Raw genomic sequence first — 57671 nt, 5'->3', positions numbered from 1 at the left:
CTCGACCTCGTGCTGCACAACGACGCCCTGATCACGGGGATGGCGCGGACGCTGAAGATCCGCAAGTCCCTGATCCAGGTTCCGGTGTTCTGGGAAACCCGCCACTACGACACATCACTCGACTACCTGGGTGACCTCGGCGTCCGCGTCTACCACTCAGGCGTACAGACAGTTCCTCCCGTGGCGGACGCGTTCATCAAGCGGGACGCCAGCACCGGCCCAGGCCAGATCTTCGCCGTCACCGCCATCAGCGCCCGCAACCAGGCGATCACGGACGGGATCCTTGGCGGTTCGACCCGGGACCCCAATAGCGACGACGACGTGTGGACGATATGGCAGAAGCTAAACGGGGAACCGGAGTTCAACATCCGCCAGGTGCCCTACGTGCACCGTTATCATGCCGTCAAGTACGGTGTCCCGCGCCCGAGTCTGACCACCACACCTGAAGAACTGTTCGACCTGCTCAAGTACTACCAGGGCGACAACGCAAACGCCGAGACCGAGGCAGCGAAGAGGCTCAAGGTGTACGGAACGTTCGAGAGGTACAACGCCATCTCCCGGGGCGATAGCCTCTGACTGGTATGGGACGCAACGAGGACACCTATCTGGTCAGGCTCGGCGCCAACTGGGCCCGTGTCACAGTCACCATCGCGCTGCCCGCGGCCGCCAACTTACTCCTCGGCTATATCGGCAACAGCATCGTGGATGTGCCCTGGCGCTTGCTCGAAGTCTGGGTGTTCCCCGGATATGGGTGGGCACCCGCGCCATCCCCGACGGACACGGATGACGGCATAGGGCCGATCATCGCGGCGCTGGTCCTCCTCACCACCCCGTACCTCCTGATGTGCGGCTTCATCAACTACTTGGTAACTCGGGCGATCAACGTCTACCGGCCCTCGTACGCCCTCATCGCCTTCGTCGCGCTGATCGCGCCGGCAGTCGTCTTCACCATCGACCCATCCCTGTATGCCGATATCCCTCGGTACTGACAGAAAGTCGCCAACATGCCTGATCAGATATCGCGTCGTGCTGCCTTACAGCAGGCAGCAGCCATCGTCGGCGGCACCACCCTGGCCACCGTCACCGGAAGCGCAGTCCTATCGCCCCAAGCCTTCGCCGCTCCCGCGCCTGACCCCATCGACATCGGGGCTGCTATGCGCCGCCACAAAGCCGAACACGATCGGGTGTTCACCGGTAAGCCGTCCAAGAATGGATGGGACATGGAAAAGGTCACGAACGACGGCGGCACCATCTGGACCCGACCCATACCCGGCACCCCCCTCGATGATGTGACCATGCGCATCGGTGACGTAGCAATCGTCCTCGTGCACATCGTCCGCCGCTTTCACTACGAGATCGACGAACTCAGACGTGGTGACGTCGTCGGCTGGCGCAGCCCGGACCAGATGCGCAAGAACCTGGCGGAGTCCAACCAGGCCTCAGGAACCGGGGTTCAAATCCGGCCCGGCTTCTACCCGTCGGGCAGCCGGGGTGGGCATTTTCCGCAGGACCTGGTCGTGGTCCGGGACATCCTCGCCGACTGCGGCGGCACGGTGCGCTGGGGCGGCGATGATAGGCACCCCGACGAGGCACTGTTCTACATTGATGTCGGCCCGGGTGATGCCCGATTGCCTCAGGTAGCAGCCAAGTTTCGTGGGTGGGCGCAAACGCCGGGCCAAGGCGCCGGGGCGATCAGCGATCCGCTCCAGCCACAGCGCAGGCGCGCTGCCCAACGGTTGGCCCGCCAGCAGTCCTAGTAGGACGCCCTTAGGCGCAATGCCGTGACGCTGTTGGTGATCTTGTCGGGGTGGTGACGGCGGTCGCTGGTGGTGGTTGGCTGGTCTGTGGCGGGGCGGCCTCGGTTTTGAGGCGGTGGACGGTGTCGATGCGTCCGGCACGTTTCCAGCGCATTCCCCCGATGACGGTCCGGACGGCGTGGGCGGCGTGTCCGAAGGGGACGTCGGTGATGCTGATGCCACTCATGTCCTGGCGGCGGTGCGGCGGTTGAGCCGGCTGGAGCTGGCGGGCGAGAGCGTGCGGGCTGCGCTGGAGGAGATGGCCGAGGCCGATCCCAACTGGTTGCTGCCGCTGACCGAGCCCGCGGGGGCCAAGCGGTACGGCCGAAGGTCGAGATCGGGAAAGTTGCGGGCGGCAAGGTAGCGGTGCGCGAACGTGCCGAAGAGTTCGGCCGGGACGGGCAGAAACTTCTCACCGCCGCCTGGGCGTCCGACGCCCCATCCCGTCTGCGGATATTGCGACAAGTGGAGACCCTGCGACAGGTCTGGATCCACCAGTACTACTGGGATCACGAGGGGCAACTGCGCTGGCGGGAGGGCACTGCTCTGCCGCCGGCCTCGCTGCGGTTCGACTCCCCCTATGCCACGGACGCGCACTACTGCGTCAAACGCGATGTTGAGTGGAGCGGATACCGGGTTCATTTCACCGAGTCATGTGATCAGGACCTGCCGCACCTGGTGACGCATGTGGCCACCACCATGGCTCCCGTCCAGGACGGGCAGCTGACCGCGAAGATCCACGACGACCTCGCCACCCGCAGCCTCGCTCCGGCCGAGCACGTCGTGGACACCGCCTACCTCACTCCCGCCCACGTCGAGCGGGCCCAGCGCGTCCACGGCATCACGCTGCTCGGCCCGATCCTCGCCGACAACAGCCGCCAGGCCAAAGCAGGCTCGGGCTTCGACAAGGCCGCCTTCACCATCGACTGGGACAACGAGCAGGCCATCTGCCCGCGCGGCGCGACGAGTGCGTCCTGGACCAAGCTGAATATCTTCGGCCATACCTACCTTCAGGCCCGCTTCGCCGAGAGCGACTGCCGGCCCTGCCCAGACCGTGCCCGGTGCACCTCCTCGGCCACTCGCCCCCGCTCCGTCGCAGTCCTGCCGCGGGCACTGCACGAGATCCAGATGCGCAACCGGCTCGACCAGCAGACCGAACAGTGGCAGCGTCGATACGCGATCCGCGCCAGCATCGAGGCCACCCTCTCGCAGAACGTACGAGCTCACGGCCTGCGCAGAAGCCGCTATCGAGGTCTGACCCTCACTCACGTGCAGCACGTCCTGACCGCCATGGCCTGCAACCTCAGCCGTCTCGCCGACTGGTACGACACCACCCCATCAGACCGCCGGGCACCCCACTTCCGAGCTCTCTGCAACACAGCCGGATTCGCCAGCACCTGACCGCTCAAGATCACCAACACAGTCACGGCATTGCGTCTAAACGATGTCGCCCGGTGCGACGATCATGAGGCGGGTGTTGTCGCGCAGGCGGGCCAGGGCCACGAACTCGACCTCGGTCTCCTCGTGCTGGTGCGGCAGGTAGAGGCGCCGCCTGTCTCCATCAGGGTGGGCGACCGTGGTGACGTCGTCGTCGAGGATTCTGCGGGCGACCGGATCGGCCTGCCTGATGTGATCGCAGACCTCGTTGAGGCGCGCGTCGTCCGGATTCGCTTTGTGAGCCAGGCGCAGCTGTGAGGCCATGGGCTTGGCCCAGACCTCCTCCCAGTCGATGAGCTGGAGCCGGGCCTCCCGGTAACACAGAGCCCAGATCATGACGTTGATGCCGTGCAGCATCCAGGGGTAGTCGCGGGCTGCGGCCTGGTTGAAGACACGTACGTCCCAGCAGTGGTCGAAGGTGTAGGCGGGATACGTCAGGCTGTGAACGATGGCCGCCCCCACGGGGTCGATGGTGCTTGCGTCCGCGTGCGGGAGCGGCGGTGGCTCGCCGCCGTTGGCCTCCAGCCACAGGTGCGCGCGTTGCGCGCTGTCCAGGCCGAGGACGCGAATGATCCGCTCCAGGAACTCGTCACTGACTTGGTCGAGTACGCCGCGCTCCAGCCTGCCGTACCAGCCTTCGGTCACGCCGGTCAGCTCTGCCAGGTCTCTTTGCGTGAGGCCCTTGCGTTGGCGGGAGCCGTAGCGGGCAGTGAATCCGGGCACGGCGTGCGGGTCGCGTTCTTCGCGCCAGGTCTTGAGCATCCGGGTGATCGGCGGCAGGTTGCACATGAAAGGCAAGACTCCCCTGAGTAAAGAAAAGCAAAAGTATCAGGAGATCCTAACGCAGCTTATACCTTTACCTGCCTTGTTGGTGAGTACCCGTCACACCGCTAAAATACGGATCTTTTTGGGCATAGCCACGCACGGAACGGGCCGTAACCCGCACTCGCAGTGCCGGTACTGCGGCTACCGACACCCTCACAACCGGCCTAACAGCACCGAAACGGGGCAAGGTGTGGCACCGCTGCCCAAGGTCACCTCCTTTCGGCAGCAGTCCGCCCCGCAGCGCCTCCCCACCTCGTCAGGCCGCCGCGAGCGGGCGCCGCATCATCAACGATCCGAGAGGTGTCCAGGCATGAGCGTTTTCATCACCGGCGGCAACCGAGGCATCGGTTACGCCATAGCCCAGGAGCTTGCCGAGGCCGGCTTCAGCGTGGCTGTCACCTATCGCTCCGGGGAACCGCCCGCAGGCTCCTACCAGCCGGGCCAAGAGCACTGCGGTGGACGCTTCCTCGCGGTTCGCTGCGACGTGACGGATGCCGGGCAGGTCGATGCCGCCTTCAAGCAGGCCGAGGCGGAGCACGGCCCCATCACCGCTCTCGTCTCCAACGCGGGCATCACCCGAGACGGGCTCCTGGCCCGCATGAGCGAGGGCGACTTCACCGCGGTCCTGGACGCGAACCTGACCGCTGCCTACCGGGTGGCCAAGCGTGCCCTTCCGGGCATGCTGCGCGCCAAGAGCGGCCGCATGGTGTTCATTTCGTCGGCCACCGCGATGTACGGCGAGGCGGGGCAGACCAACTACGCGGCATCCAAGGCGGGATTGATCGGGCTCACCCGGTCCATTGCCCGTGAATACGGCTCTCGGAGCATCACAGCCAACGTCGTCGCTCCGGGGCTGACCGCGACGGACATGGTTGCCGCTCTTCCCGAGGAGCGCATCAAGGGCCTGCTCGGGCAGATCCCACTCGGCCGCCTGGGGCAGCCGCAGGAGATTGCGCGCGCGGTGCGCTTCCTCATCGAGGACGGCTCCTACGTGACGGGCGCGGTCATACCGGTAGACGGCGGTGCGGGAATGGGGCACTAAAGCAGTGATCGGATGCTGCGGCAGCCCCCTCGGGGCTGCGGGGGAAGGCGGTGGCGCAGCAAGCGCAGCCAGCCGTACCGCGGATGACGAGCGGCGGCCGATCCATGTTCTGCCGGGGCGAGGGGGCGGGAGTGATCGACGCTGAGCGCATCCTGACACTGGCCCGGGAGCCGGCCCGCGTGGCCGCGGACCGGGGGCGTGATGCGGGCCGGATGACGGTGCTGGCCGGGAGTGGGAGCGGACCCTGTGTGCAGACGGGGCCGGTGGCATGGTCGGCGGCACGATGCGTAACGCGGTCGCAGGGCGCGGAGGTTCAGGTACCGGAGGGCTCCCGCGAGGCGGTGCAGGTGTGTTACTTATGCCCGATTCGCAGCGGCTGCTTCTCCACCCCGGAGGCGAGTGCACCTTCCCGGGTGCGGGCGTGGCGCAGGCGAGCGGACAGCCAGTAGGCGGGTGATGCCGGTGGGCGCCGAGAACATCTCGGCGCCCACCGGCATTTCCGCACGTCAACACCCTCGCGAGGGCGTGGCCGAGGTCACGTGGGCGGGGAATTCCGGGAATGGACACCCCCTCCAGTCATAGTAGAATTAACTCAAGAGGTGAGGGGGAAAGAAACCTCACCAGCACCACTTGGAGCCCGACATGCAGCGCGTCATAAAGATGAGCCAGGTCCACCGCAACCCGCGCCAGCCGCGCGAGTACTTCGACCAGGACGCGCTGAACGAGCTTGCCAAGTCGGTCGAGACGTACGGCCTCATGCAGGCCATCGAGGTCCGCCCCGACAACGAGCAGGGCGGCTACGAGATCGTCGCGGGAGAGCGCCGCTGGCGCGCGCACCAGATCCTCGGCCGGACCAAGATCCGCGTCACGATCACCTCGGAGAAGAACGAACTCCAGCGGTTCAAGCGGTCCATGAGCGAGAACGTCACCCGCGAGGACATGACTCCGTTCGAGGAGGCCCACGGCTACCAGCGGATCCTCGACGAGGAGGAGGGCGCGACCATCGAGTCCGTGGCCGCCGACTTCGCCAAGACCACCACCTACGTGAAGCTGCGCCTGACCCTGCTGGACCTGCGCATAGAGGTCCAGGAGCTCGTACAGGACGGGAAGATCGGCACGCAGGCCGCCGTGCAGATCGCCGCCCTCAACCTCGCCAACCAGGGCTCGGTGCTCAGCAAGTTCGTGCGGGGCGAGTTCGCCTCCGACAACGAGATCGTGCACTTCGCCTTCGCGATGAAGCAGCAGCAGGACCAGGCCGTCCTCATGGTCGTCGAGGAGATGAGCGAGGAGCAGCGCACCGAGCGCGCTGCCGCGCAGAAGAAGACCCGTACGACGCTCGACAAGATCGAGCAGGTGCGTGTTCTGCTCGACGAGATCGGCCGCACCGAGCCGTTGAAGCTCGCCGAGACCCTCGAAACGCAGGTCGGTGCGCGCCTGGAGCAACTCGACCGGGTCGCCGAGTCGCTGACCAAGGCACGGTTCCAGCTCAAGCAGGCCAAGGCGCACGCCGAGGCCCGTCAGCTGGTCACGGTCAATCCGGAGGCCGAGGCAGAGAACAACGCCGAGGAGGCGGGCGACGCCGCGCGCGAGCCGGTCGCAGCCTGACCGGTACAAGCCCCGGGGGTGTGGGCACAAGAGCGCGCACCCGGCTGGCGCGGCCACGATCGCCGCGCCGCCCTCTTTCCGAGATCCCACGACTGCACAGGAGTCAGGTTCGTCATGCGCTACAGCGCACCCCTCACGCCCGCCCAGGCCGAGCAGCTCGGCGAGGACATCGGCATGATCGTCGCGTTCGCCGCCAAGGCTCTCAACCACATGCACGGCACGGACATCGACCGCCTCATGCAGAGCTTCACGTCCTCGAACGCTCTGGAGGTCACCGCAGGCCGGTATTTGAAGGCCCTCGAGGACGGCCTCACCCCCGGAGAGGCCGCGGGCCGGGCCGGGACCGCTCTGGCCCGGGACTGGGCGGACGCGGTCCTCGAAGCCACCGGCACCCAGCAGTCAGCGCACATGTCCGCTCCGGCCGAGGAGGCGGGCGCGTGAGCACCGGCACGGACTGGACGGATATGGGGCGCGCCGACTTCGACGAAGCGGCCCCCAACCAGCTGCCTGTGCCTGCAGGCCCCGCACGGATTGCCGCCGCACCTGACCGGTTCGGCACCGCAGCTCTCTTCGGCGACCCGGTCCCCGACTCCAGCCCACGCCCAGCGCGCCGGGAACAGCCGTGCGATGCCGACGGCCAAGAAGAACTGTTCTGACATCCGCACCATGCAAGGAGCAGTCCGTGAACGCGAGCACCGAAACGCTGCTCGGCGACGTCCGAAGCACCCTGCACCGGCGCCGCATCTGGTCCCACTCGCCGAACAAAGACCGCCCGGGCTTCCACCAGCTCCGTCACGGTGACCCCGAGCAACGGCACCATTCGGGTCTTCTGGGGAACCCGCAAAGCCCAAGCAGCCGACGGCTGATCAAACGCACAGCCTACGGAGAGTGCAGCCGGCGCTCGGGGTTCCGCGGGCGGCTCACACGGCGATCTGCCGCGTCACACTCGGAGGCGGGCGCGGATTGAGCCGCTCGGGAGAGGCGCCTACCAACAAGGCCCCTTCACATGGACCGCACGCGCCGCCGCGCCGTATGCCGCGGGACGGTGGGAGGCCGAACCCTCGGCGGCCTCGGGCGCGGCAGCATTCGTGAAGACTGCTGCACCAGGCTGCGGGACTTCTCCGCGAGTTCCTGCCCCAGAGCCAAGAGCGTGCGCCGCGTGTCCACCCATCGCAGCACGGGTGCTGCGGCACCCGCCAGGGACAGGATCAACATGAGCTCATATGCGGGGACGGGTCGATTGCTGACGTCGAAGCTGATCGCGGACCATGCCGCCAGGAAGATCGGGAGAGCGACGGAGGTGACGATCACTACCTGCCGTCTGCGAGGTTCTGCGCCGAATGCGCCACGCCATGACCGGGCCTGGGCAGCTCCTGTGATTCGGGAGCCAATCGCGCCCAGCGCAATTGCCCGCCTCCGAAGCCTGACGCGCTCGGGGCCTGTCAGCGCAGGGTCGCCGGACAGTAGGTGCGCCAGCTCGGCGGCCTGCTGCCGCCAACGCGCACGCGGTACTGGGCGCGGGCGCCGCCCAGTGGCCTCTCTGTACTGATTGCGCATCACTGTGTAGACGAGGGTCCCGGCGGTCAGCACGCCGATGAAGGTGGCCCCCAGGCTTTCGCCGATCATGCTGGTTGCATGACCACCCCCCAGGCCCCCGATAAAGGCCATGGTGGGCGTAATGAACACAGTGAAGTACCGCTCGCCGGGGAGCGCGTCCACGCGCTTCTCAAATCGCATGATGCGCCGCCACAGCAACAGGGATATCAGCTCGCTCACAAGTACCGGGACGACGTAGATCACGTCGATTACGAACAGTCCCATCCAGATATATCGCTCCACCTGCCGCAGCGTAGACAGCATCCGATCGCGCACGGTCAAGAACACAGGAACCTGCACTCACGGCCAGGTCTCCTACGACGCCATGGTTGCTCAAGATCACCGGCGTGGAGGGCATCCCCAACGCCTCCGCGACCGCGGCCAGCACAGCGGGGCCCAACTCAACACACAGGGAAGACGTGCACCCTCGCAAGCGTCGACGGCAGTCGGGACGAGCCACAGACGGAGCCGGCCCAGGAGGGCCGCCCCCAGGCATGCGCGCGATCTCAACCCACCTTCATCACAGCCAGATTGGGCGCAGTGGAGGTCACAGGCGAGGAGTGGACACCCACGCATTACATAGTAGAATTAACCCAAAGGTGAGGACAGGGCGGCTCACACCAACACCCCAGAAGGGACCAGCGCATTGTTCACGACTCCCTCAATAGTCGAGGCCTCCACTCTTGGCGCCACCGCCCCCGAATGCGAAGACTGCGAGGGAAGCGGCGCCGTCACCTACCTCCACGGCCCTTATGCACACACCCGCGAATGCGACACCTGCCACGGCACCGGACGATGCCTGCCCTGCCCCGCATGCACCGACGGCACCAGCCCCACCACCGGCGAAGCCTGCACCACCTGCGACGGCTTCGCAGCCCTCACCTGACCACAAATAGGCCAGTACCCAAAGGAATGTTTAGTGATCCTCGGCGACTCACTAACCCAAGAAGCCCTGTCAACGGGCAGCAAGACCAGCACAACCATCAGCCCCGACGGCGCGATCCGCCTGGCCGTCACCCTGCCCGACGGCGCGATCCAGCACTTCGAACGCCCATCGGCCACCACCTGCGCCAACTGGCGGGCCACCGAGCTCAAAGCTCCCGGCTCAGGGTTCATCTTCAACGAACCCGTCACCGAACAGTGGGGGCACGCACTCACCCTCATTGCCCGCAACTCCCTCACCTGAACAGCAAGGAGACCGACATGGAAGACTTCAAGAAGCACGCTGGGGTGACGCTCGCCCAGCCTGCACCCAAGGGCCTACTCCGCCCGTTCGGCGAAGTCCGCGGCCACGCAACCGACCCCTTCAGCGGCAAGAGGCTCGTGATGGTGCAGTGGCCCGGCGCACCCAAGCCCCTCCCCTACGATCCCGACGAACTCGCGATCGTCGACTGACCCAAAATAGGCCAGTACGCATCTTCGTGTTAGGTTCTGAGTGATGTCAGGCCCTGGCACGGCCCACACATCCACCCGATCTCCGGACGGGCAGCGACCCCCCGCGCCCCGCCCGCCCGGAACGGCTCGTCAGATACGAGCCACCCCTCCGGCCGGGACCCGCACCCCCCTGCGGGTCCCGGCCAACCCATGGAGAACCACGACATGCCTGCCATGAACAACCACGACGACACGCAGCTCACGAGCCACGACGACGCCCTGCACCAGGCCCTCGTCCTGGAGCGGTACGGCCGCCCCCTCCACGAGATCCTGTGGGAGGAGACCCGACACCCCCTGCCTGAGCTCCTCAAGGAACGCCACCGCCGCCCCCAACTCCCGGCCACGACCGCACCCTCCCGGCATCAGCCCCGGCCCGACCCGGATGCCTCCGCGCACCGCGCCGCTCTGCTCGAAGCCGACACTCCCCGCCGACGGCGGAGTACCGCGTGACCGAGGAACAGTTGCGCCGGCACGTCCGCAAGCTCGCAGCCCTCCGCGGCTGGACCCTCGCCTACCACACCCACAACTCACAGCGCAGTGACGCCGGATGGCCCGACGAGGTCTACGGACATCCCAGAGCCAAGCGCGTCATCTTCGCAGAGTTCAAGGCGAACGCCGGACGGCTACGCCCTGCCCAGCGCGACTGGCTCAAGCACCTCCAAGCGTGCGGCTTCGAAGCCGCCCTGTGGCGGCCCAAAGACCTCGACCACATCGTCAACGTCCTCGCCCCAGACGGCCCCCGCGCCCAGCTCCCCGACAAACTCTGACCAAGGAGACCACCGCGTGCACGACCACACCAAGAAGCACTCCGACACTCCGCCCATGCCCGGAGCCTCCTGGTGCGACTCCTGTGACAGTTGGTTCAACCCCATCACCAACACCTGCCGCTGCAACAACCGCTGACCGCCCCCGGGAAGACCATCATGTCCAGCTCTGCTCATACGACACTGCCCTCCGGCACTGAACCGGACCGCGGGCAGAGCACCCCGATCACAGACGTCAGCTCCGAGCAAGCACTCACCGAGATCGCCCGCCTGGCCAACCAACTATGCGAGCACCTCGCCGACAGCCAGTGGCACGCAGCCGCCCGGGTCAGGGACCTCGCCGAAACCACTCTGCAGAACGCCGGAGACCGCTGAATGCATGCCCGCTTCGAACCCCTGCCTGCCCCAACCCGCAGCCAGGAAGCGCATGACACCGCCCAAGCCCTCCGCGAACACCCGGACGAGTGGGCGCACATCGAAGAGCTCGGGAATCTGAACCGGGCAACCAACCTCGCGTACCGCGTACGCACCGGCCGCCACAGTGCCTTCCGCCCCGCTGGCGCATTCGATGCCACCGCACGCCTCGCCGACGACGGCACCGCCAGCGTCTACGCCTGCTACATCAGCGCCACCGGCAGTAGTCACTGACCGAGCAGCTCCGCTCCCGGAGCCAACTTCGTCAAAGAACAGGGACGAAGGCAGTGCGTCCGAAAGAGCGCACAGCAACATAACTCGCCCAAGCAGCACGCTTGGGAAGAGAACGAGAGCGCGTGCTAAAAACGACCACCGGACTGCCGCTATGTAGCTATGAGTTTGGCCAGTTTCTCGTACGAGTAGTACCCAGGAGGCGGCTCGTGCTCCTGCACCGTGTCGATGAACCGAGTCCACAATTCATGGTCATCAGGCCGCAGGTGAGCCGTTCCGTTGTACAGCGTCACCGCATGCAGAACCATGTCGCCAGCTTCCCGACACTGGTTGTTACCGGACCAGGTGTCCAGAACCTCCGCTAGCTCCTCGCGTGACAGGAACTTGGCGCAAGGCAGGAGCGCGGTTTGTGCAAGCCATTCAGCAGTCCTGAAACTGCGTGTCTTGTTGAGCAGATCCGCCAGGTACTTGGTGAAGTACGCCGACGGACGTTGCTCGATCACCTTCGCTATGTCGACGCTGCCCAGCTCGTCGAAGGATGTCTTGAGAACGGGCATCTCGTGACGAATGGCGTCTACAGCGACCAGCGACAACACCCTGTGCTCGTCTTCAGCGAACGGGCGGTCGAGGCCTGCCAGTCCTGCGATCCGTGTGGCCAGATGGCTTCTGGTCGGTTCGTCGAGCGCGCTCCAGAACACATCCAGGTCACCGAGTCGGGAGACGGCACGAATCTGGACGTCTGCACTCTGGGTGCTCAGCCTCTCGACGGCCTTCGCGACGCCGTCCTGGACGAGGGTCCGGTCGCGGTCTGCGAATGCGCGTAGGCAAGGGGCCATCCGATCGGCAAGGAGGCCAGCATCCAGCGGTTCGGGAGCGTCCAGTTCAAGAACCGCGTGCTTGGCGGCCAGGTCCACAAGGCGCTTGCGGGCTGCCGGTTTGACCCGGTCGAAGAACGCGTGGGTGAGGTACTCGCTGCTGGCCGCGAAGTCTGGGTCGGCCACGTAGTCCCGGAAGCGTTGGAGGACCTGCCGGCCCTGCACCGGAGGATGAATCAATAGAGCGTCCAGCGCGGCAACCAGATGCGCCCGGGCGTACTCCGGAGTCGGGGTGAAGAGTTCACCGTGTGGCCTGAGTGAAGGATGGGCACACAGGTGCCGATCTTCCTTCAGCCGCTCCAGGTCACGCTTCTCCACGAAGTCGATGAGCTCAAGCTGTTCGGCTGAATCCAGCAGGTTCCGCTCGACGTCCTGCATCGTCTTCACAGCTTGGGCGTCGTTTTGTGTGCGGGCCTGCTCGATCTTCTTCGCGATGTCTTCTGCCGACTTCTCACCGTCCTCGGCGAGACGGCTGATCTTTTCGATCAGGTCGGCGCACACTGCACCCCATGTGAGAAGGATGCTGGCACGCGCGGCTCCCGTCGCATAGCTGCGGTGTGCCTCGATCACCATAGGCCGGATGTCGGGATTCCAAACGCGGCCAAGTCCTTCTTCCAGGTCCCTCACCCGGCGCTCCCTCCTCCATGTCCATCGCGCAGCCCGAGTGTAGATCGCTGCTGGGCACGGTGTTTCCCATTTAGTGATCACGCTCGGCGGGCGGCTGCGGATCTTGGCACTCGTCCGAATCCCATCCAGGCCTCCAGGACAGCGGCACCGATGGGGTACGTAAGGTGGCGTCAAGCGGTTGTGCGGGTTGGGGGCAATGTGGGAGCTGAGCAGCGGCTGCGGTCTCGGATCGTGGGCTTCTGGCGTGCGGTGGAGCTGTTCAGTCCACAGAAGATCCCGTCGGTATCGGCGCGTGAGCGGGTGTACGCCGTGGCGGAGGACGAGCCTCTGCCTTGGGAGGACGACCACCCGCTGCGGTCGGTACAGCTGGAGCCTGGATTCGTATGGCAGCACGTGGTGTACGGCGGTACGTACGCCCTGCGGACGGTGCGGGACGTCGTCCTGCAGGTCTTCGGCGAGAACGAAGAAGACCACGATGGCCGGCTCGACGGCGAGAGCGCCATGTTCGCGCTGACCGTCAACGACGAGGGACGTCTGCTTCTCGACTCTCCGGTGCTGTCTACCTGTGCATGGGCCACAGGCCGGGCGTTGGACCCGGGGCCCGCCCGACCAGGTTGGCTGGACGGCTTCGACGAGGAAGAGGCCGCATGGCTCGCCCGCGCCGCAGACTTCGGCGAGGAGCTGGCCGATGATCTGCCCGACTTCGACGCGACTGACCCAGACCCCGACGGCGAGGAGGACGAGGACAAGCTCGGGTTGTACCGGTTGTCCGCGAAGGATCTGCTGGGCTTCGTGCACGATCTTGCCCAAGCCTGGAACGTGACGGAAGCTCTACAGCCGGAGGAGATTCGGGTCCGGAGCGTGGCAGTGCGGCAGAAGCAGGCCGATGACGCCGATCAGCAGGATTTCCTCAACAGCTTCTATGTTGCCGATCTCGACCGGGTCTCACGCGCCCTGCAGACTCAGGAACCTGGGGCAGGCCTGGCGGCCTATCTGACGCCGGGAACGCAGGTGAACGCCGCGTGGCGCATCGACATGCGAGAGCAGCCGCAGGCAGCCTTGGACGCGGTAGCGCCCGGGCGCACTCCGATGGGTCGTTGGCCGGCGAACCCGAAGCATCCTTTGGCTCTCAGCCAGCAGTTTGCGGTGAACACCATCTGGAGTGAACTGGGCAAATCGAGTGGACTGTTCGCTGTCAACGGACCGCCCGGCACAGGTAAGACGACGATGCTCCGCGACTGCTTCGCCGCTGTGATCGTGGAGCGTGCTCAACGTCTGGCGTCGCTGCGCATGCCCTCAATGGCATTCGTCGATAAGGAGCCGTACCGGTGGCAGAGCGGCGATTACACGCGTACGGTCACCGCGTTGAAGCCGGAGTTCACGGGTTTCGAGATGGTGGTCGCCTCGGCCAACAACGGGGCCGTGGAGAACATCTCCACCGAGATCCCGGCCCGCGCGGCCCTCGATGATTTGTGGAGTGGGGACGCCGGCTACTTCGCCGAACAGGCAACCCGGCTCCTCAAGGGCGCGCCGGCTTGGGGCGCCATTGCGGCGAGGCTGGGAAACAAGAAGAACCGGATGGAGTTCATCAACCGGTTCTGGCATGGCAAGTACAAGATGGATGACGAGCAGGCGCCGCCCCCGCCGAAGGGCCGCCGTCCGCGCAGTCGGGATGCCTGGATCGACAGCGAGCAGGGCGTCGCGCACCTGCTGCGTGAATGGAGTCGGCAGCCGCACAGTGGTGTGTGGCGGGAAGCCAAGGAACGGTTCCGCCAGGCTTATGCCCGGGTAGAGCAGTTGCAGGCCGAGCGTACGGCCGCCGCGGCAGCCCTTGGACGGGTGCCGTCCGCAGGCGCCGCCTTGCGGGCAGCCGAGCAGGCCGTCGCGGACAGCGACACCCGCGTACATCAGGCTCGCGCGCAGGTAGCAAGCGAGACAGCCGTACTGCAGCACGCTGAGGCGGCGCTCCACGAGGCACAACAGGTGCTAGACGCCCATGCTCGTCGGCGTCCCGGTTTTGTCGTAAGCATCAGCACGCTGGGCCGTGCGGCACGGGAGTGGCATCAGCGCGACCAAGAGCTCGCTGGCCATGTGGACACGGCTCGCAGCGTTCGTGACGCCGCAGCAGCATCGCTGTTCGGCGCCCAGCAGGCAGCGACTCAGGCCGAGCACACTCTGGGCGTGTGCCGTCAGCAGCAGGCTTCGGCAGCCGCTCAGCTTCAGGCGCTACAGGAGACCGTCGCCCAGGCCCATGCTGATTGGGGCGGCCACGTCCCACAGGAGGCGTGGCTTCACGACGACACCACCCGCGAACTCGCCGCTCCCTGGGGCGACGAAGAGATCGCCCGAGCCCGCGCCGAACTGTTCCTCGCAGCGATGGGGCTCCACGAGGCGTTCCTGCGGTGCACAGCCCGCACCATGTACGCCAACCTGATGGCCGCTATGGATGCCGTGGCCGGCGCGGTCCCCAGGACCGTCTCCGCGGAACATGTGAAAGCTGCCTGGCAGAGCCTCTTCCTGCTGGTTCCCGTCGTCTCAACCACGTTCGCCTCTCTGGACCGGGTCTTTGGACGCCTCGGGTCGGAGTCGCTGGGCTGGTTGTTCATCGACGAAGCCGGACAGGCCACCGGGCAGATGGCCGTCGGCGGAATGTGGCGCGCCGCCCGCACCGTCGTCGTGGGTGACCCCCTGCAGCTCGAACCGGTCGTGGTCTTGCCCTGGACCGCGCAGCGGGCCCTGGGCGACGAGCTGGGCGTCGACGCGGAATGGGCCCCCAGCCGCACCTCAGTCCAGCAGCTCGCCGACCGAACCAACCGCTACGGCACCCTGCTGCCCGCCGAACTCCCCGACGGCTCCCAAGAGGTGTGGGTGGGCAGCCCGCTCCGTGTCCACCGGCGCTGCGACAACCCCATGTTCGGCATCAGCAACGCCATCGCCTACGACAACCTCATGGTCTACGGGACCCCCGACCGCGGCGACTACCGCTACCGCCCCCGCAGCTGCTGGGTGAACGTGGAGGCCGCCGAAGCAGACGGGCACTGGATTCCCGAAGAAGGCCGCGCGCTGCGTCGCGTCTTGGAGAAGCTACGGGACGACGGCAGTGTCGATCTCGCCCAAGACGTTTACGTCATCAGCCCGTTCCGCGCAGTGGTGCGGGGTGCGGAGCGCGCCTGCCGTGGCCTGCTCCCCGACTCCCGCGTCGGCACCATCCACACCACCCAGGGCAAGGAGGCCGACGTAGTGATCCTCGTGCTCGGCAGCGACCCGCGCCGTCCCGGCGCCCGCTCTTGGGCTGCCTCCCGCCCTAACCTCCTCAACGTCGCCGTGAGCCGGGCCAAGCGCCGCCTGTTCATCATCGGCAACCTGGAGGCCTGGCGCGACCAGCGGTTCTTCTCCACTCTCGCGGACGAGGTGCCTGCGCACACCTGGCAGCCGTGAGGTGACGTGAGCAGCCAACAGACGTCCCTGTCCGCAACATGCGCGAGTCACTGCCCCCGCAGATCATGAAGAAGCTCTGACAGAACCTGTTCCTCGTACTCCCGAGCAGTGTCGTTGGCCGCGGTCACCCGCAGCTCGTACCTCCACAGTCGGCTGCCGGGCGCGTACTCCCGTAGCAAGGCAACGATCCTTTGGCCTGCGTTGTCGTCGTCAGCCCGGACATGGAGCTGTGCTCCCGATCGTTCCAGGCCGGTGATCAGATCCAGTGCCGCTGATGAAGGCCAGCCGTAAGTACAGACAAGAGGAGCACAACTGACACCGTATTGCTCGGCCGCTGCCTCGACAACCGCGGGGTTCTCACAGACGTAGACGGCGTCCACCCCCGGCGCCATGGACCAGATCCCACGGAGTGAGCGTTGGGTGAGCCACACCGGCTCCCCGACCGTCGCCGCCGCGGCCGCGATGGATACCGCCGACGCCGTACCCGTGAGCGTCAGATTGAGACAAAGCACCGTACTCGAGACCTCGTCGCACACGATGCCTCGTGCTGCCCAGGCTGTCCGCCAGTTCTCACCTGCGGTGATGGTGCCTGGAGTAACACGATCGGCCAAGTTCACGGCCCCGTCTGTCTCGAATGCTGCACACCCGGCGATCAGCACGGCCACAGCTCTGCCGAGTTCGGTGTCCTTGTCCAGCGCGTGTGGATCATCCAAGACGGCAGCAGCGAAGACGGGGAGAGACACCGCCCCCTGGTCGGCTGTTGGTAGCTTCGCCCATACGGCGCCTACCCCGTCCGCCTGGTCCTTCAGGCTTCCGGATCCTGCTCTGGGGCGCGCCCTCAGCCTCAAGAACCAGTGAGCCACCGAGTTCGGAACTCCGGCAGCGGTGAGGCTGCCCAGGGATTCACTGAACTCAGTTTCTCGCTCGGCCTGCTTCTGGGCCTTCAGGACCCGCAGATCGGCTAGCTTTCCCTGACTTTCGGCGAGGGACCTGAGCGTCGCGGATCGAATAGCGAGCGCCTTCTCCAGTGGCTGGACACTGACGCCTTTGCCGGACGTCACCCAGGAGAGTCCGAGGAGTTTCCCGACTTCACGACGCTCCGATTCGGTGAGTTCCACCTTGATCTCACCGCGCACGATGCCCCTTTGCGCGATCCGCCGCCGCACTTCCTCGATGACTTTCCTGGGCCCCGGCAGTTTGGCCCAAGCCAACAGCGAGGCGTCGATGTCGCTATTCGTCACGGAGTTCTCCAGCAGCAGAGAAGAGGTCTGGGGCCGGCTCTTGGCCAGCACGTGCGGCGGTTGCCGCCGCACGTGCCGCCAGGTGGGCTGGGTCTGGGAGCTCGAGAGGCTCCATGCGGCCCGCCGCCCAGAGCATGAGCGTGAGGTCAGCTCCAGGCAGGGGGTGGGGTGCTCGAACGACCTCGTACATGGCGGCGCTGGGCACTGATGCGCTGTTCACGAGAGGCCCCGGGCCGGCGAGGAGATAGTCCATGTCGAATTCGTGGAGCAGCCCGAGGACGCTGGAGCGGTTGGGGCCATCGACGCCATCGAACGCTTCGTCCAGCCACAAAGGCCGCGGGCCTGTTGGGGTGCCCTGGTACATCGTGGCGAGCGCCGCGACGAGGGGCAGCATGAGGGTGACGACGCGGGCGCCTCCGGAGAGTTCTCCGTGTGCGTCGCGTTCGAGTGGTGTCCACCGGCCTGTGCCGATGCGGCTATCGATGACGACGGTGAACCACCGTCGGTAGTCCAGGACTTCGGTCAGGCGGCCGCGCCAGTCCGTCTCGCCTTCGTCCCTGGCTCTGCGTTGGGCTTCCTCAACGCGGCTGCGCAGGAAGAATTGGATCTGGTCTTGAGCTTCCGCCGGCAGGAGATCGAAAGCCTCTCCGCTGAGGGCATCGAGGACCTCGGCGCCATGGGGGTCTTCTTCCAGGGGGGCACGACGGAGCCGGAGGGTAATCCGGCTGGTTCCTGTCGGATGCTGCGCGAGCGTCTGGTTGATGGTCGTTTCTAGCGAGTGGACAGTCTCAAGCCGGTCGCGCAGATGCTCGATGAATGTGGATCCGAGGAGCTTGTCGAGGGTTTCGTGCCATGTCTGGTCGTAGCCCCGTTGGAGCTCCTCGTGCTGCTGTGCCAGCCGGATGAGAGCTTCTCGTGGGCTGTATCCGATGCCCGAGCTGTCGACGACCACTTCGACCATTGGCAGTTCATCGGGGTTGTCGGACTCGATGATGCGCACGGTGCGTCCAGCATTTACTTCCAGGATTGAGCGCACCTGCGTGGTTTCTTCAGCGAGCTTGCGCCATGCCCTCTGGATACGAATGTTCTGTGCGTGGGTGTCTCGCTCAGGCCAGTCCACGAGGTCGATGGCTGCGCGCGCCGCCCGAGCCGCTTCCAACGCGCCGGAAGTTGTTGACGTTTGTTCGGTCTCAATCTCGAAGTCCTCGGCCAGCCCGCAGTCGACCACCCTGTTCCAGTCTGCGGTGGCGTCCTCGCGAACTTGCCTGGCTTTCGCTCGCTCTTCTTCGATCGACTGGAGCTGTGCTTCTGCACCCATACGTTCTTCAACGTGTTGAGAACGCGCCTTCTGCCTGAGCTCGGCCTTGTGCTTTTGCTCCTCAAGGAGCCTGTCGATTTCCTGCACGCGAGCCAGGAGGTCCTGCCCGTCCTTCGAGAGCGCCTCCAGGGCCGTACGAGCCTGTACGTTGAGGAGCTTGGCCTTCTGGCTCAGTGTCTGTGCCTTGTTCTCCTGTTCGGTTGCCCGAGCGGCTTCCCGCGCGGCGATACCTTCCGCGTGCCGTACGTTCTGCCGTTCTCCTTGGAGGACCCGCCGTTCTGTGTTCAAGGTCTGTAGCCGTCTTCCGAGAGCATCGAGCTGCTGCTGGAGCAGTTGGAGCTGCTCGTCTGCTTGGGGCAGGTGATGCGCTTCTCTCCATGAAGAGGCGACGCGTCGTGCTTCAGCAACCTGCTCGTGCAGGTCGTCGAGAAGCTGCTGTTCGGTCGCGAGGCGGCCGGCGGTGTCATCCTTGTGCTTCTCTGCGGCAGCGACGGCACGGACCAGCGTCACGAGAGTTGAGTCGTCCGGGGCGTCAGCCGTGAAAGCCCTGAGCCGCGATAGTCCATCTTGGGCGGTTTTGGCGGTGGTGTTCGCCTTGTCGATCTGCTCGGCGAGCTCATGGAGCTCGTTGCGGAGTGTGTCGATGCGCTGTTCGCGACGGGCCTGCCGCGCCGCGATGCCGATATAACAGGCGCCCTCGTCCAGGGGCTTGCACTGCCCTGTCATGCCTGCAGCCGACCAACGTCCATCCGCCGCGATGTATGAGCCGTTCGTCGGGGACAGTCCAGCGGTGATCCACGCGATGGAGGACAGCATGGCCGTAACCGGCTCGGCCAGGGCTCCGGCATCAGCGGCGGGTGTGAGCATGGCGGCCAGCGATGTGGTGGCCGCCGTCTCACTGCCGGGGGACATCACCGCGTCGATCCCGTCGCGGGCGGCTTCCCACCTGCCGTCGGGAGTGACCCACGCATCGAGGAGACCTGCTGCCGCGAGTGCAGCCTCGATGAGGCCGAGTTCCGCAGCATCTGTTCCGTCAGCTGGGTCGAGAAGTCGCCACAGCGGTGCGCCGTGGGGCGAGGGAAACGCAGGCCTGTCCCGTCGCACCCACCCATACGGGATGGGGGGTGCTTCGTCAGGCTGGTTCTCCAGCTGGTCGATCTCTTTCTGCTTTTCATCCGCCTGTACTTGAAGACCTTCGACTGTCGCTTCGGCCCTGTTCTTCGTCTCCATGAGCAGCTCACGCCGAGGCCCAAGGAAGTCCTGGTCGATGAACTGTCGAAGGACCGGGAGAGCGTCCTTCCCGCGGAGTCGGCTGGCGACCTCGGTCCATGCCTGGACGTGCTGTTCTGACGGTGGGGCTGGGATGTGGACGGACCACTGGCCGATGTGATCTACGAGCCGCTGGCGTTCAGTGTCTGCGTCCTCGATTGCCGAAGTCAGACCCTTGCCTGCTTCACCATCGGTCTCTTTGAGGGTTCGGACTGCTGAGTCCTTCACCGCCACGTCCTGCTGGGCACCTTGAAGGTCTTCGAGCAATCCACGCAGGTGGTCGAGGTGACCGCGCCGTTCCTCGTACGAGGCCTGGGCGCGAGTGTCATCACCATCAGTGATCCACTGCTGGACCGCTTCGGAGAGTCCCGCCTCATGTGCCAGCTGGGCAGCACCTCCGGCTGCCTCCTGGATCTTCTCCTCGTGAGCCAGCACCTCTTCGCTGAGCCGCTGGGCCTCCCCCTCCAACTGGTCAGCGGAGCCCCTGATGCTGTTCGCATGCCCTTCCTGCTCTGCGGCGTCCTCTGCGTGGCGCTTGGCCTCTTCAGCGAGGGTGCGGGCGCGCTCTTGTGCCGTTTCAGCATTGGTGTAGGCGTCCAGTCGGCGGATCTCACCCTGTTCGGTCAGCAGATCGTCTCGCTGCCGCTCCCCCGCCGCTGACTCAGCATCGATCTTGTTGATCTCCTCGACGGCCGTGTCATGGCGTTTGCCCTCGCTGCGCGCCTTGCGGGTGATGTCGTCGAGGCTGCTGTTTGCGGCGACGACATTGTCTGCGGCATGGCGGACCGTCGCTCCTGCCCAAGGCGTCCAAGCGCGCCGGTTGAAGACGCTCAGAGCATCCCGGGCTTGCTGGGCACTGTCACGATCGTTAGTGATCTTCTCCAGCTGGTCCCAGCCGTCGGCGAGCTGACGAATCTCGTGGTCCTTCAGGGGCGGAAAGGCCATCCGTAGTTGCTCGGACAAGAACTTCATGTCGAGGCGCTCGCCAAGCTTGGGGGTTCGGATCACCCGCAACATCCGGACGTAGCTGTCGAGGGCCGTCTCATCGCTGTCGAACACGAGACGCGCGAGGTGTCTCTTGTAGTCCTCCGCCGATTCGCAGCGGTGCCATCCGTCGGTGGCTTCAAGGTCGCTCGCGGGGATGACGGAAGCGCCCTTCACGAGCAGAATGCCGTCGCGGACGCGGGCAGGCCCTTCACATACTGCCCAAGTCAGCGATGGGCGGCCGGATTTGGCACGCTTGGCCTCTGTGTAGAGGAGAGCTGTGACGTACTCGGGACCTGCGGGCGTCGTGCGGCCGTACTCAACCCAGATCCATCCCCGGCTCACCGACTTGGATGCGTCACGTCGGTCCTTGTCGGAATCAGTCGGCTCCACGTAGTACCGGAAGCGTTTCTTGCCGTCCCCGAGGGTGTCGATGAGGTGCGGCCCCGTGTTTCCTGCAAGCATGATCAACGTGGTGAGGGTCATCAGCGTCGACTTGCCGGTCTCGTTGCGTCCCATGAGCTGGGCTCGCCCGTCACTGGCCCAGAACTCTGCTACCTCGAACTCCCACATGTTGACGACGCCGGCGCGCAGCTGCTGCCACCGGTCGGTGCGTGTGGGTTCTGGAAGCCCTCCGGATACTGCCGCTTCACGCCAGCTCAGCAGCTGCTCGGGGGATAGAGCTTCACTGGTGGCTCCGCGGAATTCGAAGCCGGCAGCCTGGGTGGTGTTGTTCACTCTGAGTCCTCCGTGAGGGACGTTGAGCTGTTCCAGCTCGCTGCGGGCTCCGGGTCCCTGTACCTGCCGGCTGCGGCTGTCAGTGTCCAGTTGCCGTCGTTGTCGACGTGGAGAAGGCCCGCGTCGCGCAGCGTTTCTTCGGAGACTGGTCTGATCCGCTCAGGGCGTTGTTTGAAGTAGTCGGTCAGATCGGCGTGATGTTGGCGGTGCAAGTCGGAGGCCAGAGCGTCGACTTGGTGTGCTCTCAGCCAGACGGTTCCATCAGCGTTTCGCTGTCCAATGTTGCCTGCGGCATCGCAGATCCTCAGCGCCACCCATGAAGCTGCGGCTGCCTTGGGCCAGTCGAGCGTCGCGTCTACGGTCCATGCATGGTCGGGGTGGAGGATCAGCACCAGGCCCTCGGCGCGCACTTCGACGGTTCCCCCGGTCATGGTCCGTGCCGCATCTGCCAGGCGGCCAGCCATGCTCGTGGCGTATGCGGCGTCATCTTCGTTGAGGTCGGCGTACAGCAGCGCCGGTGTCTCGATGAGGATGCGCAGCATGCGCGACCAACGGGTTGCGGCAAAGAGCTCCTGCTCGCCTTCTGCTGATGCCGACAGGGCCAGGGCCACAGTGTGGGGGTCAAGAAACTGAAGGAGCGCGGCACGATCTATGTCGTATCCGGCTCCGATACCGGTACGCGCGGCTTCCCAGGCACGCAGCATTTCTTCGTCGCGTGTGCGGCGGACGAGGACTCCGTGTGACTCCAGGCGTCGGACCGCGAGGAGCAGCGTGGAACGTTCATAGCCTTGCTCGGGGTCGTAGGCGGTTACCGGACTCGTCTCGAGGCTGGTGATCACGCGGACCTGGTCCGAAATGGCCTGCAAGGTGGTGGTGGTGTCCCGCTCTTCGCATGCAGCGGCGGCCAGGAGAGCGAGTACGAGCTCTCGTCGCTTGGGGGGCTGCGAGGTGTAGGGGACGGCGATCGTTCCGGCGTGCGGCGTACGGTGAAGCCGGATGATCTGCCCGGCGATGATGAGCCGGTATCCGAGTCTGCGGAACCACTCCGTGAGCTGCCGCTGGTGACGCATGACAAGCCGGTGGAGTTTGCTGTCGTTGGCTGTAGTCACCAGCGACTTGGTCAGGAGTCCGACGAAGGCACTTTGCTCCTCGAACCTCTTGTTGACGGTGAGCGCCTTCATCCTCGTTGAAACTCCAAGGTCACGTCATCGAGCACGACGACTCCTTCGGGAAGCTGGATGGTGGCGGACGACGTGGTTTGGAGGGCTGGAACCATTCGGATCCGCCACCGCGCGTCTTCTGTGGATGCGCTGCGGGATCCATCCGGATGTCTCGTGCCTGACCTCGCGGTGGACAGCATTTCCCAGAGCAAGACCCCTTCTGAGTCCGTGAGTTCGCCCCAGGTGCTCAGCGGCCGTCCGGATCGGCGCAGGATTCCTTCTTCCGCATCGGCGAGCTCTCGACGGGCCTGGGCTGCCTTGCTCCGGGCTACGGCGCGCGCCTGGGAAAGGTCGGGGATGCGCCCCGGGGTCCCTTTCAACGCTTGGTGGCCTCGCGCGCGCAATCGACGGTCTACTGCGGCGGGGGGAGCGTCCCAGAACGATGATCCAGCGGGAGCGGCATCCGGAGCATTGAGGATCAAGTGGACGGGCTGGTAGAGGCCCGTTGCTCTGCGCCAGATGTTCCACGCGGCGTGATCGTCTTCAGCTCGCTCCAACTCCCCGGCTAGAGCGAGTACTTCTGCTCGCCGGCTTACTGCTCCACCCACGGAAAGGAGCGTTCTGTGGCTGCGTAGTACGTCCGGTACGGCGTCTCTGACCTGACGCCGAAGACGTCGTGACTCGTTGTCTCGGCCGCAGAACCAAGCTCTGAGCGTCGCTGCCGCGTCCGTGAGCTCGTGGACTGCATCGGCGAGAACACCATCAGGCACTTCTGCCCCAAGGCGATGGAGAGCGATCGCCCGCCAGGTATCGGCGTCGAGCTCTGCCACCCGCAGTGCAAGAGCCCCGATGGCCGGCGTATGTAGGTCGACGCTCGCTCCCCACACGTCGACGTAGTTGCGCAGCAGGGTGGTGAGAGATTCGATCTTGTCTGCGGTGGGGGCTCCGCTCAAGCCGTGAGCCATCGCTGACTGCCAGCGATGAGCGGCCCGCTGCATGTCGCTCAGAGTCAGCTGAACCTGCGCCCAGGCTGTGTCCGCTGTCTCGTGATCTCGCGTGAGTGCCGCGCTGCAGAACTCCTCGACATGCTTGGCGATCAACGCGGGCCCCAGGAGAGCTGATGTCGAGGTGTCTCGCTGCGCCTGCTCTTGGGCTACGACAAAGCGATGCAACTCTGCGGCTTGTTGGGTGAGTTGGTACCGCTCACGGTTCCGGAGGAAGTCCGTCTCAAGCTCGGCACGGTCCTGCCAGCTCTCGACGGCCCCCCACTTGAACAACTGCACCATCTTCTGGTCGAGTTCAAGGGCCTCCTCTCGAAGGAGATCCTCCGCAACCCCGTGTCCATACCGCTCAGCCGCGTGCTCACGCAGCAGCCGCGGTAGATCCACCCGAGCGACTCCCGTGAGGGATCGCGCCTGAGCTTCCAGGAGCACATCGACAATCAGTCGATACGGGGCAGAATTTCGGACAGTCAAATAGGAGGCGAAGCGAATCCGCCCGGCCAGCCCCGCAAGGGCCCACGCATCAACCTCCGTCGCTGATCCAGCATGCCCACCGCGCTGCCGCGGCAACGCATTCGCGCGAACGTTCGGATTTTCGCTCTTTGTCGCTCGCTCATCCACCGGCGATTCCTCCCCCGCAGCACCTCATTGCGCTACTCAAGGACCGTAGCTTCGGGCACTGACAATCCATCGGCCTTTGTCCCTTACCGCCGATCAAGAAACGTTCCCAGAGAACACTGCTGCGAGACATGACGCCGGTGATTTGACAACCACTGGGCTGTCCAGCCCGCTGGCGTAGGCCCTTGCTTGGCTCGCCTAGGCTCGGGGATGGGCGTGGGGCTGGAGCAGCATGCCCACCGCTTTTCGCATACCGGCCTCACTCGCGGACCTGGCAGTCCCGGTCGATGAGCTGGTCCCCTACCACCGGAACCCGCGTACCGGTGACCTGGACTCGATCACCGAGTCGTTGTCCGTCAACGGCCAGTACCGGCCGATTGTCGTCAACCGCGGCACCCTGACCGGCCGCACGAATGAGATCCTCGCCGGTAACCACACCTTCAAGGCCGCGAAGCAGCTCGGCTGGACAGACATCGCGGTCACTTGGCTCGACGTCGATGACGACGCCGCCGCGAAGATCGTCATCGTCGACAACCGCACCAGCGACCTCGCCGGGTACGACAGCGTGCTCCTGGCGGACATCCTCACCGAACTCCCCAACCTCCAGGGCACGGGCTACGACCAAGACCACCTCGATCAGCTCCTGGACGAGACGGCGCTCCCAGCACCCATCGAGCTACCCACCGACGGCGCGGACACCGGAGCTGCGGCGACGGTGGACTACCTGCAGTGGGGGTTCATGCAGTGGTCCTCCACCCGCGTACGGATCACACAGGCCGAAGTCGAGCTGCTCGACGCGCTGTACAAGAAGTTCGTCGGCGATCACGACTCCGACCTCGGGTTCGGCTGGCACGTCCTCAACGAGGAGCATCGCGCCGAAGAGGGAGCGGTCGCGTGAACCCCCTCGACGTACGCTTCGACCCCGCCTATCCGCTGTCCAAGTTGCGGCCCGCGGACTACAACCCGCGGCGCCTGTCCGAGGAGTCGTTCGTCCGGCTTCAGGGCTCGCTGCGCCGCCACGGCGTCGTGAAGCCCGTGATCCTGAACGCCGACGGAACACTGGTCGCAGGTCACCAGAGGACCAAGGGACTGAAGGCAATCGGCGAGACGACGACGCCGGTGATGATCCTGCCCCAGAAGGTGCGGCTGCAGGACGAGATCAAGTTCAACCTCCTCCACAACCGCGTCGAGACCGAGTCGTCCGTGGCATACGCGGAGCCGGGGCCGATCGGCCAGTGGTGCTGGATCCCATGGCAGACCATCGAAGTTGAAGAGTCGAAGAACCTCCCCTTCCAGCAGGCGATCGGCTTCATGACCGCGGCCCACGGGCCATGGGGCTCGGTGGTGATCGACGACCAGGGCCGCATCGTGCTGAACGCCGAGTACGCGGCCGTCGCCAAGGCTCAACGCTTCGACATCCTCGCCTGGACTTGCGCCTCCTTCGACGCCGGCCAACTTGTGGAGGACCTCACCGGCGAGTACGGCGTCTACGACTGGACCGGCCTCGAAGAGCAGGCCCCTGTATGGAATCAGCACATCGTGCAGCCCAACCGGCTCCGCGAGCACTCCTCGAAGGCGAAGGCGGACAAGGTCCGCTACAAGTCCGAGGTGTGGGAGCGCCTCGTCCTGCCGTGGCTGACCACCTCGCACCGGGTGGTGGATTTCGGTGCCGGGCACGGCGACTACGCCCGGCATCTTCGCGGCAAGGGCTACAAGATCCACGACTACGAGCCGTACCGCACCCTGAAGGGCAAGTACGCCGTCGACATCCGCACCATCGTCGGCCAGATCCGCAGCATCGAACGCGAGTTGAAGGACAATGGCCTCTACGAGGTCGTTGTTCTCGACTCCGTCATCAACGCCACCACATCCCTCAACTACCAGCACTGGGTTCTCACTACCGTCAACGCCCTCTGTGCCGCCGACGGGCAAGTCTGCATCGGCACCCGCAACTTGGAGCGGGAGCTGGCGTACGAGAACTCCGAGCACTCCATCAGCCGCGACTCCACCCGCCTGTCCTTCCTCGACAACGAGAACGTGGACATGCGGTTCGTGCGTGGCAAGTGGCAGCGCATCCGCTACCACACACCCGAGTCTCTCCTCGGTCTGCTGTCCGCCTACTTCGAGGACGTTCAGATCAGCGACACCACCAGGGCCACGGTTAAGGCCGTCTGCAAGGGCCCCCGAGTCCTGCCGATCGAAGAGTACAAAGAGGCGTTCTCGAAGGAATTCAACATGCCCTACCCCAACGAATTCAGGCACGGTAAGCACGAGGGGCTTTCGTCAATTCTGATAGAATTGATTCAGAGTAGAAATTCAATTCAGGAGGGATGAAAGGGATGAATTCGGGGGTGGCCCCAGACAGGGTCCGAATAGAAATAGAAGCCCGGGACAGCTACCGCATCATGTGGCTGGCTGGCATCCGTGAAATCGATCTGACGCAACACTGCCTGAGGACGTTCGGCGAGTGCGACCGGCCACACATCAACACCCATCAGCGAAGGCAGACCCTGCACCTGCCGACGGCGAAACCGCCAGCCGCCTGGTACTTGTGTGCACTGCCGATCCCCTGGGACTGGCCCCGCAATGCTCACCTGGCATTCGAGTATGCGCCGGGTCAGACCTGGGAGGGTGATGCTCTCGTGCCTGGCCTCGGCGTGCATCTGGCCAACGCCCGCCCCATCCTCAACTGGGGCGAGCACACCGTTCCTCTTGATGCCCCATTGCGGCAGTCGAAGCGCCATCGCACCTGCCGGAACTGGCAGTTCGGGTGGTGGCTGCGCCACAATCGGGACGTACCCGATACGGAGCCTGCATTCACGCAGCTCAGCGATGACAGAATGGAGCAACTGCCCCTCATCTGAGAGCTGACGCTTCGGGGGCGGAACCGACAGCTCCGCCCCCAGGTGCGAGCTTTTCGACGTACCTCGCACATCCTGGTGGCGCGATCACAATCGGCTGGTCAGCCATCTTCCTCCGGGACGCTCTTGACCAGAGAAAGGGCAGCGGCCTGCAGCGCGCAGCTCTTGATGTGCTCGGGCAAGCTGTCGAAAGCGCCGCTGTCGTACGGATAGTTGGAGTAGAGAGCGCACAGGAAGGCCTCGAGAGTGTCCTCTCGGTCTGGCTCAGCCCATCCGCGACGTTCGGCGATGCACTGACCGACTCGGTGGTTGATGTCCATGCCGTCAGAGTCGCTTAGTGGCCTGCCCACGAGTCCGTCCAGGTGCTCCAGGGCACGGGGAGTGACGAAGGCTTGGACGTCCCTGTCGTTGCGGACTTGCAGGTAGGAGCGCAGAGTCTCGGTTGTGACGTGGTTCTCCTGGAGGTGACCAGCGATGGTGCCGATCATCAGGTGCATGTGCTCGAGTGCATCGGTAAGCCGGTAGAGGACGATGCGTGCCCAGTCCTTGTAGCCTCGGGCGTAATGGGCCTGGGTGAGCACCTCTCGGAAGTACATGTTCACCGTGTCCACGTGATGGCGGACCAAGTTAGGCAGCTCGTCGGGGACAGGCGCGTCGTACGAGAGAGTGCCGGGCGGTGTGTACTCCGAGCTGGTGACACGGTCGCGGTGATCAAGTCGGTCGGCGCGAATGTGCGCAAGCGACGCAGCGTAAGACCCACCAGCCGCTTCCCGGTGCTGACGGGCTGCATTCTTCCGTGCATGATTGTCGTGCATAGCTCGTCCTTCGGCGGCGGCCCCGTGACCCAGCACGCCTGAACCAGCGGGCTCGACAAGATAATCTTCTGCGATGCTGCGGAGCCGCTTTCGACCGTTGACGCTTCCCCGATCACGGGTCGAGATAGCTGAGGACGGGGCCGTCGCAGGAACTGCCCATCGTGGAAACGAAAGCACACGCCGATCCGTTACGGGGAAGCGGCACGCCAAACTCATCGACTTGCCCGCGGCCGGGCATCGCACAGCAGGTGGCGCTCCGCGAGCGTGACGCTTCGGTGGGGGATCATGGACAGGAGGCGCGGGGCCCTGGGAGTTGTTCATGGGCCGCCCCAACCGCGCCACCCGGGCTGCCATCACACAGCGCCGCGCCGATGCGATCGATCTGAAGCTCGCCGGCGTCGACTGGCTGACCATCGGCCGGAAGCTCGCAGCCGACCCCTCGATCAACTCTGATGGTGTCGCATACCCGCAGGGGTACGGCGTCGACAAGCATAAGCGCGGCCTAGAGCCTCCGTCGGCCAAGCGGCTGATCGAGCTTGCCTGCAAGGACGTCTCCAAGGCTCTCGTTGAGCGCACCACTGCACTGGACACAAATACCGATGAGCTGCGTCAGCTCATGGTGGAGCGACTCGAGCGACTGTTCTTCGGTGTCTACCGAGCCGCGATCCGCAACGGCGACTACCAGGCCGTCGACCGGGCGGTGCGCATCATCGAGCGCAGCAGCCGCCTCCTGGGCCTGGACCGCCCCGTGCGTACAGAGCTGTCGGGGCCGGACGGTGGGGCAGTTCAGGTTGAGACCGCGGGCCTGGACGAGCTGGAGAGGCTGATCAACCTCGCCGGTGGCGACGGTGACGAGGCCTGACGAGGCTGCGGTCCTCCAGGTCTACCGGTCGCTGCCCGCACAGCGCCGCCGTGAGATAGCCGCAGCCTCCACCCCCGAACTGCGCGCCCGGCTCGTGCGGATCGAGCGCGAGCTGGCGATGGACCGCTCCCCCGGCGCGATGGCCTCCGTGCTCACCGACGGCCGGGAAATGCAGGCCCCGCATCTGGGGCTGATCGACGCCGCCTTCGAACAGGTCGCGGCAGGGAAGCCGACCCGGCTGCTGCTGACCATGCCGCCTCGGCATGGCAAGAGTCGCCGCGCTGCCCGCTGGGCACCGCTCTGGTACTTGAGACGGCGCCCGGAGCACCGAGTGATGATCGCCTCCTACTCCTCCGACCTTGCCGACGATCACGGCCGATGGATCCGCGACGCGATCCTCAACTACGGCCCGCAGCTCGGCGTCAGCCTGCGGCCCGGCTCCAGCGCGGCGAACCGTTTCGACCTGGCCAGCACCGAGGGCGGCGCCGTCATGGCCGGTGTCGGCGGTGGCCTCACAGGCAAGGGCGCCCACCTAGCCGTGGTGGACGACCCGATCAAGGACGCCCAGGAAGCGTCCTCGCCCACTATGCGCAAGCGCCTGTGGGAGTGGTGGCAGGCCGTCCTGCTGACCCGCATCGAGCCAGGCGGCTCGGTGATCTTGATTCAGACGCGCTGGGACGAGGACGACCTGGCCGGCCGCGTTCTGGCGGACGAGGGCGACAGGTGGACAGTCATTGATCTCCCGGCTCTCGCCCTGTCCGAGGACGACGCTCTCGGCCGTTCGATCGGTGCACCCCTGTGGCCTGCGCGGTACGACGCCGACGCGCTCACCGAGATCCGCCGCTCGGTTGGCGAGCGTGTGTGGTGGTCGCTGTACATGCAGCAGCCCCGCCCGCAGGACGGCGGCGTGTGGCAGTGGCCGTGGATCACAGAGAACCGGACCAGCGCGGCGCAGCTGCGCGGTATCGACCTGGCCCGCATCGTCGTCGCTGTCGACCCGGCAGGCGGAGAGTCCGCTGTCGGTGACGAGACGGGCATCGTCGCAGCAGCTTCCGATCGCGACGGCCACCTTTACGTCCTTGACGACCGCTCGGGCAATCGCGGTGCGGACGCATGGGGCCGCGAAGCGTGCCTGCTCGCCATCGAGTTGCGGGCCGATGCCATCGTGGTCGAGTCGAACTTCGGCGGCGATATGAGCACGCAAATCCTCCACCAGGCGTGGCAAGGACTCCAACGCGAACAGCGCACGGAGAACATGCTGATACCCGCGGTGCTACCGGTGACTGCCAAGCAAGGCAAGCGACTTCGAGCAGAGCCGATCGCTCAGCTCTACGAGCAAGGCCGTGTCCACCACGTCGGCGAATGGCCCGCATTGGAGCAGCAGATGGTCACCTGGGTCGCAGGGATGGGATCCCCGGACCGCATGGACGCCGCCGTCCACGCCCTCACGCAACTCGCCGACCCTAAGACATCCGGGACCGCCCGAGCTTCGTACGGTGATCACCGGCTCTCCGGCCGCCGATAGTAATGGCCCTGAGTTGAGGCAGCAGGCGCCCAAGCCCTGGAGTCCACCTTGATGAACGGCTTGTCTCCCAAGCGGGCGCCTCCGATCGCCTAGGGTGAAGGAGGCGCGGGGTCAACGTTACGGATCAGTCCTCATGGGCCTGCGCACCTTCTTGACCGACGCCTGGTCGTGGCTCAACTACAAGCCAGTGATGGCCGGTACGTACGACGGGCGACCACACCGGGCGCTCATCCCGGAGCTGCAAGCAACGTGGCTCCCAGACGAGGCGGTACGTCGGCTCGCCGCGTACAAGCTGCTGGCCGCCTACGACAGTAACCAGGCGGGCGAGCTTGCCAGCCTCGCCGGCAACGAGGCCGCGGCCGAACGGCGAGAGTTCGGTGATCCGTCCACATTCGTGGACACGACGCTCGCGCACTTGCTTGGGAAGTCGCAGCAGATCATCGTGCCGGGTGCTGAGCACGCCAAAGACGATGATGCGACGCCGGAAGCCGTGGCAGCGGCCAACGTGCAGCAGCGGCTGAGGGACTGGGCCGAAGCGGAACTGCTGTCGCTGCGTATGCAGGCTGCCGAGCGCAAGGCCGTTCTGCTGGGTGACGGCCTCTATCTGCTGGCGTGGGACCCGGAGAAGCGGCGGGTTCGGCTGAAGACCTATGACCCCGGCTTCTACTTCCCTGTCCTCGAGGACGACGCTGATCCGGGTGACTACCCGCATCGCGTGCACCTGGCATGGGAGATCCCAGAAGACCCGAAGAGCGGGCTCAAAGCCCGGCTGCGGCGAATCACCTACGAACTCGGCCCAATCCAGCTGGACAGCGGAACGCGAGAACAGCACAGTCCTCAAGCCGGGTTGGGTGGGCCCATCGTCCAGTTCGGAGACAGGTATAATCCTGGATCCGGCCGCGTCGAGCGGACGTATCCATGGGCTCCCGACCTACCGTCTGACGTCACCTGCTACCTGACCGATGCTGAGTGGTTCGTCGACGACCTTCGGCGCGGCCAGACCATCGATGACCTGCCGCTGGACAAGGCCCACTTCCGTACTCGTACCGACGGACAGGTGCTGCACCGGCTGGATCTGCGACTGGACTTCATTCCGCTCGTCCACATCAGCAACACGGTGGAGGATGGGGAGCACTTCGGGCAGTCCACGCTTGCCAAGGTCATGCAGGCATTGGATGAGCTGGCAGAGACGGACACCGACTCGGCCCGTGCCTCCGCCACCACGGGCGCACCCATCATCGGCCTGGCCGGGGCCCGCCCGGAGGTCGACCGGGTCACCGGCCGGCCCAAGCCTCTTGCCGTCGAACCAGGCACGATCTTCACGTTGGCTGACGGCGGCCGAATGGACGTCCTGGACACCTCGCACCAGCTCGCTGAACTCCGCGCCCGTGTAGAGGAGATACGCGAGCGGGCCGCGGTCAACGCCCGTCTCCCCGCGGTCAGTCTGGGCACTGTTGACCCCTCCGACGTGCCCAGCGGCTACGCACTCCAACTGTCTCTGGGCCCGCTTGACTCTCTCGTCGATTCACTGCGCCTAGCCCGCGCACACAAGTACGCGCTGCTGCTGAAGATGGTGCAGCGCATCCACCAAGCGGGCTACGCCGACGGGTGGCCGCATGGCACGCCGCTTCCAACTCGGATCGTGTTTGGTCCGCATACCCCGACTGATCGCACGGCGATCCTGGACGAGGTGATCCGGGGGGTCACTGCAGGCGTCCTATCGCTGGAGACGGGCATCCGCATGCTGCAGGACGCCGGCTACCCCATCGAGGATGCCCGTGGAGAGGTCAGCCGCATCACCTCGGGGCAAGGCACTCACGTCGGTGATAAGACCCGGCAGTCTGCGACGAGCCGACCATCCGGCAAGTGATCACCAACTGAAGGGCCTCACCCGTACCCGAGCAGGACGAGGGGCGGACTGCGCATCATCCCGCTGTGCCCCATGAGGACACGCTGGCCAATCTAGGCAAAATAGCCACGCTAGCCTCCGCGACTGCATATTCTATTAGCCAGCCAGACACCTCAAAACACACAATAATAGGAGTCCGGCAACGGAACCTCAAAGAGCACCCCTAATTTTAACGAAAGGAGGGGATGACGGGAAAGTGGAATTTCTACAGACGGATGGGATATACTCTTACTCGATTCACTTACTTGCAAAGCTGCCGGGGTTGAAATGACAGACATTGACGGAATCACTCCTCCCGCACAAGAGAGGACGGCTGAAGTTCATGAGGGAGACGCCTATGACCTCATGGACAAGGTTCCGGCAGAGTCCGTCGACCTAATCATCACGTCACCCCCTTACTGGGGCCTTCGCACTTACGGCCTTGACCATAACGAGGACATCCTCAAGGAATGGGAAGCCGAGGGCGGTAGCAAGGAGCAGGCGCCGTCGTACGACTGGTACCGGCTGCACGGTGGCTGCCTCGGCTTGGAACCCCTGCCCGAGTGGTACGTGAGCAACCTCGTCGAGATTTTCCAGCGAGGCGCAAAGGCACTCAAGCCGGGCGGCAGCATTTGGATCAACATTGGCGACACCTACTTCGCTCGCTGGTCGAGCATCCGCATGGATGGCCGCCAAGGGCTCGGCGATAATCCGCGGATGCGCCGGAAAACCCCAATGGGCGGGTTTCGCCAGGAGAAGCAGATGTTGCTGATTCCTGCGCGTTTTGCGATCGCCATGCAAGACAAGCGATGGATTCTTCGCAATGATGTCATCTGGGAGAAGCGCAACGTCCCGCCGCGGCCGGAGAAGGATAGGCTGCGACTCGCACACGAGCACTTTTTCCACTTCGTGAAGCGCCCAAAGGAAGGGCGTGCGAAGTACTACTACGACATGTCTGCCGTGGAAGACGGGGCACGAGACGTGGTTCGGGTTAACGCAGCACCAGGATCAGACGGCCACTCGGCAACCTTCCCCGCGAACCTGATTGAGCCGCGAATCCTTAGTTCGTGCCCACCGAACGGCCTTGTGCTGGATCCGTTCTGCGGGACCGGCAGGTCGCTGGCGGTGGCAGTCAAGAACGGACGCCGCGCACTGGGCTTCGAGATCACCTCGCAGTTCTCGACATCTGCCCGCGCCAACGTTACGGATTCGACGTTCGCCTCTGCTGTAGAAGACGAAGCAGACCTGCCGGCGCAGAAGGCAGACGAGCCGCAATCCCAGCTGTTCTAAAGCTAGAAAAGACCATTCTGACTGGGCACCGTCTTTGCCTTCTTCCGCGCTTTTTCTACAAAGTCGGAGCGACTGGCGGTGCCCACGGTGCTTGAAGTCATGGCCTGTAGATAGTTGGCCAGGGTCGTGCGTGCAACCTCTACCAGTTCGAGCGGGAACATTCCCTCAGAATCCGACTGCCGACCGTAGTCAAACCCGGCGAAGGTTATATCCCACGGCTCCCCCTCCTCGACGGGAGCGAAGTCAATCCGGGCTCGAAGTTGCTTCAGTACGCTCTGCTGCATAATGACGTAGAGGGGGACGTCTATGTTTTTCAGATATTCCCCTTTAGTAGCCACCTGCGTCCCTAGACGCTTGCTGACGTTACTCGTATTCACGCCATAATCCACGGTATCCTTGCGGCCCTTGAGGTTTGCCTCCTCCGTGAAATATTGCCGCCAGTTAGCTACGTCATCTTCTTCCCATGCCTTCCAGGCAGGCCCTACCCCACCGCCTCGAAGGTCGATCGCCTGAGTTTCGATTGCGATGATTCGCGTGTCGTCGGGATAGGCGGGGTCGTCGCAAAATGCGACATAGTCGATGTTGAGCTTGGCCGGCTTACTCGTGGCCTGGACCTCGGGAACCAGAGTGGCCCGCTGGTCCGGAAAGTAATCTCCCACTGCCCACTCGACTGGAGAACCATCCAGCCGGTGATCACAGACCGCATAGGTGACCTGCTCGCCCTTATTCCAGTCCGCAGAATAGGTCACCGAACAGTACCCGTATCCGTACTGCCGATACTTTTCGCACAAGCCATCAGCAAAGGGACAAGTCTTCTCTTCCCGTGCCTTCGCCGCACTTGGAGAGTCACTGTCGTGGGCATACCCAAATGCCTCAACGATCGGGAAAACGGTCCCGCGTCCATTTTTGCTGGTTCCCTGCGCCATCTGGGCATCATAATCGCCGTGGCCTGCTGCGACACCCGACTTGATCAAACTCCAGCAGCCTGCCCGGCCAAGGGCTGGAACGCGTCGCGGCTGGCTCGAATCATGCTCGGCGCTCACGCCCCGACCCGACCATGATCCTGGATGAGGTCCGAGCAGTCACTGCCAGCACACGATGCAGGACGCCGCCGGATCACAGCGCGCCAGGAGCACCCCGAGACGCTGATCCAGGAGACGGTCAGTCCTGCTGCTTCTTCATCGTCTCGAACCGTTCACGCTGCTTCTCCGGCGCCAAGCGCAGCTTCTCCTCGGAAGCCTTGGTCTTCGTACCGCCGCGCCACTCGGTGACATATGTGCCTTCGCCACCCGGCACGTTGTCGATGCGCGTGACGAACATGCAGTCACCTGCGAAGTCGTTGAACTCAGGGCCGATCCGCTTCCCTTCCTTCGGCGCGCGCGCCGAGGCAAACCGCTTTGCCCGTCCTCGTCGTATATGGCGGTCTCTTCTTCTGAGGCTGCCGTGCGTACGCACGAGTCCACGGTGGAGCCCAGCACTATGGACTCCCCGTGCGCCACGGACACTTCGAACGCGGTGAACGGGCCTCGGTCCACCCAGGGTTGCCACACCCACACCCACACAGTCACACCGGCAGCTACAGCCGTGACACCGAGACCAGCTTCCCACTGGATAGCGCGCTTCTTCCGCGGCCCGCTTCGTGAGCGAAACGTCCCCATTGCCAGTCACAGACCCCCCTCACAGGCATGAAGATGATCACGCCAGGTGTATCGGACACCCCCAAGTGGCGTGTGGAGGTATCTGACGGCGGTACGCGGGATGTTGCGTTGGCCTACGTAGACTCGACCTCGGCGCGGGGCCATCTGGGAGCAGCACACTTTGAGGACTCGCAGCCTGCCCGCACCGTCCACCGTGCTCGGTTACCGCGGCGATGGCCGCCCGATCTTTCCGGTACTCGGCGCCTCGCCGGACGACGACTCAAACGGTGACGAGGCGGCCGTCAGCCTCAGTCAGAAGCACCTCAGCACCCTCATGGCCAGGGAGAAGGACCAGGGCGGCCGAGCAGCGGTCCGCAGTCTGATCGACAAGCTGGGCTTCTCAAGTGCCTCCACCCTGGAAGAGTTCATCACCGCCGTCCGCAAGGCCGAACAGGAGCAGCTCACCGAGACCGAGCGACGCGAGCAGGCACTCGCCGAACGAGAGCAAGCCGCTCTTGCCCGTGAGAATGCGGCCGTTGCTCGCGAGCGAGAGGCGACGCGCCGCACACTGCTGGCCAGTGCCGGAGCGACGGGCTGTGATCTCGACGATGCCGTTGCTCTCCTGCGCGTGGCTGACAACGCGGACGAGACCGCGTTCGGCGAGGCCGTCCAGGAGCTGAAGGACCGGCGGCCCGAGCTGTTCGCCCAGCCAGCTCCCCCGGCCCCGGCTGCGCCTGGTGGTGCTCCTGCGTCGGTTCCACCGCCGAGGCCCGGCAACATCGAGAGCAAGCCTGGCGCGGGTGGTCTAGAGATGGCCCGGCGTCGCGGTCTGGTCCCCGACCCCGGATAGCCCGGCCCTCCCTCCGCCTTTCACGCTCTGGGGACCACGCCCCGCTCTCTCCTCGTGGACCGCGCCACCACCCCGGTGAGTGCGCGACCGCACCCTGCACCACCTGGAGGAAGCGGCTTGAGTATCCAGCCGTACACCACCTCCGTGACGGTCACCGCCGATCGGGACTGGCTCGCGTCCCGGCACGGCACCGACTCCACGGAAACCATCACCCTCGACCTGACCAAGCTCACCAAGAACACTCACTATGTCGAGCCGACAGCCGCGCAGCCGCATGGCTATGTGCGGTCCGGTGTCCCGGTCGGCCGCATCACGGCCTCCGGCCTGTACGGGCCCTACGATCCGGCAGCCAAGGACGGTCGGGAAGTCCTCGCCGGCTTGGTGTACGCCGAGGCGGCGTTCACGCCCGGCACGGCCAAGGTCCCCGCGGCACTGTTCTGGCACGGCACTGTGAAGACCGCGAAGATCCCCGGCGGCATCGACCCGACGGAGATCGCCTACAACCCGGCGGCAGCGCAGATCCGCTTCATCGGGCCGGTGAGCGCATGAGTGTCGCCGACCTCCTCAAGGGCGTCTCCGTCGCGGACCTGACGGTCTACGCCCGATCCATCCCCAACCCGTCCGACTTCCTCCTCACCCAGAGCGTCTTCGCCGAGACGCAGGTGAAGGATGTGAAGTGGCGGGTCCGGCAGTCCAAGCGGCGCGTCAACACCGCCTCCTACCGCGCCTACGACGCATCGGTGCCGTTCGCGAAGCGGCAGGCCGAATCCACCCAGACCGAAGGCACCCTCCCCGCACTGGGCCAGAAGCTCCTCGTCGGAGAAATGGAGCAGCTACTCCTCGACGCCTCACGTGGAGCGGACGAGGACCGCCTGGTCGAGCTGCTGTACGACGACGTGGAACGGCACGTCGAAGCCATCCGCTCCCGTCTCGAACTTGCCGCCGGTGACGTGCTGCTGGACGGAAAGTTCAGCCTGGCCGGAGAGAACGGCCTGACTGTCGAGGTCGACTACGGCGTACCGCAGGCCAACATGCCCACCGCGCCGAAGCCGTGGTCCGCGCCGGATGCCGATCCGATCGCAGATGAGCTGCGGTGGATCGACTACCTCGACTCCATCGGCGCACCCGCACCGGAGATGGTCCTCACTTCTCGCAAGGCCTGGTCGCATCTGGTCAGCAACCAGTCCTACCGGGCCGCGTACTACGGCACCCCGGCCGGTGGGCAGACTCCGACGGCAACACTGAACCCAGAACAGGTCAATTCGGTGCGCGGCACGTACGGGCTGCCGCCCGTGACGTTCTACAAGGCGCAGGTGTGGCAGGACGACGCCTCCAAGCGGGTCCTGCCGGATGACCGATGGATCATGCTGCCTCCGGACCGCGCGAAGTGGGGTCAGACCCAGTACGGCACCACCACCGAGTCCCTGGCTCTGTCGCGCGGCACGAATCCGCAGATCGAGCGGGAAGACGCCCCCGGCGTCGTCATCACCCGCGACGTCCAGGACGACCCCGTGCAGATTTGGACCAAGGGCGCCGCCGCGGCGATGCCGGTTCTGTACTCGCCGGACTGCCACATCACCGCGACCGTACTGTGAGCGCCGCCGTGAAGTCGCTCGGCGTCCTCGCCGCGACCGTCCATGTTCTCGACCCGGTGGAGCACATCCCCGTGGTGCTGCTCTCCGGCGAGCACGTGTCGGATCCCGCCCTGGCCGATCAGATCACCAATCCCCGCTGCTGGGAGGGCGAGCAGCCGCCTGCTCAGACCAGCAAGCCGTCCGCCCGGAAGGCATATCCCGCCTAGGGCCGACCCGCGCGGCGGGGAGGAGCTGATGCCGTGTCTCCTCCCCGCCGCCTCTTCGAGGAACTGTGTGAACAGCGACGTACTGCGCTGGCTCCAGGCCCAGCTCGGGCCGGAGACCGATGCCCGCGACTTCACCAGCCGATACGGGCGGCTGAACTCTGCCAAGGCTGTCGCCCTGGAGGTGCTCCACGAACGCATCGCCGCACTCGTTGCCGAGCCGCTCAAGGTCACCATCAGCGGAGTCGCCACCATCGACAACTCCGCCAACGTCGCTGCCCTGGAGCGCCGTGCGGCACAACTAATCGATGAGACAGCTCCCGACGATCCGCCCGCCACATCCCACGACCTCATGACCACAGTCCCTTTGTGCGCGCGGCCCAGGCGGTGAGCCACTGTTGCGACCGGCCCGCCCACGGGATCCTGCTGACCGGTTCGCCTCGGTTGAGGCTCTGGCGGCATGGGGTGGCGTATGCGGTAGGCGCTGTTGATCTCTTTACTGTCGTGGTGAGCGCAGCGTCTCGTCGGCCGCGCCTGCGCGAGAGATCTCGAACGCGATCAACGGTCACAGAAGGCAACGGACAACAGTTCGCCTGCACAGGGTGCAGTCGGCTGCGGGTGGGCCAGCGGCCATCTACAGTCTGTGGAAGGTTTTGGCGGGCGCCCCGTGCGCACATCGGCATGACGGACGACGCTCACCCGAGCGATTGAACAAACCACATGCATGACGCGTCCTGGATCCCGATAGTGGCTGCATGGATCCGCTTGTCGTTGCCCGCGCCGTTGTAAAGGAGCGTCATCCTACCGCTCGTGCCACCCCTTGCTCGGGGATGGGACAGACCTGCTCGCTGAGACTTCCCACCCGCTCGTCGCCGCCAAGTCCCCCTCAGGCGACTCTGACCGGTACGGCACAATCGCGGTCACTGGGCGGGCACAACGATGGGGGTGGGAACGTGGGGCTTTTTGGCTCGCGAAGCCGACGTAAGGGCATACCGAACGAGCCGGCCCTGCTGGGTGAGGCTGCTGAGAACCCCGGTGGCAGCGTCGCTGAGATTGACCCGACGTACATCGACGACCCGAACGGCTACGTACCTCCCGAGGCAATCCATGGCGCGTGGTTGGTGGATAGCACCGGGAAATTGACAGGTGAGTACCAGCAGAATCCCCGTCACGGGCCGCCACAGGACGACTTCAGCAAGCTCACTGACCCTGATCACTGGCTTGGCTGGCTCGGCGATGATCCCGCCACCGCTGTCCGGAAGGGCATCGAGGAGTCCTTGCGAGCCCAGGTGGCCGACGCAGTGGTCCAGTGGGTCAAAATCCTTGAAACACCCCGGTTTCTCACGGTTGGGCGTCAACCTTCTGAGGACGAACAGGTCATGGTCGTCACCCGCGCGGCACTCGCCGCGCCGTTCGCGTTGTCCGTGCACACAACGCAGCACGGGCGCTCCATCCTCCTGGGGGTATTCACCTGGGCAGCGGTGAACCTCGCACCGCCCAAAGTCCGCAAGGATCGGCACTGGTTTGACCTAGGCGTCGAGCTGGAATGGGCCGGTGAACGGCTTCAAGGGCGCATCTACGAGGTTGACGGCGAGGGCGGCACCGCCGAGCGGTAGAGCGCCCCACTCTCTACCGGCGGTCAGAGCGGATACATGACGCCGTAGGTGGCTCGGTAACCACACCCATCGCAACCCCCGCGCGCGCATCGGCCTCTCAGTGACGATACGGGAGCCGGCGGCGCATCTGTAGACCGCAGGAGGATACCCTCCGCGTCTCAGCTTGAAGCCGCGTCTGTGACCGTCGCTCACCGAACGACACTGTCACCGGTCAGGCAGTAGTGCGCTCGCACCGGGGCTGCAACGAGCCACGTGACCACCTTCTGGCCAGTGGACCGGGGGCGCAGTATTGCTCATTCCCACACCACCCCACTGCGTAGAACCACCCCCCTCTCGGCTGCCAGACCCGGCAATTGCCCCAGCGTCCTCACCCATGTTGGGAGAGTGAACAGGTGGACTGGACAGGGAAGGCACCGGAGACGAGGAAGCATCCGGACAGGGCGGCCAAGGCGCATCGAGCTGCTCGCCATCGACTCCACGGTCGGTGGGGAGGTCTGCGAAGGGGGTGGTGGCGTCGTGCTCGTAGGCCTCGTCTCCCCTGATGGATCGACGTGTTGAAACGGATCGAGCAGGGGTGGATGCGTGGCGGGTTAGCGTACGTTCTGGGTGCCCGAGGAGCGTCGAGTGGCGGGGGACAGGGTGCCTGTCACCGGGTCCAGGGCCTGGGCCGCTGGAGTGGACTGCACGGTTTCTGTGCGCAAGTCTGCGCAACGTTGAGGCCGGGATCTTGTTGCGTTGCTCGGGCCCACAACTTCCCGCGGTTGAGGAGATGCCGTGCCAGATCCGGTGATCGAAAACCCCTTGCGCGGCGAGGAAGCCTTTTGGGACGTCAAGGGCGATGAGGCCGCTTGGTCCCGGGCCGCCCAGCTCGTCGGCCTCGGCCTCCAGCTCGCCGGACAGGGAGAGACTCTCCGGGCGGACGACGATGCTTCTGACTTGCTCATCCCCGAGGTGCCGGACCTGCGCGCCCCATTCCCCGCCGAGTACGCCGAGCTCTACATTCAAGACCATCTTCGTACCCGAATGCCATTCCCGTGGCGTCAGTTTCCCGGATGGTCCCAGCCGATCACGAGCTACATCCAAGACCAAATCACTCCAGCCCCGCAGCGGTGGTGGACGGAGTTCGGCGGATTCGAAGAGAGCGTGGCGCCGCAGCTCTATCAGGCGATCAGGGAGGACGAGGACCCAGCTGCTGCAGCGGCTTCCCTGCTCCACATCAGCCAGCTGAGCCGCCACCGCATCGTGCGCGTCGCCGCAGCAGCTTCGCTCGCCAACTTCCGCACCAGACTCTCCTGGCCCACAATCGAGGCCCTTGCGGAGGGCTGTTCATCCTCCAATGGCACGATTCAGCAGATGGCTGTCGACGCTCTGCTCCGTATCGCTCCTAGCCATCCGGTTCTGACCGAGCTGCGAGAACAGCAGGAACCGGACGAGGAGAACGGCACCGACGAGGCTCACACCTCGATCATCGTGCCCGGTACATGGACCAGGTTCAAAAGGCCATCATGGTGGCGGCCGGGAGAACCGCTCTTCTCCTACCTCCAAAACGAGCCCGGCGGCAGTGAGCCCTCCGACGGAACCTTCGAACCCATCGGAAACGACCTGTACGCGCAGGACAACTACTTCCGATGGCCCACGGGTCTCACGGTCAGCGACCGCGCCGCCGGTGCACACAAGTTGGCTGGCTGGGCAGTCCGCCACGGGTGCACAAACGGCTTCTCCAAGGTATTTGCCCACAGCCACGGCGGAAACGTCGCACTTCTCGCAGCGGCCAGCCACAAGATTGACATCGACTTGCTGGTCATGATCGCGACGCCGCCGCACCAGCGTTCCAGCTTGGAGTGGGCGGCCATCTCGCAGCGCGTCAACCGCATCGTGTCGCTGCGTCCCCGCTTCGACCTGGTCGTTTGGCTCGACCGTGCCTGGTCATCCATCAGGGACATCACTGTGACTGGCGAGTTCCCCTCCGACCGAGTGTGCAGCCTTAAAGTACCCGTGTGGTACGGGCACTCGGTGCTCACGCAGCCTGAGATCTGGACGAAGTACCGCCTCGCAACTGAGTTGGCATCCGAGTGGGAGACCAGCCAGCCTCCACCCGACGGACTCCTTCCGTGAACAAGACTGGCTACGCCCTTTATGCCACCGCCCTGGCCACGATCCACGATGCCTTCTCCTGCGACAGGGGCGAGAACCCTGCGTGGGTGGACCCCGGAGCGACGCCTGCGCTGTCCCGGGCGGCTCGGAGGCGACGAATTCGCCTTCCTACTGCGCAACGCCCAGCACGTGCAGCAGGACCTCGGCGCGCTCGCTCAGCCGGTGCGCCTCGGCCGTCCACCACGGCGTGACGCTGCAGGTCGGCATCTCGCCGCCCGCGTTGCTGACCTTATGCCGATAAGGCCGGCGAAGAGGGCTGGCGTCTCGGGGTAGATGGCCATTGCAATGGCGCTCATGCCGTCCTCCTGTGCGGATTGTCGATATCGGGGTTCGAGTGGATCACCATGCCTGAGCGGGAGGTTCGCCCTCAACACGCTGAACCTCACAGTAATGTGCGCGGTGGCCATGACTAGCACATGTTCAACCAACTGGCGCCGAGGCAGGGCCAGTTCCAGTCGCAGATCCATGCGGCACCGGTTGCGTCGATGAGGACGTTGTCCTGGCGGAGGTCGTGGTGGAGAACCGCATCGCCGACCACGGCTCTTCGCCATCGAAGTCCCAGCCCGGCAAGAGCGTCCATCCTGTCGGCGGGTACCCATGCTGGCAGGATGTCCACACTGGTGGCACCGCTGGTGAGGTCACGCCAGTCGACGAAGTCACTGCCATCGCCGATCGGCTTGAGCCCGACCTCCTGGAGTTCCGCTGAGGGCGATGGGAGCGCCTCGGCCTTGATCGTGCAGGCGTCGAGGGTTGAGGCGAGCCCGTTAGGCTTCCAGGGAGCCATGGGCATGCGGCCGCCAGCGATCGCGTCGAAGCCAAGGACGATCCATCCGTCTTCCTTCTCCTCGGCCCACCGGAGGCGGGGTGCCGGCACTTCAATCGGGAGGGCCTGGTGGATCAATGCCTCTCGCTGGTAGCAGTCGGCGATCACCGCGTTGTTGTTGGCGTTGACTGCCTTGACGAACTCGGGCGCGCCAGCTCCACGGAGCACGGCGGCGAAGCCGCTGGTGAGCCCGCTTCCGGCGCTCGGCGTTGCGTCCACTACACCGCCTAGGCGTCGGGAGATGACCCGCCGCATGTCCTGCGGGAGGTCGTGCCAGCGCGGGCGCACGGCCGTGGCGCTGTACTGAAGCCGCGGGGTGACGGTGTTCGGCACTCCGTCAGGGTGAGGGAAGTACATCGGTCTGCGCGACGAAATTCTCACAAGCATCTGGCGCTGGTGCACGCTGCCCAGCCTCACTGCGGGACGTCCCCGCGGTTCCTGGTGCAGCCGCCGCTTTACCCGGCCGAGCAGTATCGGCTCGACCGCCCGGATGGACGCTATTCGCCCGTGGAGCTCGCCATCCGGCGCGGCATGGGCAAGTGAATCGTCGGGACCGGACGGATCCCGGTTGGGTGCTACGGCGTTGTGTTGGCTGCGAGGTTCCGGGTGGTGACGCTGTCTTCGCAGGCGGCGGCGAAGGCGGCGAGGTCAGTACCGCGAGAGGGCCGTCGTCGCGGAGCCACGAGGCTGGTGGTTGATGCTGGGCCGCAACATCGGTCCGGTGAGTTCTGGTGGAGCTTGTAGACCATCCAGCAGTTGAATGATCTTGTCGATGTTGGTCAGCTTGCGGGCTCCGGACTCGAGCATCGACAGGAAGGCTTGGCTCAAGCCGGTGATTGCGGCTATGTCGTCTTGGCGGATCCCACCGTGCCGCCTAATCAGCTGGCACATGCGCCCGAATTCGCGGTTGACCAAGGCTTGCCGGACGTCGGGTAACTGCCAGATGTTCATGGGGACGCTGCGCGCGGTCCCTGCCTGGTGCCGGGTGTCGCGGCTGCAACCGGCACACAAGTCTTCCCCGTTGTACCGACTCAGATGGCATCGACAGAGGCTGCAGAGCCGGGTGCCGCCAGCAGGTGTGGGAGTGTCCGCGTCAATGCGTTCCGTGCCTGGTGGCGATAGGGCGGCCTCTGACGAGCGTCGAGACGAGTAGTCACCGCTGGCCATCCCATTCGTGCGTCCGCTCGGGCAGCTCCTGGATGGGTCGCTCAAGGCTTTCGCGCCGGGGAGCGCCGTGCTCAGTCCCTGATCGGGCACCGGTTGCCTCCGTTAGTCCGTGGTGCCCTCAGGTTGGCGCCCGTCATGACGAAGGACCCGGACATACTGTCCGGGTCCAATTCCTCTTGTTCTTAATGCTATTGATGGGTTGTCAGGCACCCGCTCTGCCAGCCTCGTCCAGTACGGCTTCCCACGGGTACCGGCGGCCCGGCATCCCTGCCCGCGGCTCGGCGAGCGGCCACACCTCGTCTCCGCAGATCAACCGCACCCCCGAATCGTGCAGGGCTTTGATGTGTCCCTCCCATGCAGGGTGGCGGGTATGCGCGGCGTTCACCCGGGGCCAGACAATCACGGGGAGGTCCAGTGTGCCGATGGCCTCGTTGACCTGTGTCAACGCCTGGTTGTCTGAGATTCCCAGGGCGAGCTTGGCGACGGTGTTGGCGCTCGCTGGGGCGACGACGTAGCAGTCGACTGGCGGATGCGGCCGTGAGTCACCCGGCAGGCGCGGTTCGGCCCGTACGGGAAGGCCGGTCAGCCCTTCGAGCTCCGTAGTCTCCCCGCTCGCGCGGAGCCACTGACCCGCGGTCGGCGTGAGCGTGACTGCGACCGTCCAGCCTCGTTCGAGCGCCGGTATCACGAGCCCTGTACGCAGTTCCTCGACCCCGCCGGCGCTCGATCCCACGACGCCCAACACCTTGCCTCGCACCGAACTCACTGCACCGCCCTGCATCGTTGGGCCATGGCCAGCAGCTCGGACGAGTGGCTGCCACCCGTGACCGGGGACTGTTTCCTCAGGTCGCGAAGGGTCTCGCGTACGCGTGGATTGTTCCGTACGAGTTGCGGCGAGGTGCGTTCGGCCTCCCGCAGCTCGCTGAATGACTCGTCGACGCGACCGGTGAGGCAGAGGCCGCGGGCGTAGTCGATGCGATGGGACACGGCGCGTTCCGCCGGCATGTGGGAGACGTCGATGCCGCCATGCTCGACGACGTGCGGGATGTTCTCCAGGTCAAGCTCGATCGACAGGCGGTGCAGCTCGACGTTCGTCGGGCCGAAGCACGTCTGCCAGTGGTTCTCGTCGGTGCCGAGCCGGTCGGCGAGCCGCTTCGCTTTCTCCAGCAGGGAGTTGGCGGTGTGGCGATCCTGGTGACGTGCGGCGGCCACAGCGGCTCGCAGATGAATCATGCCGAGCAGGCTCAAGGCGGCCGGGTCGTCGTCGCGAACCTGTCCCGCGAGCCAGGCCGCCGCTGTATCGCCCAGTTCGAGGGCGTCCGAGTAGCGCCCGTTGGCCAGCAGTGCGTGCGTGCCGGAGCGGGCGGCGGACACGAGGGACAGCGGGTCCTCGGATTCGTCGGCGGCCCGCATGGCGCGCTCGGCCGCGAGCCACGAGAGGTCGGACTCGCCGACCTTGGCGAGGGTGGTCGCCGCGAGGTGATGCGTGCGAGCCGAGACGGCGAGGCCGCGTCGGCGCTGATCGCCACTCGGAAGGTCTTCCAGCTGCTGGGCAGTCCTGAGCAGACCGGGAAGGGCGGCGATGACATCCCCAAGAACGCCGGCCTGGTAGTCGCTCCAGCTGCGTTCGACGAAGACCTGCGCCTGATCCGGCCGCGGCAACTGCCGCTCCGCCGTACGACCGAACAGCAGCTTGGACAGACGTCGAGGGCTCATCAGCGCATCGCGGACGGCTGGCACGTCGTCCATGTGCTTCTCTCCGTCCTCTAGGAGGACAGGCTGCCCCAGCAAGTCGCCGAGCGGGACCCGCAGTACACGGGCGAGCTCGGCGAGCTTGTCGATCCTCGGCGGCTTGCGCACACCTCGCTCGATCTTCGACAGCCAGTCGGTGCTGTGCCCGACGAGCCCGGCGAGCACAGGCTGCGTATAGCCCCGGCGCTCACGGTAGAACGCGATCCGCTCTCCGACGCTGAGGTGATCCCCAAGACCACGCATACACGCTGCCTCCCTGACGGTTGGTCCGTCATCCACGTTAGCGGCCGAGCAGACCCTCGATGTGAGGGAGTGATTCGAGCTGCTGTGCCGTGGTTAACATCCGCTATCGGGCGTAGAACGGGCCGGACACTCTGTCCGGCTACACCAACAGGTCCACGAGGAGCCAGCGCGTTGCATGTCCGCCAACAGGGCCAATGCTCGATGCCCTGGCGGAACTACTTGCGTGGCGGTGCAAGTGGGAATCTCCAATCCGCTTCAGTTCCGCCGACTCCGACTTCGGGACTTACCCGAACCGGGCGAGCGTCCCTCGCGACGTCTGGATCTCCTTGTTGCAGGGTGCGGCGAGAACTGCGGCATGTCCTGGAGTGCAAGGAGTTCACCGAGACGGAGGCCCAGCTTCCGGACTTGGGTGGACTGGACGCGCGGGTCTGGACGACGGACGAGGGCCCGAAAGGGCTATTCGATGCCCGAGACAGCGGGTGGGATCACCGGGGAGGCTCATCGCACCCGCCTAGGCTTGGCAGATGGCGAACCGGAGACAGCAGACGACGTACGTGGGCGAGTGGTGGCTGCCTGAGCGGCCAGATCAGGTGCTGAACGGCACACTGACAGTGGGCCCTCATTATCCGGAGCTTGAACTGTACGACCGAGCTTCGTCGCCCGCAGGTGGCGCCTCGGAACCTTTCGAGCCTCCTGTGATCCACGGCCTCAGCATGGGCACCAAGCTGACACTCCTTACGAACGTGCAGACTGACGCCCCCGCAGCCGGTAAGGGCGAGCACCGAGTGGTCCATCGGCGTTTGATCGTGGGCACAGTGCTGATCGGCGGCTCCCACCTGCGAGAAGAAGCCGTCCGGTTTAACCGGGCCTCCCTGCGTCTGACCTATCTGGACGAATGGGTCAACCGGTCGCCGTACAACTGGGAGGAGGGCCCGCCCGAATCGCTGCAGGTAGTCGACGATCTAGCGAATCTGACGGCATCGGTCCCCGGTTGCGAGATCGTTTTGGGCAGAACCTGGAGTTCGCACTTCAATCGGCTGGCGGATGCCGGGTTCAGCAGCCACGAGGTGATCGAGCTTCGGCTCGACGAACGAGTTCCGCTCAACGAGCTGGAGTACCTGTTCGTCCGCCCGCTTGAACAACTGCTTACCCTGGCCGCTGGCTTTCACAGCAAGGCGCTCGACCTTCAGGTGGGCAACGACGACGGTGACGTCCTGGCCTGGGAGTTGACCGCGCACTCCGTCCGGCGCCGGAGGCCCGATCAGGACCAGGTCGAGCGGCCGGTGGTCCGCCCGCACATGCGATTCGGGATGAACAGCAACGGCTACCCGCCGGACATCGACTTCGGGGACTTGGTGCCCATCTGGTTCGAGCTGCAAGCACGCTTGTCAGGCGTCTGCGATCTGATCTTCTCTCTCCGCTCTGACACCGACGGCTACCTGCAACAGCATCTGTTCACGATTGCTTCAGCGGTCGAAGGTCTGCACCGCGGACTCAATCCACAGCTGGAGGAAAAGACTGCCGACGATCGAGCCCGAAACACTGCAATCCTTGAGGCCGTACAAGAGAACTACCCAGAGCACCGCGAGTGGCTGAGGAACGTCATCGGGAATGCGCACCGTAAGAGCTACGCCTTCCGGATTCAGGAGTTGCTGCAAGAAGCCGGCGAGGTGATGGTTGGCGTTTTGGGGGACCAGGACAAGTGGTTCCGGAAGCTTCGCGATGTCCGCAACGAGCTCGGCCACGTACTGTCCTCGAAGACGACCGTGGACCAGATGGTGGGGATGCTTTCCTCAGCCCTTCTTCTCGCCGAGGCCGTTCTACTTCGCCGGCTCGGGTTCACCGAGGCCGAGTGCCGCCGGTCGCTGAACTACCGCTGGGAACGGGAGAACGTAGGCGCCCTGGTGAAGAAGGGGTTCCCTGAGTGGTTTCCGGATTCTGTCAAGACGCGGGCTAGGTAAGCACCGTCTGCTGGGGGCCGGGTTCCTATATTGGACGCGCCGTTGGCGGCAAGCCCGCCATCAACTACGAGGCAGACAGGGTCCGTTGGGTCCATCCGGACAGCCTCGGCACCCTCGATATCCATCCCAGCATGCACGAGCAGATCGGCCACTACCTGGCCAGCGCCTACCCTCATCTGGGTAACAAGCTCAAAGCGTCATGCCCGCGGCGTCCGCCGCCGCCTGCACCCGGGCCACACAGGCGTGGATCTCGGGCGCGGCGCGCCGGATGAACCGCCCCACCACGCTGTCCGCCCCGTAGCGGCACAGGATCTCGGCCACGCGTTCCTCGGACGTTGTGCGCTCCCCGTCCGGTGTGGTGGTCATGTCGCAATACACCAGCGCATCAACGAGCAACGCATCGTCGAGCAGGGGAAATTCGTCGGCGAGTTCCTTGTGGAGATGGCGTTCCTCCGCTTCCAGCAAGGCGAAGGAGTGGTTGGCTACAAGCCTCATAACGCGGCTGTCCATGACCGGGGCACCGCGTAGGTGTCGCGCGCCGTCAAGAGGATGGAATCCCGTGACAACGAGCGGTGGCGCATAGCCAATGTCGTGCAGGACAGCAGCCGCTTCGAGCAGCGAAGCCCTGTCCTGGACGACAGCGGCGAGTCGTCGAGCGCAGGCCGCCACACCCTGCGTGTGCGCCCACCTTCGTGGCAGGCTGTCCTGCAGCAGGCTGGCGGCTATCTCGTGAGCCTGCTCCACGTCAACTACCGTCACGGTTGGTCCAATCCGCCATATGACGGGCAGGTTCGAGGCGCGGATCTTCGGGGTGCGCGTCTGGGCAGGGTACAGGCAACGGAGAGGCACCTGACATACCGAGTCACGAGTTGACTCAGCCAGTGGATTCAGCGACTCCTCAAGGACGTCCCCTACATTGGCGACTGCCGCGCCCCGTTTGCACGCTCACTACTGACATTGGCCCTCGCACGGTGCCACTGCAAGGTCATTTCAAGCCCCTCTCGCACAGTCACCGGCGTGGTGTCCGGGAACAGTGATCGGAGGCGTCCGCTGTCCGCGCTTGAGTGAGCAACATCGCCAGGCCGCGGCGCGGTGTGAGCCACGGAGGCACTGGAGCCGCATACGGCCCCGATCTCGCCGATCAACTCCTTGAGTGAGATGTCGGCGCCGAAGGCAAGGTTGACGGGGGACGGATGGGAGATTTTGTGGAGGGCCGCGTCCGTAAGGACTTCACAGACGGTGCCGACGAAGGTGAAGTCGCGGGTCTGGGTTCCGTCTCCGTGCACGGTGATGGGCTGGCCGGTAAGTGTGGCGTGGATCCACTTCGGGATGACCGCAGCGTAGGGGTGGTCGGCACGCTGTCCGGGGCCGTACACGTTGAAGAAGCGAAAGGGCAGGACGGGCAAGTCGTAGCTGTAGTGGTATGCGCTCAGGTACGCCTCCGTGGCGAGTTTCGTCACCGCGTAGGGACTCATCGGCGTTGTGGGTAATTTTTCGTGTTTCGGAAGGTGCGGTGTGGCGCCGTAGACCGAGGAGGAGGAAGCGGCGATTACGTGCACGTTGCCGGCTCGTCGGGCGGCTTCGAGGACTTGGAGGGTTCCGGTTGCGTTGGCGTGGTGGCTGGCCAAGGGGTTCTTCACGGAGCGCGGTACGGATGGCAGGGCGGCGAGGTGGATGATCGCGTCCGCGCCGTGGAACGTCTGGTCCAAGAGTTCGGCGTCCTGAACGTCGCCCTCGACGAAGCGGATGTCGAGGTCTGCAAGATTGTCTTTGGAGCCGGTGGAGAGGTTGTCGATCACCCGGATCTGGTTGGTCTTGGGGTGGCCGGCCAGGGTCCGGGCAAGGTTGCTGCCGATGAATCCGGCGCCGCCAGTGATCACGATGTCCACGGAGGGGTTCCCTTCAGAGAGCGTCGACGTGTGCGCCGACGAGTCGACGACGGCAGTCGAGGATGTACGTGGCGTGGGCGGTGATCGTCGGGTAGTCGAAGGCGTCATGGTCGGCGAGCAGGACCACGGCGTCGGCCGCCGCGAGTCGCTCAGGCGTGACGTCAACTCGCTGGACCGTTGAGAGGTTGGCGGCGCGAGGGTGCGCGTCGTCAAGGACGTGCGGGTCGGCTGCCTGGATCTCGGCTCCCATGCTGGTGAGCAGCTCGGCGATCCGTGTGGCCGGGGTTTCCCGCGCGTCTCCGGTGTTGGCCTTGTAGGCGAGACCGAGCAGCAAAATCCGGGATCCGTTGAGGGATTTCTTGCGCTCGTTGAGTCCGTCGACGAGGCGGCGGACGACGTAGTCGGGCATGTGGTTGTTGACGTCGTTCGCAAGTTCGACGAAGCGGAAGTTGCGCCCAAGGGCGCGTTGAACGCGCCAGGACAGGTACGACGGGTCGATGGGCAGGCAGTGGCCTCCCACCCCCGGGCCTGGGGTGAAGCGCATGAACCCGAACGGTTTGGTGGATGCGGCGTCGATGGCGGCCCAGACGTCGATGTCGAGTTCGTGGGCGAAGATCGCCAGTTCGTTGGCGAGCGCGATGTTCACGTGCCGGAAGGTGTTCTCCAGCAGTTTCGTCAGCTCGGCCTCCTTGCAACTGGAGACCGGCACGATCGTGTCAACGCACGATGAGTAGAAGCGGCGGATGGCTTCTGTGGATGGGCCGTCGATACCGGAGATGACTTTGGGGGTGTTCTCCAGCCTCCAGTTCGGATTGCCGGGGTCGATACGTTCGGGGCTGTAACCGAGGTGGAAGTCGATGCCGGCGGTGAGGCCGGAGGCGTGTTCAAGGAGCGGGCCGAAGAGCTCCTCGGTGGTCCCCGGGTAGGTGGTGGACTCCAGGACGACGGTCGCTCCTCGCCCGAGATGTCTGCCGAGCGTCAGGGCCGCATCCTCTACATGCGACAGGTCCGGCACGCCTTCGCGCAGTGGCGTCGGGACGGTGACGATCGCGATGTCGAAATCCGCGCAGTCGGAGGCGTCGATGCTCGGGCGGTAGGCGCCGGATGCGAGGAGCGGGGCCAGCCGTGCGTTCGGAATGTCCTCCACGTAGGACTCCCCGACTATGAGGCGCTTCACTCGCTGTGCGTCAACATCGAAGCCAACGACGAGGTGCCCCACTTCGGCTGCTCTGACCGCGAGCGGAAGCCCCACGTATCCCTGCCCCACGATGACCACGCGGAGCTGCGGGCACTTGGAATTCTCGATCATGCTGTCCACCTCGCTGTAGTGGTGAGAAGGCAGTGCTTGCGGACATGCGGCGGTGCGGTGGCCTTAAGATGGGCCTGCCTCGGCCGTACGAGACTCGCTTGGCCGCCTGTCTCGGACGGCCGAGTGCCTTTCCAGCCGCGCCCTGGGCTCCTGGAAATCCGCAGGAAGGGCGTTCCCCAGGTTCGATACGATGACCGTGGCTTGCAGCTTCGATCCGTCACCGTGTGTGACGTCACCGTGCGACTTGAGTGGTCGCGTCGGCTGCAGCCTCCCGACTTGGGCCCCGCCGTGGCACTGTCACCGGCGCCGTACGTACGAAATGGAGCATCCAAGGATGGCTCGACACCTGGTCACCAGCGCGCTTCCCTACATCAACGGGATCAAGCACCTGGGCAACATGGTCGGGTCGATGCTTCCGGCGGATGTGTACTCCCGGTACCTCCGCCAGCGTGGCCACGACGTCCTCTACATCTGCGCCACCGACGAGCACGGCACGCCCGCCGAGCTGGCCGCCAAGGAGAAGGGGCTGCCGGTCGCCGAGTTCTGCGCGCAGGCGCACGACGCGCAGAAGGCCGTGTACGACGGGTTCGAGCTGGCCTTCGACCACTTCGGTCGCAGCTCCAGCCAACAGAACGTGGAGATCACCCAGCACTTCGCGCGGAAGCTGAACGAGAACGGCTTCATCGAGGAGCGGGCGATCCGGCAGGTGTACTCCCCCGCCGACGGCCGTTTCCTCCCCGACCGCTACGTCGAGGGCACCTGCCCGCACTGCGGCTACGACAAGGCGCGCGGCGACCAGTGCGAGAACTGCACCCGCGTCCTGGACCCGACGGACCTGATCGACCCGCGGTCGGCAATCAGCGGCTCCACCGAGCTTGAGGTCCGCGAGACCAGGCACCTCTTCCTGCTGCAGTCGAAGCTGCAGGGTGAGGTCGAGGCGTGGATCGACGAGGTCGGCGACGAGTGGCCGCAGCTCTCCTCGTCCATCGCCCGCAAGTGGCTGACGGAAGGTCTCCACGACCGTGCGATCACCCGCGACCTGGACTGGGGTGTACCGGTGCCGGCCGACACTTGGCCAGAGCTCGCGGCCGAGGGCAAGGTCTTCTACGTCTGGTTCGACGCCCCGATCGAGTACATCGGCGCGACGAAGGAGTGGTCGGACGCCGCCTCGGACGGTGAGACTCGGGACTGGAAGTCGTGGTGGTACGAGGCCGACGACGTCCGGTACACGGAGTTCATGGGTAAGGACAATGTCCCCTTCCACACGGTGATGTTCCCGGCCACCGAGCTCGGAGTGCGCGAGCCGTGGAAGATGGTCGACTACGTCAAGAGCTTCAACTGGCTGAACTACTACGGCGGAAAGTTCTCCACCTCGCAGGGCCGCGGCGTCTTCACCCACCACGCCCTGGAGATCCTCCCGGCCGACTACTGGCGCTACTTCATGATGGCGAACGCCCCCGAGTCGGACGACACGTCGTTCACCTGGGAGCACTTCGCCGCCACGGTTAACAAGGACCTGGCCGATACCCTCGGCAACTTCGTCAACCGCGTGCTGTCCTTCTCCCGGAAGCGGTTCGGCGACGAGGTCCCGGCCGGACACGCAACAGGTGAGACGGAGGTGAAGCTCGGCGACGAGATCACGCGCCTGCTCGCCGAGTACGAGGAGCAGATGGAGACCCTCCAGTTCCGGAAGGCCGCGGCCGCGCTGCGCGCCCTGTGGTCCGCGGGCAACTCCTACCTGGAGGAGAAGGCCCCCTGGCTGGAGATCAAAACTGACCCCGAGGGCGCCGCGCTGACCCTGCGGACGGCGATGAACCTGATCCATCTGTACTCGATCGTCTCGGAGCCGTTCATCCCCGCCTCGGCCGCCGCCATGCGTGGTGCCTTCGCTCTGGATGGCGACACCGCGACTTGGGTCACAGCCGAGCAGACCAAGTCCCTGGACGCGGTCCCCGCCGGTACGGCGTTCACCGTGCCGCCGGTCCTCTTCGCGAAGATCACGGAAGAGGACCTGGAGTCCTACCGGACCCGCTTCGGCGGGGCCGACGCCTGACGTTTCCTTCCACGCCCGTACCGGTCCCGGCTTCATCGGGCGGTACGGGCGGTGAGGTGGGCCAGCTCGGCGGGCAGCCCGTTCATCAGCCGGATCCGAGGGGCGTCCTCGACGCTCTCGACCCACGTCACGGAACCGGATCCGGGCACGTACTCGAGGTAGTGCTCGAAGCCGCGCCGCGTGAGCTTCAGCAAGAGGCACGCGATGCCGCCGCCGTGGCCGACCAGGACAGTTGTGCGGTTCGGTCCAGCGCAGACCTCGTCCCACAGGCGCACGTAGCGGGCTTGTACGTCTTCGGATGATTCCCCTCCCGGCGTGCGGAGTTGGTAGATGGGGACACCCTGGCTAGCCGCCTCCGCCGCCGCGAGGCCCCTGGGCCGGCCGCCAAGATGACCGCTGTTCTTCGCGGCCAGCCGGTCGTCCACGCGTGCGTCCGTCGGTGAGAGCGCGGCGGCAAGGAGTGCGGCCGACTCACGGCATCGGGACATCGGGCTGACCAGCATCTGATCAGCCGCGATTCCGGCGGCGGCGAGGGCGTTGCCAACGGTGCGGATGTCGTCGCGTCCGCGCTTGCTGAGTGTGCCGCCGACCGCCTGGCCCTGGTGGATGCCGCGGGCGTTCTCCTCGGTCTCACCGTGCTTGATCAGGTAGATGTGCTTCGAGTGCATGCGGACCTGTCCCCTTCCCTTGATTAGTCCCAGTCGCGGACGTCGACGAAGTCGGAGACGGCGGCGACGAGCTGATCATGGTCGGCTCGGCTCATGGCGGGGAAGCGGTCGTAGTGCCACTCGATGTAGAGGACGGAGATGAGGTTGATCGTCCCGTCGGCGACCAGTTTCGTGAGTACGGGGTACTCGGCGCCCTCGATGTCCATCTTCACGGCGACGTGATCGTTCGGGGTGACGGTCCGGCGTAGCCAGGCGCTGAAGTCGGTCGTCGGCACGGATATGGGAGTGCTGTAGTCGATCTGTTGGTCGTACATCGGCGGCACCCGCTTGCCGGGCATCACGGTGGAGCTCTCGTGATGGCCGAGGAAGAGGTCGATCGTCCCGTCATGGGTCCATACCGCGCTGTGAGAGATCTCGACGCGGGGCGAGCGATCGGCCCGCTCGACCTGCTGGTGGATGGACGGCAGCAGTTCTTTGTTGGGCTCGAAGGCGTAGAAGTCGTGGTCCGGGAGCTCGTTGATGAAGCGGTTCAGGACGACTCCGAGGTTCGTTCCGCAGTCGATGAAGACCTTGCGCATGGGGTACTCCCGTAGTCAGGGGTGGGCGTGAGGAGTGCGATCTCTTTCACGGTGCGATCAGTGAGCAGTAGGAAGCCGCCGGTGTCTGGCCGGTAGAAGCGTTCCTGGTAGCGGATGGTGATGCGGCTGACTGGCTCCTCGCCGCGGTAGGGAGGCAGGTCGCCCCAGTGGTAGAGCTGGCCGCCCGGTGCCTTCAGGCTGTGCAGTGACCGAGGCAGGGGGCCCTTCGGAGTACCGGTGTTGAGGCGGGTGAACATCGTGGTCAGGAACGCGATGTGCTCGCGCGTCTGTACCTGGTCCGTCTGCCGCTGGCCGTAGGTCTGTTTGAGCGCCTGCAACTTGTCCTGGTCGCCGTCAGATTGGACGAGGAGGTCACGTAGCTGCTGGTCCCAGACGATGCCGAGATGTCCGTGGACTATGGGCTCGGCGGTGAGGAAGTAGCCCAGGACGCGGCCGAATTCACGCTCGTACGGGCACATGAAGTCGTTGTAGAGGCCCAGCTTCGTGCCGGAGACAGTCTCCACCTGCCAGTGGATGCGTGCGGTGAAGGGCGAGTCCCACCAGCCCAAGTGCCAAGGCTTCCAGAGGAGATCAGCGGCGCTGAGCAGGATTACCACGAGCGCGATCAGCACGGCGGGCCAGCCGAACACGATGTCGTAGCCCTGCTCGGGCGACAGCGTGACAGCGATCACGAGGGCGATGTTGGTGCAGATGTTCTCCCAGAAGAGGATGCCGGAGGCGAGGGCGACGGCCAGATTGAACAGGGCGGTGGCCACCAGGGCCGCGATCAGGAGCCGCCGGTCGAGGAAGGCGACGAGTCCGACAAGTTCGATGGCCACCGTGAGGAAGTTGGCTGGTCGATCGACGACGCGTGCCCCACGCAGTACGCGGGAAACGGTGTCGGCTCGCAGGAACCGTGCCCAGCCCCAGCAGTATGCGGAGGCGATGAGGTAGTGGGTGCGGTTGTGCCAGACCCACGACCATGGGCGGGGCCCCAAGCGGGCCTTGCTCCAGGCCGGCTTGACGTAGTGAGACAGCGAGACGCAGCCGAGGACCAGCAGCAGTCCGGGTGCGGACACTCGGGGGCCGATGGCAAGCGCGACGAGGAACCAGGCGAGGTACGCCTTGAGTAGCCGCAGGGGCATCATCGCGTGATGCCTCCAGCCGCGCAGCTTGCCGCAGTACACAGCGAGCCACGGCAGCAGGGCCGGTGTCCACAAGCACGAGGCGACCGCGAGGAGTAGCAGAAGCTGCTTGTCGCGGCGCTGTGGCCCGATGGGCTGGGTCACGTCATAGTCGCTGGTGGCTCCCTGCCAGGTGAGCAGCGCAATTACGAGGACGGCAACCCACCGGAGCGGGCCCGGGTCGGGCAGCGGGCGGAACGCAAGGAGCACGGCGGGCACGACGGCATAGATGGCAGCCCGCAGTGCTCTGGGCGTTCGGGCGAGGGCGCGTACGGCGGGTGAGACGGCGAATCGGTAGCAGACGACGACGGCGAGCACAGCTCCCGCGGTTTCCACGGAGGTATGGAGCGGAGCGATCTCCATGACCGTCTACCGGACAGACTGTGTGGTGACGCGCCCGGTTGCCGCGGGCAGGCTCTCCAGGTAGGAGGCGATCCGCTCACGGGGGTCGGACGTGAGGTGCTGGTCGCGGTGGCGTATGACGTTGTGGCGAAGCTCGCGGCTGCGGTTGAGGAAGTCGAGTATCGCTGCGCGGTCGATGCCCGGTGCCCAGGTGCCGAGTTCCGCCTCGTGGACGACCTTGGCGCACCAGTGCTGGTCGTATGTGGGCAGCGGCACCAGGTGGACAGGTTTGCCGAGGACGAAGGCTTCGCTGATGAGGTTGAAGCCAGCGTTGGAGAAGACAGCCTCGGATCGCGCCATGTCGGTGATGAATGCCTGGCGGTCGAAGGTGCAGATCTCGATCTGTCCGTCGGCGTACTGGCGGAGGTTCTCGACCTCATCCGTGTGCGCATAGATGCGCAGGGCGCGGTCAGGAACGTACTGGCGGAAGACCTCGGCGAGCGTGCGGACGGACTCCTCGGGGCCGTGATCGAAGTACCGCGAGAAGTAGGCCGTGGCAAGAGGTTCGGTGGTGACCGGCGCTGAGCGGACGAGGTCGGGGACGATGGGGGCGATGAACTCCAGCGTCTGGTCGTTGGCCTCCAGGGGGACGTAGGAGCAGATGAAGGAGCGGTCGGCGCGGGGCGTGAAGTAGCGCAGTCGCTGCTCGTCGGCGGTGCGGGCGTATCGGCCGACCGTCGGCAGGTCGAGGTGCCGGTACTTGCTCTGCTGGTCGATGGAGATCAGCGGCTTGCCGAAGTGGTAGGCCAGGCGCGGGGTGTTGGGCTCGTAGTCGGTGATGAAAACGTCTGGGACACCGGTGTCCCAGACGGCGCGGCGCAGGCGCAGGTGCTGAGCGAGGCCGGCGGGCGCCTGTCGGATGTTGGCGCGTACCGCGTCGCTGGTGTGGATGCGGTCACCGCGGGCGAGGAGCGAAGGCATCCAGCCGCCCCAGGCGGGAAAGCCGAGGTTCTTGAAGTAGTCGACGCGCGCACGTCCGTTGGTGACGATTCGCACCTGGTGTCCGCGGTCGCGGAGGTACTGGGCGATCACGCTCTGTCTGACTGAGTGCCCCATTCCGATGCCGTTGACTCCGATGATCACGTTGAGGGGCTGTGCGAGTCCGAACACGACGATCCCTTCGTCAAGCGAGGCGGGTGATGACGTTGCGGGTGATGGCCGCGACCTGGGGGTCGGTGACCAGTAGGCGGGGCCAGTCGGTGGTGGCTGCGGTGAAGACCGTGCCGACAGCGGTGTAGAGGCCGAGGGTTGCCGCTCGGGGGCTGGGCATCGGTTCCCGGGCGGCGAAGTTCCACTCCGAGGAGAGTGGCGCGATGCCGAGGATCTCGAAGTTCTTGGGGGTGCCGTCCTGGCCCGCTGGGCGGGGTCGTCCGAGCTCGTCGATCTCGTACGCTGCGCCGTCGCACTCGTAGCCGATCAGTGCGCTGTCGCGGCCGAGGGTGTCGCCGGTCTTCAGGCCGGTTCCGGTGAACATCCAGTGGTCGGCGCCGGTGATGGTGAACCCGAGAGGCGTGCGGGGGCCGTCCCAGTGACCACCGCCGTTGCGGTAGCTCACTCCGAGCAGGGAGTTCTCGGGTTCTGTCTCCCACCAATGGTCCGGGCATCCGTACGAGCTGTCGGGGTCGGTCCCGGCGGGTGCTTCGGGCGGGAACTTGATGCAGTCAAGGCCCGCTCCATCCAAGGAGACGTTCACCCGCCACCAGCAGGTGTTGGCCCCGAAGTTGGAGATGTTGCCTCCCGCATCCCGGAATGTGGTGACGTTCCGGCGGGTCTGGGCGCTCCAGTACTCGTCGTGGCCGGCGGAAACCAAGAGCCGGTATCCATCGCCGAGGAGCCGTCCTTCGTGAAGGTCGAGGTCCGTGCAGTAGTCGGCGTCGATCCCGTTGTCCTCCATCCACGAGATGAAGGGCGCGTCCCAGTGCGCGAAGGTCTG

General features: G+C 65.4%; 54 protein-coding genes and 1 pseudogene (2 of these 55 running past the window's edge). 32 read left to right on the top strand and 23 right to left on the bottom strand.

Going from position 1 to position 57671, the window contains the following annotated elements:
• The 3 genes in view from ACWFRU_RS17980 to ACWFRU_RS17970 are tightly spaced (at most 15 nt apart) and all read left to right on the top strand, a layout consistent with a single transcriptional unit that may run on beyond the window.
• A protein-coding gene (locus ACWFRU_RS17980) for a glycoside hydrolase domain-containing protein (protein ID WP_453688002.1) crosses the window boundary here: on the top strand, positions 1-576 show its 3' portion. It extends 1662 nt beyond the left edge of the window; 576 of the gene's 2238 nt are visible here — the last part of the coding sequence; its start codon lies off the left edge, out of view; its stop codon occupies positions 574-576.
• A 5-nt stretch (positions 577-581) separates the two neighbouring features.
• Entirely contained in the window at positions 582-989 is a 408-nt protein-coding gene (locus tag ACWFRU_RS17975) for a hypothetical protein (RefSeq protein ID WP_453688001.1), read from the top strand.
• 15 nt (positions 990-1004) lie between these two features.
• Entirely contained in the window at positions 1005-1757 is a 753-nt protein-coding gene (locus ACWFRU_RS17970; protein WP_453687999.1) for a hypothetical protein, read from the top strand.
• A gap of 222 nt (positions 1758-1979) precedes the next feature.
• On the opposite strand, the gene ACWFRU_RS17965 is transcribed toward ACWFRU_RS17970, so the two are convergent.
• Positions 1980-2261, bottom strand: a complete 282-nt coding sequence (locus tag ACWFRU_RS17965; protein ID WP_453687997.1) for a hypothetical protein — start codon at positions 2259-2261, stop codon at positions 1980-1982.
• On the opposite strand from ACWFRU_RS17965, the gene ACWFRU_RS17960 reads away from it, so the two are divergent.
• Complete coding sequence (locus tag ACWFRU_RS17960) at positions 2262-3197, top strand: transposase (protein ID WP_453687995.1); 936 nt, start codon at positions 2262-2264, stop codon at positions 3195-3197. It begins immediately after the preceding gene.
• A gap of 36 nt (positions 3198-3233) precedes the next feature.
• On the opposite strand, the gene ACWFRU_RS17955 is transcribed toward ACWFRU_RS17960, so the two are convergent.
• Positions 3234-4022, bottom strand: coding sequence for a helix-turn-helix domain-containing protein (locus ACWFRU_RS17955; protein WP_453687993.1), 789 nt, complete (start codon positions 4020-4022; stop codon positions 3234-3236).
• 346 nt (positions 4023-4368) lie between these two features.
• Here ACWFRU_RS17955 and fabG point away from each other — a divergent pair, with 346 nt between their 5' ends.
• The 4 genes from fabG (at position 4369) to ACWFRU_RS17935 (ending at position 7361) form a co-directional block, all read left to right on the top strand.
• Positions 4369-5100 carry a 3-oxoacyl-ACP reductase FabG gene (gene fabG, locus ACWFRU_RS17950; RefSeq protein ID WP_453687991.1) on the top strand — a complete coding sequence of 244 codons (732 nt, stop codon included), beginning with the start codon at positions 4369-4371 and terminating at the stop codon, positions 5098-5100.
• A 642-nt stretch (positions 5101-5742) separates the two neighbouring features.
• Positions 5743-6705 carry a ParB/RepB/Spo0J family partition protein gene (locus ACWFRU_RS17945; protein ID WP_453687990.1) on the top strand — a complete coding sequence of 321 codons (963 nt, stop codon included), beginning with the start codon at positions 5743-5745 and terminating at the stop codon, positions 6703-6705.
• 114 nt (positions 6706-6819) lie between these two features.
• Complete coding sequence (locus ACWFRU_RS17940) at positions 6820-7146, top strand: hypothetical protein (protein WP_453687988.1); 327 nt, start codon at positions 6820-6822, stop codon at positions 7144-7146.
• Positions 7143-7361: a hypothetical protein gene (locus tag ACWFRU_RS17935; RefSeq protein WP_453687986.1), complete on the top strand. Its 219-nt coding sequence runs from the start codon at positions 7143-7145 to the stop codon at positions 7359-7361. The genes ACWFRU_RS17940 and ACWFRU_RS17935 overlap by 4 nt, the downstream gene beginning before the upstream one ends.
• A gap of 346 nt (positions 7362-7707) precedes the next feature.
• Here the strand turns inward: ACWFRU_RS17935 and ACWFRU_RS17930 are convergent, their stop codons facing one another.
• Positions 7708-8544 (bottom strand): hypothetical protein, encoded by an 837-nt coding sequence (locus tag ACWFRU_RS17930; protein ID WP_453687984.1) that lies wholly within the window; start codon positions 8542-8544, stop codon positions 7708-7710.
• Between the two features lie 676 nt (positions 8545-9220).
• On the opposite strand from ACWFRU_RS17930, the gene ACWFRU_RS17925 reads away from it, so the two are divergent.
• The 6 genes from ACWFRU_RS17925 to ACWFRU_RS17900 all read left to right on the top strand — a co-directional run bounded on the left by ACWFRU_RS17925 (position 9221) and on the right by ACWFRU_RS17900 (position 11147).
• Complete coding sequence (locus tag ACWFRU_RS17925) at positions 9221-9487, top strand: hypothetical protein (RefSeq protein WP_453687983.1); 267 nt, start codon at positions 9221-9223, stop codon at positions 9485-9487.
• A gap of 17 nt (positions 9488-9504) precedes the next feature.
• Positions 9505-9696: a hypothetical protein gene (locus tag ACWFRU_RS17920; RefSeq protein WP_453687982.1), complete on the top strand. Its 192-nt coding sequence runs from the start codon at positions 9505-9507 to the stop codon at positions 9694-9696.
• A 204-nt stretch (positions 9697-9900) separates the two neighbouring features.
• Positions 9901-10185: a hypothetical protein gene (locus ACWFRU_RS17915; protein WP_453687980.1), complete on the top strand. Its 285-nt coding sequence runs from the start codon at positions 9901-9903 to the stop codon at positions 10183-10185.
• A complete protein-coding gene (locus ACWFRU_RS17910) occupies positions 10182-10502 on the top strand; it encodes a VRR-NUC domain-containing protein (RefSeq protein WP_453687978.1) in 321 nt (106 codons plus the stop codon). The genes ACWFRU_RS17915 and ACWFRU_RS17910 overlap by 4 nt, the downstream gene beginning before the upstream one ends.
• A 156-nt stretch (positions 10503-10658) precedes the next feature.
• Complete coding sequence (locus ACWFRU_RS17905) at positions 10659-10874, top strand: hypothetical protein (protein ID WP_453687977.1); 216 nt, start codon at positions 10659-10661, stop codon at positions 10872-10874.
• Positions 10875-11147 (top strand): hypothetical protein, encoded by a 273-nt coding sequence (locus ACWFRU_RS17900; protein WP_453687975.1) that lies wholly within the window; start codon positions 10875-10877, stop codon positions 11145-11147.
• A 149-nt stretch (positions 11148-11296) separates the two neighbouring features.
• Here the strand turns inward: ACWFRU_RS17900 and ACWFRU_RS17895 are convergent, their stop codons facing one another.
• Positions 11297-12646 (bottom strand): hypothetical protein, encoded by a 1350-nt coding sequence (locus tag ACWFRU_RS17895; protein WP_453687973.1) that lies wholly within the window; start codon positions 12644-12646, stop codon positions 11297-11299.
• A gap of 231 nt (positions 12647-12877) precedes the next feature.
• On the opposite strand from ACWFRU_RS17895, the gene ACWFRU_RS17890 reads away from it, so the two are divergent.
• Positions 12878-16084 (top strand): DEAD/DEAH box helicase, encoded by a 3207-nt coding sequence (locus ACWFRU_RS17890; RefSeq protein ID WP_453687971.1) that lies wholly within the window; start codon positions 12878-12880, stop codon positions 16082-16084.
• Positions 16085-16131: 47 nt separating this feature from the next.
• Here ACWFRU_RS17890 and ACWFRU_RS17885 read toward each other — a convergent pair whose 3' ends face one another.
• The 4 genes from ACWFRU_RS17885 to ACWFRU_RS17870 are packed head-to-tail and all read right to left on the bottom strand — an operon-like array spanning position 16132 to position 24416.
• Complete coding sequence (locus ACWFRU_RS17885) at positions 16132-17325, bottom strand: TIGR02679 domain-containing protein (RefSeq protein WP_453687970.1); 1194 nt, start codon at positions 17323-17325, stop codon at positions 16132-16134.
• Positions 17315-21634, bottom strand: a complete 4320-nt coding sequence (locus ACWFRU_RS17880) for a TIGR02680 family protein (RefSeq protein ID WP_453687968.1) — start codon at positions 21632-21634, stop codon at positions 17315-17317. Before ACWFRU_RS17880 ends, ACWFRU_RS17885 begins: the two co-directional genes overlap by 11 nt.
• Positions 21631-22815: a DUF2398 family protein gene (locus tag ACWFRU_RS17875; RefSeq protein WP_453687966.1), complete on the bottom strand. Its 1185-nt coding sequence runs from the start codon at positions 22813-22815 to the stop codon at positions 21631-21633. Before ACWFRU_RS17875 ends, ACWFRU_RS17880 begins: the two co-directional genes overlap by 4 nt.
• Complete coding sequence (locus ACWFRU_RS17870; RefSeq protein ID WP_453687964.1) at positions 22812-24416, bottom strand: DUF2397 domain-containing protein; 1605 nt, start codon at positions 24414-24416, stop codon at positions 22812-22814. The genes ACWFRU_RS17875 and ACWFRU_RS17870 overlap by 4 nt, the downstream gene beginning before the upstream one ends.
• A 229-nt stretch (positions 24417-24645) precedes the next feature.
• Between ACWFRU_RS17870 and ACWFRU_RS17865 the strand changes: the two genes are divergently transcribed.
• The 3 genes from ACWFRU_RS17865 to ACWFRU_RS17855 all read left to right on the top strand — a co-directional run bounded on the left by ACWFRU_RS17865 (position 24646) and on the right by ACWFRU_RS17855 (position 27277).
• Positions 24646-25311, top strand: a complete 666-nt coding sequence (locus tag ACWFRU_RS17865) for a ParB/RepB/Spo0J family partition protein (protein ID WP_453687962.1) — start codon at positions 24646-24648, stop codon at positions 25309-25311.
• On the top strand, positions 25308-26747 hold the full coding sequence (locus ACWFRU_RS17860; RefSeq protein ID WP_453687961.1) for a methyltransferase domain-containing protein: 1440 nt from the start codon (positions 25308-25310) through the stop codon (positions 26745-26747). The genes ACWFRU_RS17865 and ACWFRU_RS17860 overlap by 4 nt, the downstream gene beginning before the upstream one ends.
• A gap of 71 nt (positions 26748-26818) precedes the next feature.
• Positions 26819-27277: a hypothetical protein gene (locus tag ACWFRU_RS17855; protein ID WP_453687959.1), complete on the top strand. Its 459-nt coding sequence runs from the start codon at positions 26819-26821 to the stop codon at positions 27275-27277.
• A gap of 98 nt (positions 27278-27375) precedes the next feature.
• On the opposite strand, the gene ACWFRU_RS17850 is transcribed toward ACWFRU_RS17855, so the two are convergent.
• Complete coding sequence (locus ACWFRU_RS17850; RefSeq protein ID WP_453687957.1) at positions 27376-28089, bottom strand: hypothetical protein; 714 nt, start codon at positions 28087-28089, stop codon at positions 27376-27378.
• Positions 28090-28408: 319 nt separating this feature from the next.
• Here ACWFRU_RS17850 and ACWFRU_RS17845 point away from each other — a divergent pair, with 319 nt between their 5' ends.
• The 4 genes from ACWFRU_RS17845 (at position 28409) to ACWFRU_RS17830 (ending at position 33654) form a co-directional block, all read left to right on the top strand.
• Positions 28409-28951 carry a hypothetical protein gene (locus ACWFRU_RS17845; protein ID WP_453687955.1) on the top strand — a complete coding sequence of 181 codons (543 nt, stop codon included), beginning with the start codon at positions 28409-28411 and terminating at the stop codon, positions 28949-28951.
• A complete protein-coding gene (locus ACWFRU_RS17840) occupies positions 28929-30476 on the top strand; it encodes a phage terminase large subunit family protein (protein WP_453687954.1) in 1548 nt (515 codons plus the stop codon). Before ACWFRU_RS17845 ends, ACWFRU_RS17840 begins: the two co-directional genes overlap by 23 nt.
• Before the next feature lie 133 nt (positions 30477-30609).
• A complete protein-coding gene (locus ACWFRU_RS17835) occupies positions 30610-32346 on the top strand; it encodes a hypothetical protein (RefSeq protein ID WP_453687952.1) in 1737 nt (578 codons plus the stop codon).
• Between the two features lie 384 nt (positions 32347-32730).
• Positions 32731-33654, top strand: a complete 924-nt coding sequence (locus ACWFRU_RS17830; protein WP_453687950.1) for a DNA methyltransferase — start codon at positions 32731-32733, stop codon at positions 33652-33654.
• A 2-nt stretch (positions 33655-33656) separates the two neighbouring features.
• Here the strand turns inward: ACWFRU_RS17830 and ACWFRU_RS17825 are convergent, their stop codons facing one another.
• Both ACWFRU_RS17825 and ACWFRU_RS17820 read right to left on the bottom strand, forming a co-directional pair.
• Positions 33657-34697 carry a hypothetical protein gene (locus ACWFRU_RS17825; protein WP_453687948.1) on the bottom strand — a complete coding sequence of 347 codons (1041 nt, stop codon included), beginning with the start codon at positions 34695-34697 and terminating at the stop codon, positions 33657-33659.
• A gap of 118 nt (positions 34698-34815) precedes the next feature.
• Positions 34816-35109 carry a hypothetical protein gene (locus ACWFRU_RS17820; protein ID WP_453687946.1) on the bottom strand — a complete coding sequence of 98 codons (294 nt, stop codon included), beginning with the start codon at positions 35107-35109 and terminating at the stop codon, positions 34816-34818.
• Positions 35110-35472: 363 nt separating this feature from the next.
• Between ACWFRU_RS17820 and ACWFRU_RS17815 the strand changes: the two genes are divergently transcribed.
• The 7 genes from ACWFRU_RS17815 (at position 35473) to ACWFRU_RS17785 (ending at position 41670) form a co-directional block, all read left to right on the top strand.
• Entirely contained in the window at positions 35473-36141 is a 669-nt protein-coding gene (locus tag ACWFRU_RS17815) for a hypothetical protein (RefSeq protein WP_453687944.1), read from the top strand.
• Positions 36142-36258: 117 nt separating this feature from the next.
• Positions 36259-36690 (top strand): head decoration protein, encoded by a 432-nt coding sequence (locus ACWFRU_RS17810; RefSeq protein ID WP_453687942.1) that lies wholly within the window; start codon positions 36259-36261, stop codon positions 36688-36690.
• A complete protein-coding gene (locus ACWFRU_RS17805; RefSeq protein ID WP_453687940.1) occupies positions 36687-37736 on the top strand; it encodes a major capsid protein in 1050 nt (349 codons plus the stop codon). The genes ACWFRU_RS17810 and ACWFRU_RS17805 overlap by 4 nt, the downstream gene beginning before the upstream one ends.
• Positions 37733-37942 (top strand): hypothetical protein, encoded by a 210-nt coding sequence (locus ACWFRU_RS17800; protein WP_453687938.1) that lies wholly within the window; start codon positions 37733-37735, stop codon positions 37940-37942. The genes ACWFRU_RS17805 and ACWFRU_RS17800 overlap by 4 nt, the downstream gene beginning before the upstream one ends.
• A 67-nt stretch (positions 37943-38009) precedes the next feature.
• Entirely contained in the window at positions 38010-38330 is a 321-nt protein-coding gene (locus ACWFRU_RS17795; RefSeq protein WP_453687936.1) for a hypothetical protein, read from the top strand.
• Positions 38331-38892: 562 nt separating this feature from the next.
• Positions 38893-39555 (top strand): hypothetical protein, encoded by a 663-nt coding sequence (locus tag ACWFRU_RS17790; RefSeq protein ID WP_453687935.1) that lies wholly within the window; start codon positions 38893-38895, stop codon positions 39553-39555.
• Positions 39556-40329: 774 nt separating this feature from the next.
• Complete coding sequence (locus tag ACWFRU_RS17785; RefSeq protein WP_453687933.1) at positions 40330-41670, top strand: hypothetical protein; 1341 nt, start codon at positions 40330-40332, stop codon at positions 41668-41670.
• Positions 41671-42118: 448 nt separating this feature from the next.
• Here ACWFRU_RS17785 and ACWFRU_RS17780 read toward each other — a convergent pair whose 3' ends face one another.
• The gene (locus tag ACWFRU_RS17780) at positions 42119-42865 is read right to left on the bottom strand and encodes a hypothetical protein (protein WP_453687931.1); all 747 of its coding nucleotides are present in this window, start codon (positions 42863-42865) and stop codon (positions 42119-42121) included.
• Positions 42866-42916: 51 nt separating this feature from the next.
• Between ACWFRU_RS17780 and ACWFRU_RS17775 the strand changes: the two are divergent.
• Positions 42917-43145: pseudogene (locus ACWFRU_RS17775) on the top strand (hypothetical protein); the annotation flags it as partial.
• 35 nt (positions 43146-43180) lie between these two features.
• On the opposite strand, the gene ACWFRU_RS17770 reads toward ACWFRU_RS17775, so the two are convergent.
• The 3 genes from ACWFRU_RS17770 to ACWFRU_RS17760 form a co-directional block, all read right to left on the bottom strand.
• Positions 43181-43483 (bottom strand): helix-turn-helix domain-containing protein, encoded by a 303-nt coding sequence (locus ACWFRU_RS17770; RefSeq protein WP_453687929.1) that lies wholly within the window; start codon positions 43481-43483, stop codon positions 43181-43183.
• A gap of 418 nt (positions 43484-43901) precedes the next feature.
• Positions 43902-44432, bottom strand: a complete 531-nt coding sequence (locus ACWFRU_RS17765) for a flavoprotein (RefSeq protein WP_453687927.1) — start codon at positions 44430-44432, stop codon at positions 43902-43904.
• Positions 44433-44461: 29 nt separating this feature from the next.
• The gene (locus ACWFRU_RS17760) at positions 44462-45694 is read right to left on the bottom strand and encodes a helix-turn-helix domain-containing protein (RefSeq protein WP_453687925.1); all 1233 of its coding nucleotides are present in this window, start codon (positions 45692-45694) and stop codon (positions 44462-44464) included.
• A gap of 524 nt (positions 45695-46218) precedes the next feature.
• Here ACWFRU_RS17760 and ACWFRU_RS17755 point away from each other — a divergent pair.
• Positions 46219-47655 carry an ApeA N-terminal domain 1-containing protein gene (locus tag ACWFRU_RS17755; protein ID WP_453687923.1) on the top strand — a complete coding sequence of 479 codons (1437 nt, stop codon included), beginning with the start codon at positions 46219-46221 and terminating at the stop codon, positions 47653-47655.
• Between the two features lie 189 nt (positions 47656-47844).
• Here the strand turns inward: ACWFRU_RS17755 and ACWFRU_RS17750 are convergent, their stop codons facing one another.
• From ACWFRU_RS17750 to ACWFRU_RS17740, 3 genes are all read right to left on the bottom strand, one after another.
• Entirely contained in the window at positions 47845-48399 is a 555-nt protein-coding gene (locus ACWFRU_RS17750; protein ID WP_453687921.1) for an HD domain-containing protein, read from the bottom strand.
• Positions 48400-48566: 167 nt separating this feature from the next.
• Positions 48567-49544 carry an NAD-dependent epimerase/dehydratase family protein gene (locus tag ACWFRU_RS17745; protein ID WP_453687919.1) on the bottom strand — a complete coding sequence of 326 codons (978 nt, stop codon included), beginning with the start codon at positions 49542-49544 and terminating at the stop codon, positions 48567-48569.
• 13 nt (positions 49545-49557) lie between these two features.
• Entirely contained in the window at positions 49558-50853 is a 1296-nt protein-coding gene (locus ACWFRU_RS17740; protein ID WP_453687917.1) for a nucleotide sugar dehydrogenase, read from the bottom strand.
• Between the two features lie 334 nt (positions 50854-51187).
• Between ACWFRU_RS17740 and metG the strand changes: the two genes are divergently transcribed.
• Entirely contained in the window at positions 51188-52906 is a 1719-nt protein-coding gene (gene metG, locus ACWFRU_RS17735; RefSeq protein ID WP_453687915.1) for a methionine--tRNA ligase, read from the top strand.
• Between the two features lie 32 nt (positions 52907-52938).
• Here the strand turns inward: metG and ACWFRU_RS17730 are convergent, their stop codons facing one another.
• The 5 genes in view from ACWFRU_RS17730 to ACWFRU_RS17710 are tightly spaced (at most 23 nt apart) and all read right to left on the bottom strand, a layout consistent with a single transcriptional unit that may run on beyond the window.
• Positions 52939-53574 (bottom strand): histidine phosphatase family protein, encoded by a 636-nt coding sequence (locus tag ACWFRU_RS17730; protein ID WP_453687913.1) that lies wholly within the window; start codon positions 53572-53574, stop codon positions 52939-52941.
• Positions 53575-53597: 23 nt separating this feature from the next.
• Positions 53598-54152: an FkbM family methyltransferase gene (locus ACWFRU_RS17725; protein ID WP_453687911.1), complete on the bottom strand. Its 555-nt coding sequence runs from the start codon at positions 54150-54152 to the stop codon at positions 53598-53600.
• Positions 54104-55699, bottom strand: a complete 1596-nt coding sequence (locus tag ACWFRU_RS17720) for a hypothetical protein (RefSeq protein ID WP_453687910.1) — start codon at positions 55697-55699, stop codon at positions 54104-54106. Before ACWFRU_RS17720 ends, ACWFRU_RS17725 begins: the two co-directional genes overlap by 49 nt.
• Positions 55700-55705: 6 nt before the next feature.
• Complete coding sequence (locus ACWFRU_RS17715; protein WP_453687908.1) at positions 55706-56848, bottom strand: glycosyltransferase family protein; 1143 nt, start codon at positions 56846-56848, stop codon at positions 55706-55708.
• A 13-nt stretch (positions 56849-56861) separates the two neighbouring features.
• Positions 56862-57671, bottom strand: partial view of a N,N-dimethylformamidase beta subunit family domain-containing protein gene (locus ACWFRU_RS17710; protein WP_453687907.1) — the 3' portion only. The gene runs 507 nt beyond the window's last position; the window shows 810 of its 1317 coding nt (coding positions 508-1317); the start codon falls outside the window, past its right edge — the gene reads right to left on this strand; its stop codon occupies positions 56862-56864.

The organism is Streptomyces sp. NPDC055099 (genome assembly GCF_053607685.1).
The sequence above is the reverse complement of the archived record's forward strand: the minus strand, read 5'-3'. Positions and strand labels throughout refer to the sequence as shown.

Excerpts from the sequence above, each read along its gene's own strand:
- ACWFRU_RS17905 (WP_453687977.1), top strand. The coding sequence starts at position 10,659 with ATGTCCAGCTCTGCTCATACGACACTGCCCTCCGGCACTGAACCGGAC.
- ACWFRU_RS17720 (WP_453687910.1), bottom strand. The coding sequence starts at position 55,699 with ATGGAGATCGCTCCGCTCCATACCTCCGTGGAAACCGCGGGAGCTGTG.
- ACWFRU_RS17875 (WP_453687966.1), bottom strand. The coding sequence starts at position 22,815 with ATGAAGGCGCTCACCGTCAACAAGAGGTTCGAGGAGCAAAGTGCCTTC.
- ACWFRU_RS17845 (WP_453687955.1), top strand. The coding sequence starts at position 28,409 with ATGGGCCGCCCCAACCGCGCCACCCGGGCTGCCATCACACAGCGCCGC.
- ACWFRU_RS17900 (WP_453687975.1), top strand. The coding sequence starts at position 10,875 with ATGCATGCCCGCTTCGAACCCCTGCCTGCCCCAACCCGCAGCCAGGAA.
- ACWFRU_RS17855 (WP_453687959.1), top strand. The coding sequence starts at position 26,819 with ATGTGGCTGGCTGGCATCCGTGAAATCGATCTGACGCAACACTGCCTG.
- fabG (WP_453687991.1), top strand. The coding sequence starts at position 4,369 with ATGAGCGTTTTCATCACCGGCGGCAACCGAGGCATCGGTTACGCCATA.
- ACWFRU_RS17970 (WP_453687999.1), top strand. The coding sequence starts at position 1,005 with ATGCCTGATCAGATATCGCGTCGTGCTGCCTTACAGCAGGCAGCAGCC.
- ACWFRU_RS17920 (WP_453687982.1), top strand. The coding sequence starts at position 9,505 with ATGGAAGACTTCAAGAAGCACGCTGGGGTGACGCTCGCCCAGCCTGCA.
- ACWFRU_RS17770 (WP_453687929.1), bottom strand. The coding sequence starts at position 43,483 with ATGAACATCTGGCAGTTACCCGACGTCCGGCAAGCCTTGGTCAACCGC.
- ACWFRU_RS17955 (WP_453687993.1), bottom strand. The coding sequence starts at position 4,022 with ATGTGCAACCTGCCGCCGATCACCCGGATGCTCAAGACCTGGCGCGAA.
- ACWFRU_RS17835 (WP_453687952.1), top strand. The coding sequence starts at position 30,610 with ATGGGCCTGCGCACCTTCTTGACCGACGCCTGGTCGTGGCTCAACTAC.
- ACWFRU_RS17975 (WP_453688001.1), top strand. The coding sequence starts at position 582 with ATGGGACGCAACGAGGACACCTATCTGGTCAGGCTCGGCGCCAACTGG.
- ACWFRU_RS17940 (WP_453687988.1), top strand. The coding sequence starts at position 6,820 with ATGCGCTACAGCGCACCCCTCACGCCCGCCCAGGCCGAGCAGCTCGGC.
- metG (WP_453687915.1), top strand. The coding sequence starts at position 51,188 with ATGGCTCGACACCTGGTCACCAGCGCGCTTCCCTACATCAACGGGATC.
- ACWFRU_RS17730 (WP_453687913.1), bottom strand. The coding sequence starts at position 53,574 with ATGCACTCGAAGCACATCTACCTGATCAAGCACGGTGAGACCGAGGAG.
- ACWFRU_RS17740 (WP_453687917.1), bottom strand. The coding sequence starts at position 50,853 with ATGATCGAGAATTCCAAGTGCCCGCAGCTCCGCGTGGTCATCGTGGGG.
- ACWFRU_RS17865 (WP_453687962.1), top strand. The coding sequence starts at position 24,646 with ATGCCCACCGCTTTTCGCATACCGGCCTCACTCGCGGACCTGGCAGTC.
- ACWFRU_RS17725 (WP_453687911.1), bottom strand. The coding sequence starts at position 54,152 with ATGCGCAAGGTCTTCATCGACTGCGGAACGAACCTCGGAGTCGTCCTG.
- ACWFRU_RS17850 (WP_453687957.1), bottom strand. The coding sequence starts at position 28,089 with ATGCACGACAATCATGCACGGAAGAATGCAGCCCGTCAGCACCGGGAA.
- ACWFRU_RS17760 (WP_453687925.1), bottom strand. The coding sequence starts at position 45,694 with ATGCGTGGTCTTGGGGATCACCTCAGCGTCGGAGAGCGGATCGCGTTC.
- ACWFRU_RS17945 (WP_453687990.1), top strand. The coding sequence starts at position 5,743 with ATGCAGCGCGTCATAAAGATGAGCCAGGTCCACCGCAACCCGCGCCAG.
- ACWFRU_RS17755 (WP_453687923.1), top strand. The coding sequence starts at position 46,219 with ATGGCGAACCGGAGACAGCAGACGACGTACGTGGGCGAGTGGTGGCTG.
- ACWFRU_RS17805 (WP_453687940.1), top strand. The coding sequence starts at position 36,687 with ATGAGTGTCGCCGACCTCCTCAAGGGCGTCTCCGTCGCGGACCTGACG.
- ACWFRU_RS17915 (WP_453687980.1), top strand. The coding sequence starts at position 9,901 with ATGCCTGCCATGAACAACCACGACGACACGCAGCTCACGAGCCACGAC.
- ACWFRU_RS17830 (WP_453687950.1), top strand. The coding sequence starts at position 32,731 with ATGGACAAGGTTCCGGCAGAGTCCGTCGACCTAATCATCACGTCACCC.